This window comes from Ureibacillus endophyticus (assembly GCF_003628435.1).
Taxonomy (GTDB): Bacteria; Bacillota; Bacilli; order Bacillales_A; family Planococcaceae; genus Ureibacillus; species Ureibacillus endophyticus.
Window position 1 is genome coordinate 1 of record NZ_RBZN01000021.1, and the last position, 54,396, is coordinate 54,396.

Annotated in this window: 52 protein-coding genes and 1 rRNA gene; 15 read left to right on the forward strand and 38 right to left on the reverse strand. The window is 34.3% G+C overall.

Going from position 1 to position 54,396, the window contains the following annotated elements; translation table 11 throughout:
- Positions 1–1,148: 1,148 nt before the first annotated feature.
- The 4 genes from D8M03_RS17705 to D8M03_RS09655 form a co-directional block, all read right to left on the reverse strand.
- Positions 1,149–1,319 carry a hypothetical protein gene (locus D8M03_RS17705; RefSeq protein WP_170148424.1) on the reverse strand — a complete coding sequence of 57 codons (171 nt, stop codon included), beginning with the start codon at positions 1,317–1,319 and terminating at the stop codon, positions 1,149–1,151.
- Between the two features lie 152 nt (positions 1,320–1,471).
- Positions 1,472–1,705 carry a hypothetical protein gene (locus D8M03_RS09645; RefSeq protein ID WP_121214567.1) on the reverse strand — a complete coding sequence of 78 codons (234 nt, stop codon included), beginning with the start codon at positions 1,703–1,705 and terminating at the stop codon, positions 1,472–1,474.
- Positions 1,686–2,036, reverse strand: coding sequence for a hypothetical protein (locus D8M03_RS09650; RefSeq protein ID WP_121214568.1), 351 nt, complete (start codon positions 2,034–2,036; stop codon positions 1,686–1,688). The genes D8M03_RS09645 and D8M03_RS09650 overlap by 20 nt, the downstream gene beginning before the upstream one ends.
- Before the next feature lie 125 nt (positions 2,037–2,161).
- Positions 2,162–2,395: a helix-turn-helix domain-containing protein gene (locus tag D8M03_RS09655; protein ID WP_121214569.1), complete on the reverse strand. Its 234-nt coding sequence runs from the start codon at positions 2,393–2,395 to the stop codon at positions 2,162–2,164.
- 166 nt (positions 2,396–2,561) lie between these two features.
- Between D8M03_RS09655 and D8M03_RS09660 the strand changes: the two genes are divergently transcribed.
- Positions 2,562–3,047, forward strand: coding sequence for a hypothetical protein (locus D8M03_RS09660; protein ID WP_121214570.1), 486 nt, complete (start codon positions 2,562–2,564; stop codon positions 3,045–3,047).
- Positions 3,048–3,089: 42 nt separating this feature from the next.
- On the opposite strand, the gene D8M03_RS09665 is transcribed toward D8M03_RS09660, so the two are convergent.
- From D8M03_RS09665 to D8M03_RS09675, 3 genes are all read right to left on the reverse strand, one after another.
- On the reverse strand, positions 3,090–4,184 hold the full coding sequence (locus D8M03_RS09665) for an S-layer homology domain-containing protein (protein WP_121214571.1): 1,095 nt from the start codon (positions 4,182–4,184) through the stop codon (positions 3,090–3,092).
- Between the two features lie 1,295 nt (positions 4,185–5,479).
- The gene (locus D8M03_RS09670; protein ID WP_121214572.1) at positions 5,480–6,484 is read right to left on the reverse strand and encodes a hypothetical protein; all 1,005 of its coding nucleotides are present in this window, start codon (positions 6,482–6,484) and stop codon (positions 5,480–5,482) included.
- Between the two features lie 295 nt (positions 6,485–6,779).
- Positions 6,780–7,286, reverse strand: a complete 507-nt coding sequence (locus tag D8M03_RS09675) for a helix-turn-helix domain-containing protein (protein ID WP_121214573.1) — start codon at positions 7,284–7,286, stop codon at positions 6,780–6,782.
- Between the two features lie 133 nt (positions 7,287–7,419).
- Here D8M03_RS09675 and D8M03_RS17710 point away from each other — a divergent pair, with 133 nt between their 5' ends.
- Together D8M03_RS17710 and D8M03_RS09680 are read left to right on the forward strand one after the other, a co-directional pair.
- Complete coding sequence (locus D8M03_RS17710) at positions 7,420–7,572, forward strand: hypothetical protein (protein ID WP_170148425.1); 153 nt, start codon at positions 7,420–7,422, stop codon at positions 7,570–7,572.
- Between the two features lie 3 nt (positions 7,573–7,575).
- Positions 7,576–9,258 (forward strand): recombinase family protein, encoded by a 1,683-nt coding sequence (locus D8M03_RS09680; protein ID WP_121214574.1) that lies wholly within the window; start codon positions 7,576–7,578, stop codon positions 9,256–9,258.
- Here the strand turns inward: D8M03_RS09680 and rlmH are convergent.
- From rlmH to D8M03_RS09725, 9 genes are all read right to left on the reverse strand, one after another.
- Positions 9,199–9,678: a 23S rRNA (pseudouridine(1915)-N(3))-methyltransferase RlmH gene (gene rlmH / locus D8M03_RS09685; protein ID WP_121214575.1), complete on the reverse strand. Its 480-nt coding sequence runs from the start codon at positions 9,676–9,678 to the stop codon at positions 9,199–9,201. The two genes, D8M03_RS09680 and rlmH, sit on opposite strands and share 60 nt — an antisense overlap.
- 220 nt (positions 9,679–9,898) lie before the next feature.
- Complete coding sequence (locus D8M03_RS09690; RefSeq protein WP_121214576.1) at positions 9,899–10,063, reverse strand: CxxH/CxxC protein; 165 nt, start codon at positions 10,061–10,063, stop codon at positions 9,899–9,901.
- A 178-nt stretch (positions 10,064–10,241) separates the two neighbouring features.
- Positions 10,242–11,519 (reverse strand): S1C family serine protease, encoded by a 1,278-nt coding sequence (locus D8M03_RS09695; RefSeq protein WP_121214577.1) that lies wholly within the window; start codon positions 11,517–11,519, stop codon positions 10,242–10,244.
- A gap of 261 nt (positions 11,520–11,780) precedes the next feature.
- Complete coding sequence (locus tag D8M03_RS09700) at positions 11,781–12,569, reverse strand: MBL fold metallo-hydrolase (RefSeq protein ID WP_121214578.1); 789 nt, start codon at positions 12,567–12,569, stop codon at positions 11,781–11,783.
- Positions 12,570–12,580: 11 nt separating this feature from the next.
- Entirely contained in the window at positions 12,581–13,426 is an 846-nt protein-coding gene (locus D8M03_RS09705; RefSeq protein ID WP_121214579.1) for a two-component system regulatory protein YycI, read from the reverse strand.
- Positions 13,413–14,726, reverse strand: a complete 1,314-nt coding sequence (locus tag D8M03_RS09710; protein WP_245987539.1) for a YycH family regulatory protein — start codon at positions 14,724–14,726, stop codon at positions 13,413–13,415. Before D8M03_RS09710 ends, D8M03_RS09705 begins: the two co-directional genes overlap by 14 nt.
- A complete protein-coding gene (gene walK, locus D8M03_RS09715; RefSeq protein ID WP_121214581.1) occupies positions 14,723–16,561 on the reverse strand; it encodes a cell wall metabolism sensor histidine kinase WalK in 1,839 nt (612 codons plus the stop codon). Before walK ends, D8M03_RS09710 begins: the two co-directional genes overlap by 4 nt.
- A 5-nt stretch (positions 16,562–16,566) precedes the next feature.
- A complete protein-coding gene (yycF, locus tag D8M03_RS09720) occupies positions 16,567–17,277 on the reverse strand; it encodes a response regulator YycF (protein WP_121214582.1) in 711 nt (236 codons plus the stop codon).
- A 279-nt stretch (positions 17,278–17,556) separates the two neighbouring features.
- Positions 17,557–19,023 (reverse strand): M23 family metallopeptidase, encoded by a 1,467-nt coding sequence (locus D8M03_RS09725; protein ID WP_121214583.1) that lies wholly within the window; start codon positions 19,021–19,023, stop codon positions 17,557–17,559.
- Positions 19,024–19,455: 432 nt separating this feature from the next.
- On the opposite strand from D8M03_RS09725, the gene D8M03_RS09730 reads away from it, so the two are divergent.
- Positions 19,456–20,337, forward strand: a complete 882-nt coding sequence (locus D8M03_RS09730) for a YitT family protein (protein WP_121214584.1) — start codon at positions 19,456–19,458, stop codon at positions 20,335–20,337.
- Positions 20,338–20,763: 426 nt separating this feature from the next.
- Here the strand turns inward: D8M03_RS09730 and D8M03_RS09735 are convergent, their stop codons facing one another.
- From D8M03_RS09735 to rpsF, 8 genes are all read right to left on the reverse strand, one after another.
- A complete protein-coding gene (locus D8M03_RS09735) occupies positions 20,764–22,050 on the reverse strand; it encodes an adenylosuccinate synthase (protein ID WP_121214585.1) in 1,287 nt (428 codons plus the stop codon).
- A 202-nt stretch (positions 22,051–22,252) separates the two neighbouring features.
- The gene (gene dnaB, locus D8M03_RS09740; protein ID WP_121214586.1) at positions 22,253–23,611 is read right to left on the reverse strand and encodes a replicative DNA helicase; all 1,359 of its coding nucleotides are present in this window, start codon (positions 23,609–23,611) and stop codon (positions 22,253–22,255) included.
- Positions 23,612–23,624: 13 nt separating this feature from the next.
- Positions 23,625–24,074: a 50S ribosomal protein L9 gene (gene rplI / locus D8M03_RS09745; protein ID WP_121214587.1), complete on the reverse strand. Its 450-nt coding sequence runs from the start codon at positions 24,072–24,074 to the stop codon at positions 23,625–23,627.
- On the reverse strand, positions 24,071–26,044 hold the full coding sequence (locus D8M03_RS09750) for a DHH family phosphoesterase (protein ID WP_121214588.1): 1,974 nt from the start codon (positions 26,042–26,044) through the stop codon (positions 24,071–24,073). The genes rplI and D8M03_RS09750 overlap by 4 nt, the downstream gene beginning before the upstream one ends.
- 12 nt (positions 26,045–26,056) lie before the next feature.
- The gene (locus tag D8M03_RS09755) at positions 26,057–26,998 is read right to left on the reverse strand and encodes a YybS family protein (RefSeq protein ID WP_121214589.1); all 942 of its coding nucleotides are present in this window, start codon (positions 26,996–26,998) and stop codon (positions 26,057–26,059) included.
- Between the two features lie 279 nt (positions 26,999–27,277).
- Positions 27,278–27,514: a 30S ribosomal protein S18 gene (gene rpsR, locus D8M03_RS09760; RefSeq protein WP_097073298.1), complete on the reverse strand. Its 237-nt coding sequence runs from the start codon at positions 27,512–27,514 to the stop codon at positions 27,278–27,280.
- Between the two features lie 57 nt (positions 27,515–27,571).
- Positions 27,572–28,144, reverse strand: coding sequence for a single-stranded DNA-binding protein (ssb, locus tag D8M03_RS09765; protein WP_121214590.1), 573 nt, complete (start codon positions 28,142–28,144; stop codon positions 27,572–27,574).
- Between the two features lie 39 nt (positions 28,145–28,183).
- Complete coding sequence (gene rpsF / locus D8M03_RS09770) at positions 28,184–28,471, reverse strand: 30S ribosomal protein S6 (RefSeq protein WP_121214591.1); 288 nt, start codon at positions 28,469–28,471, stop codon at positions 28,184–28,186.
- Positions 28,472–28,643: 172 nt separating this feature from the next.
- Here rpsF and D8M03_RS09775 point away from each other — a divergent pair, with 172 nt between their 5' ends.
- Together D8M03_RS09775 and D8M03_RS09780 are read left to right on the forward strand one after the other, a co-directional pair.
- Entirely contained in the window at positions 28,644–29,183 is a 540-nt protein-coding gene (locus D8M03_RS09775; protein ID WP_121214592.1) for a DUF3267 domain-containing protein, read from the forward strand.
- 16 nt (positions 29,184–29,199) lie between these two features.
- Positions 29,200–29,751, forward strand: a complete 552-nt coding sequence (locus D8M03_RS09780) for a metalloprotease family protein (RefSeq protein ID WP_170148426.1) — start codon at positions 29,200–29,202, stop codon at positions 29,749–29,751.
- Between the two features lie 61 nt (positions 29,752–29,812).
- On the opposite strand, the gene ychF is transcribed toward D8M03_RS09780, so the two are convergent.
- The 3 genes from ychF to D8M03_RS09795 all read right to left on the reverse strand — a co-directional run bounded on the left by ychF (position 29,813) and on the right by D8M03_RS09795 (position 32,129).
- Positions 29,813–30,913, reverse strand: coding sequence for a redox-regulated ATPase YchF (ychF, locus tag D8M03_RS09785; protein ID WP_121214594.1), 1,101 nt, complete (start codon positions 30,911–30,913; stop codon positions 29,813–29,815).
- A gap of 107 nt (positions 30,914–31,020) precedes the next feature.
- On the reverse strand, positions 31,021–31,221 hold the full coding sequence (locus D8M03_RS09790; protein WP_121214595.1) for a DUF951 domain-containing protein: 201 nt from the start codon (positions 31,219–31,221) through the stop codon (positions 31,021–31,023).
- Positions 31,221–32,129: a mechanosensitive ion channel family protein gene (locus D8M03_RS09795; RefSeq protein ID WP_121214596.1), complete on the reverse strand. Its 909-nt coding sequence runs from the start codon at positions 32,127–32,129 to the stop codon at positions 31,221–31,223. The genes D8M03_RS09790 and D8M03_RS09795 overlap by 1 nt, the downstream gene beginning before the upstream one ends.
- Positions 32,130–32,247: 118 nt before the next feature.
- On the opposite strand from D8M03_RS09795, the gene yyaC reads away from it, so the two are divergent.
- Positions 32,248–32,880 (forward strand): spore protease YyaC, encoded by a 633-nt coding sequence (gene yyaC / locus D8M03_RS09800; RefSeq protein ID WP_211330894.1) that lies wholly within the window; start codon positions 32,248–32,250, stop codon positions 32,878–32,880.
- Here the strand turns inward: yyaC and D8M03_RS09805 are convergent.
- The 11 genes from D8M03_RS09805 to rpmH form a co-directional block, all read right to left on the reverse strand.
- The gene (locus tag D8M03_RS09805; RefSeq protein WP_121214597.1) at positions 32,797–33,504 is read right to left on the reverse strand and encodes a DUF554 domain-containing protein; all 708 of its coding nucleotides are present in this window, start codon (positions 33,502–33,504) and stop codon (positions 32,797–32,799) included. The genes yyaC and D8M03_RS09805 overlap by 84 nt on opposite strands.
- A gap of 172 nt (positions 33,505–33,676) precedes the next feature.
- A complete protein-coding gene (locus D8M03_RS09810; protein ID WP_121214598.1) occupies positions 33,677–34,543 on the reverse strand; it encodes a ParB/RepB/Spo0J family partition protein in 867 nt (288 codons plus the stop codon).
- Positions 34,536–35,297 (reverse strand): ParA family protein, encoded by a 762-nt coding sequence (locus D8M03_RS09815; RefSeq protein ID WP_121214599.1) that lies wholly within the window; start codon positions 35,295–35,297, stop codon positions 34,536–34,538. The genes D8M03_RS09810 and D8M03_RS09815 overlap by 8 nt, the downstream gene beginning before the upstream one ends.
- 161 nt (positions 35,298–35,458) lie before the next feature.
- Complete coding sequence (gene noc / locus D8M03_RS09820) at positions 35,459–36,334, reverse strand: nucleoid occlusion protein (protein WP_121214600.1); 876 nt, start codon at positions 36,332–36,334, stop codon at positions 35,459–35,461.
- A gap of 297 nt (positions 36,335–36,631) precedes the next feature.
- The gene (rsmG, locus tag D8M03_RS09825; protein WP_121214601.1) at positions 36,632–37,348 is read right to left on the reverse strand and encodes a 16S rRNA (guanine(527)-N(7))-methyltransferase RsmG; all 717 of its coding nucleotides are present in this window, start codon (positions 37,346–37,348) and stop codon (positions 36,632–36,634) included.
- 69 nt (positions 37,349–37,417) lie between these two features.
- Positions 37,418–39,313 (reverse strand): tRNA uridine-5-carboxymethylaminomethyl(34) synthesis enzyme MnmG, encoded by a 1,896-nt coding sequence (mnmG, locus tag D8M03_RS09830; RefSeq protein WP_121214602.1) that lies wholly within the window; start codon positions 39,311–39,313, stop codon positions 37,418–37,420.
- A gap of 121 nt (positions 39,314–39,434) precedes the next feature.
- Entirely contained in the window at positions 39,435–40,820 is a 1,386-nt protein-coding gene (gene mnmE, locus D8M03_RS09835; protein ID WP_121214603.1) for a tRNA uridine-5-carboxymethylaminomethyl(34) synthesis GTPase MnmE, read from the reverse strand.
- A gap of 270 nt (positions 40,821–41,090) precedes the next feature.
- Complete coding sequence (gene jag / locus D8M03_RS09840) at positions 41,091–41,867, reverse strand: RNA-binding cell elongation regulator Jag/EloR (protein WP_121214604.1); 777 nt, start codon at positions 41,865–41,867, stop codon at positions 41,091–41,093.
- Positions 41,864–42,634, reverse strand: a complete 771-nt coding sequence (gene yidC, locus D8M03_RS09845) for a membrane protein insertase YidC (RefSeq protein ID WP_121214605.1) — start codon at positions 42,632–42,634, stop codon at positions 41,864–41,866. Before yidC ends, jag begins: the two co-directional genes overlap by 4 nt.
- Before the next feature lie 145 nt (positions 42,635–42,779).
- Positions 42,780–43,124, reverse strand: coding sequence for a ribonuclease P protein component (gene rnpA / locus D8M03_RS09850; RefSeq protein ID WP_121214606.1), 345 nt, complete (start codon positions 43,122–43,124; stop codon positions 42,780–42,782).
- Positions 43,125–43,202: 78 nt separating this feature from the next.
- Positions 43,203–43,337 carry a 50S ribosomal protein L34 gene (gene rpmH, locus D8M03_RS09855; RefSeq protein ID WP_004233310.1) on the reverse strand — a complete coding sequence of 45 codons (135 nt, stop codon included), beginning with the start codon at positions 43,335–43,337 and terminating at the stop codon, positions 43,203–43,205.
- A 594-nt stretch (positions 43,338–43,931) separates the two neighbouring features.
- On the opposite strand from rpmH, the gene dnaA reads away from it, so the two are divergent.
- The 8 genes from dnaA to D8M03_RS09895 all read left to right on the forward strand — a co-directional run.
- Positions 43,932–45,278: a chromosomal replication initiator protein DnaA gene (gene dnaA / locus D8M03_RS09860; RefSeq protein WP_121214607.1), complete on the forward strand. Its 1,347-nt coding sequence runs from the start codon at positions 43,932–43,934 to the stop codon at positions 45,276–45,278.
- A 168-nt stretch (positions 45,279–45,446) separates the two neighbouring features.
- On the forward strand, positions 45,447–46,583 hold the full coding sequence (dnaN, locus tag D8M03_RS09865) for a DNA polymerase III subunit beta (RefSeq protein ID WP_121214608.1): 1,137 nt from the start codon (positions 45,447–45,449) through the stop codon (positions 46,581–46,583).
- A 244-nt stretch (positions 46,584–46,827) separates the two neighbouring features.
- Positions 46,828–47,055 carry a S4 domain-containing protein YaaA gene (yaaA, locus tag D8M03_RS09870; RefSeq protein ID WP_121214609.1) on the forward strand — a complete coding sequence of 76 codons (228 nt, stop codon included), beginning with the start codon at positions 46,828–46,830 and terminating at the stop codon, positions 47,053–47,055.
- On the forward strand, positions 47,056–48,174 hold the full coding sequence (gene recF, locus D8M03_RS09875; RefSeq protein WP_121214610.1) for a DNA replication/repair protein RecF: 1,119 nt from the start codon (positions 47,056–47,058) through the stop codon (positions 48,172–48,174).
- Positions 48,175–48,243: 69 nt separating this feature from the next.
- Positions 48,244–50,175, forward strand: a complete 1,932-nt coding sequence (gyrB, locus tag D8M03_RS09880) for a DNA topoisomerase (ATP-hydrolyzing) subunit B (protein ID WP_121214611.1) — start codon at positions 48,244–48,246, stop codon at positions 50,173–50,175.
- A gap of 23 nt (positions 50,176–50,198) precedes the next feature.
- Positions 50,199–52,730: a DNA gyrase subunit A gene (gyrA, locus tag D8M03_RS09885; RefSeq protein ID WP_121214612.1), complete on the forward strand. Its 2,532-nt coding sequence runs from the start codon at positions 50,199–50,201 to the stop codon at positions 52,728–52,730.
- A 172-nt stretch (positions 52,731–52,902) separates the two neighbouring features.
- The gene (locus D8M03_RS09890; RefSeq protein ID WP_121214613.1) at positions 52,903–54,009 is read left to right on the forward strand and encodes an HD-GYP domain-containing protein; all 1,107 of its coding nucleotides are present in this window, start codon (positions 52,903–52,905) and stop codon (positions 54,007–54,009) included.
- 319 nt (positions 54,010–54,328) lie between these two features.
- Positions 54,329–54,396, forward strand: a 16S ribosomal RNA gene (locus D8M03_RS09895); the annotation flags it as partial.

The window sequence follows — 54,396 nt, forward strand, 5'->3', positions numbered from 1 at the left end:
TGATAAAACTTAATGATTCTTAATTTTTCATCTTTAGAAAAAATTTTTGACATAAAAATACTCCCCATTAGATAAACAGATTTTATTTTTTAATCTGTCTACCTAACGGGGAGCATATCATATCAAGGAGGTGCGGTTGCTTTTGGGAACGTTTATTAAGATTTATATTACATAATGTATAATTTTTTTTATGAAAATAGAGACGCTCCTTCAACAATCTCAATAATCGTATCTATCTAGGCAATCCCCACGCCCAAGTTAAGATGGTTACAATAAATGTCCCGGATACAACAAACCATAGCACATTCTTACTTATGTCCGATTCACTTTCTTTAATAAGTTACCTATTTATCTCAACTAAATTAATCAAGAAAACTATAGAAAAAATTGGGTTAAACAGAAAACCTAACCGTACAAATGCTTCTACCACTACTCTTATCACCTGACCTGTTACGTTTAATGTTCTTTTTAATATCCAATTATTTCATTAAATGTTACCCATTGATTTGGTCCGATTGTTGAATTACAAAAATGCACCCAAAGCGGTGTTTGGCTAGAATTCTATTCATAACCTTGTAATTGCATTCACTATTCCACCATCTGAGCGCTTTTACTGAACTACAGAGTCTTAATTACCTTATGTTTAACCGATAAATTATTGCAAAATTAAAAGGCTTAAAATGATATTTAACTAATCATTTTAAGCCAACTTACAAAAACCACCTCTATTTGTGATACGGTTCCCCGTATCAATCTAAAGGCAATGGAAATACTTTATGGATTAGAACATGCAGAAAAGGAAAGATACGATCAAGCACAGGAAAATGTGTAAGCCATAATACATTTCGTAAGGGAGTCCAAACATAAATAGCATTGGTTTTATCTAAGACGTTCTCCTTTGGATCACAAAAATTGAATTAGCAACACAAATAGGGTAAAGAATCATGGTTCTCGTACCCTATTTTTTATTGATTTATCAAGTTTTTTAGAGAATTATCATAGTCAATCGCATACCGAATCATTTGAACAACATAGCAAAACCATTAGAGTTCATCATACCAAAGAAAGCCTTTTTCACACTATAATTAAATAATTGAGATTCTAAAAGGAACACCTAAACCATTTAACCAAAACCTCTTTTATCTTTTTTATTGTTGTATTTGCTTTTTTAACGAAATGATTCGCTCTTTGGGAAGATTTGTTTTTTCTGCTATATAATCAATTTCCTTATGCTCTTTAAGAAGTTCAATTGCTTTAAATATATTATCCAACGCTTCTGCTTGGCTTCTTTTCATAATTTCTTCGTATAATGGTGTCATTATAATCACCTCTAACATTTTATGGTTTCGTCTTCCGATAAAAATTTATGCGAAACGGTTATAATAAATGAAAGAGCCTTCGTTGGTATATCTTTATCTGGAATTTTACTTGCGATTTGAGCAAAATCCAAAACTCTTTCCGAACGTTTTACTTATGTCTTCGTTAGAGGCAATAAAAATAATTTCCTCATATCAGCATTTGATAAAGATTCTCCATTTTCTACCTTCATCCATAAACCTTTAACCAATGCGTCTCCATCTTGTTTACTTAGAAATATAAACTCTGGTTTTCGAGCAACACACAGCACTTCACATGCGTAGACTGCTATCTGTAAGCAGCTAATTTTAAATTGATGGTAGTGGAATTTACCCATTTTTCTTTTCATCGTAGGCAACTAATAGACTTTTTACTGATTCGAATGTTGATTCAAAATTCAGTAATAGAGGCTTAAGCTCCGATTCAAAAGCAAAGTAATCTCTTAATGCCTTATTAATTATGATACTACGTTCCTTTCGATTATAATGTTTGAGCTTATTATAATTTTCCTCATCTATGTAAACATTTTCAGTGGTTTCGTTGGAATAGATAAAGATTTTATTTAGCACATTTATAACATCCATTAGTCGCTTTAAACTACAATCTAATTCTTGTATTTCCTTTGTACCTCTAAGTTGTTTTGCCATTTGTTCTAATAATTCTATATTATCACTACTCATTTTTCCCCTCCAAGAATTTTAACCTCCATAGTATAAGGGAAAAAATATGGTTTGTCAAAATATTCCATATAGTCAAAAAGATAACTCATGTTCTTTTTAGTCAACATGAGTTATTTTAACAAAACTTATTCCAATCGGGACTGTTCAACTAACTTACCTATTTCAATTCCCAATGCATTTGAAAGCTTAAATATTACTTCAATACTGGCATTTTTACGTTTATCCTTTTCTAACCTCATAATAAAAGAAGCACTTACACTTGATTTTTCTGCCAACTGATTAAAGCTTAATGACTGCTCTTCTCTTTTCCGACGTAATTCATTGGCAAAGCCCTCAATAAATAAATCTTCACTATACAATTCCTATCACCTTCCCTGCTTTTCTAAAAAGAAACCTGATGTACTGTATCCATTTATCATAGCTTCTTGTAAAAAAACTATTACTTTACTACTGTAATTTTCGAATTATTTCTACGAAGCAATCTATAATATAACAACTTCATTATTAGAAAGGAGATGTATCGGATTGGATAGGGAACAGTTTTACAACACCCACCCAGATGAAAGAGTTGATATTATCAATAAAATGCTAAAAAATAGTAGTTTAAAAGAAATAGCAAAGAAGATAGGAGTCCCCGAATCCTCTTTTAGCAAAGAAATGACCAATGGAGACTATGTTTATATTAAGCGGGATAATCAATATTACAAATATATTCGGGACAAAAACATGATAAGTAACAATCATCAGCAGTCCCAAGATGTAATTAGTTTTATTGAACAGAATATGGAAGTGTTAAAAGCAATTCTTAGACATCATGAAGATAGTAGAAATATGTTAATACTGGATGAGCAAGTCTACAGTAAAAAGGCAAAATATATGAACAAAAGCATTAAGATGAATAGTGAGATTTACGACAAGTTTGTTAAATTTTGCGAGGAAAAGTACCCCTTTTTGACGCTTCAAGACCTTGTAGCTCAAGCCCTTCTTGATTTTATCAATAGATATAAATAAAAGTAGTGCCAGCTCCGCTGCACTACTTTCTTAAGAGAATGATTACTTAATAACATTCCAGTTATTATCATATTTCCCACCAGGTTTTCCGATAAAGATAACCGCAGAGTCACCGACAGCCATAATCTTCACTTGACGATTTCCAAATGTCAGCATTTTATTCATTTGATTCTGGATATTTGTTCCCGTAAATCCTTTGTTCACAATATCATAGACTTGTGGAACTTGGTAGAACTTGAATAGTTCTTTCGCAACATAAGGGATTTTGTTGTATTCAGGAACATCTTGGCTTCTCCAGAAGTCAATTTGAATTGATGCATCATATGGTTGGTCATCAAGGAACACTTTAATTGGCGTGTCTCCATATGCTTTCTTAAATGGGTTGTAGATAGCACCTGTGCCACCTGTATTTAAGAAGCCCAATTGTTCGTCTAAGATTTGAGCGTTTTTGGCTTTGTCAGCAGTAGCCGTTGTGTTGATCTTTGGAGCTACCCAACCTGCAGGCGGAGCAAATGGATCATTTGGCTTAAACTTATCATTTATCGTTCTTGACATCATGACAGCAAATTCTGCCCTTGTTAGTAAACTATTCGGTTTAAAAGTTCCATCTCCATAACCAGTTGCAATTCGATGAAATGCTACAGCTTGTATGTATGAATAAGCCCAATGATTTTGAGTCACATCTTTAAACTGTCTTAAAGATTCACCTTTTAAATGATAGGCTCTTGCCAAAACCGATGACATTTCAGCTCTTGTAACATAGGCATTCGGTTTGAACTCACCATTTTTTATAATATCCTTGAAAATTCCCTCGGATACAACTGTAGATACAATATCATAGTATTTATAGTCCTTATTAATATCCTTTAATCGTGGATCTGGTCTATTTTTCAAATCATAATTTCTATCTCTTGTTACCATTAATGCTATCTGAATTCTTGTAAGATTTGCATTTGGTTTAAATGTTCCGTCTTCAAAGCCTTGAATTATTCCTTTATCCGTCAAAAATTGAATTTCTTTCACGGCCCAATACTTTTCATTAACATCCTTAAATGCAGTTTTTGCATTAACAATGGTTTCATTACCAATAGAAGTTAACATCAATAAAATAATGAATATTGAAAATAACTTTTTCATAACAAACCACTAATCTCCTTTACAATTCAAATAATACACCTTTCCTCTTAAGATCCCTATCATCAAAACATATGTTTCCCCTCCTTCCTCAGAGGCAAATTTAACTCTATATTACCATATTTCTATAAAGTCATCCTTGACTATTTACGATAAGTTTACGCTACCTAATTGTGTGATTGTTTAGTTTGCAACATGCTTTGGAACTAATTGAGGAGTAAAATTATTGGGGTGTAAAAGACCATGAAACCATTTGATGAAGATGTATTGCATACAAAAAGAATCACCCGAAGCCTGGTAAGCGAGGTGATTCCACATGGATCTACTTATTGCCGAACTGAACCTTTAAAAGTTCAGTTACCTATTAGGGGAGCAATATTGCGAGTATCGCACCTAATTTCAATATAACCAATCTCAATCAATTTTGCAAAGTCTATGTAAACCTTGCTACATAATTGATAATCGAGTCATTTTCTAACCTAAAACCTTTTGTATGCTAAGTCTCCACGTTTAAGTTCTTCTTTGACCGCACTCCTCCTCCAAGGATTCCAGCCTTTCCTTCCCCCTAAATCCTTACGTCTTTTTTGAAGAAAAAAGAGAGCATAACATATTGGTTAAAAAATATGTTATGCTTTTTGTTTTTTCACTTTTTCTCCACGTCATCGGAACTACATAGAAAATTAGCCTCATTTTTAATTCCAATGTAGTTACAGTTTTAACTCCAAAAAACTACAATTGTTCAAAAAAAGAACCACCCGAAGCCTGGAAAGCGGGATGGTTCCTCACGACAAAATAACCTTATTGTGAACTGAAACATTGCAGTTTGGTTCTTTGCAAGGATAGGAATAAAGCGTCCCTACCCTTGCAATTATGGGTAAATTTGACCAATTATTCAACCCTGAATAATTCCCAACCTCATATAATGAGCTAAGTTTCCTGTACAAATGTCAATTTAATCATGTACAAAAACGCTCGTTTAACCATGTACATTTTTGATCCCCAGTGTATATTACAACTTTACTTGGAGGGGCGAGTATGATAGCCTTGTTTGGTCAGCCAGCCCTTGTAATAGCTGGCTTTTGGCTGACGAATCATGCGAGTAGAGGTCTCCATGTCAAGTTGTAATTATTCATAAACATGTATAGAGAAACGCATTTCGAACGAAAGTGTACATGCTTAGACAATCAAAAATGTACACTTTGATACGGACATTTATATTCCTGCAAGTGTATGCCACCGTATGGGATAACTGGATGTTTAGTTGTTTTGATATAAGTGAAGTATACAAGGTTTATCATTCATAGAACGAAGGGATTTTTCATAATTGAAGGAAAGTCTACACGATTCTTTGGAATCAGAACTGGGTTAATACCCAATGATTCTAAATCTTGAAGGTATCTGCGGAAGGTAGGTTTGGAGAGGTATTTTTTGGGAGAATCAATTCCGTTTTTACTAATATCAACGAGGAATGAACGTAATTTCTCTTTTTTCTTTCTTGAAAAATTACTTTCGTCAAGGATTTTCTCTGCTTTCGTAATTTTATAATAATCACCCTTTCTAATAATTGGTGTAACGTGGTTAATCATATATTCTCTGTAAAGTTCCTCTTTAAAGTATTCAGATAATTTTTTTGCTCTATTCTTACCTTTGCCATCATTTCTCTTCATAGCATTTAAGTGATCATTTTTTAGTCTTAGCTCGAAGCGAACTACATCTTTCTCATAGGGCTGTATCTCTTCACCCTTTGCAATGCGTTCCTCTTCCTTTGAATAAATAATGAATTCTACACTTTTGCATTTGTGATATTGGGAAGTTTCATATTTTAAGGGCTTACCTTGTTCATCTTTACCCCATTTAATTTTTTCCTTGAAACGAAATCTCTCTGTGTATTTTTCATATAAGTGAAAAATCAACTTCTCGTGATTTTTATTTGGTATGACTACATCCAGTTTATAGTCAATTCTTGTTAGAATATGCTCGTCAAAATGCGATGAATGCCCAAATTGAGAAATCAGAAATTTTCTTATGATCGCTTCAACGCCTTGATAGTCTTTTTCTGTTATGTCGCTTTTCCTAAGTAGCTTAACAATGTCTACTTTTAGATGGATATTCCATGAACCTTTACCATTAGACGATAGCCATGTAAATGCAAAGCCTGGATGTTCACTTTTTACATTTTGCGTTAGCTTTTTTACAACAGCACCAAACTTTTCATATGCTTCTGCTTTTACTCTATTTCGTTTTAAAAGAAGCTGTACCTCTTCATACTCAACTGGAAATAGAATTTCAACTGAATGAATCATAAATCACCATCTCCTTTGGAAAAATTAGCGGGAATGGTAAAACCTAATGTCAACCTACGCTGAACTGTAAAAATATTTTCCCGACCCCAACCTATTTAAAGGACTGCTTAACACATTGTTATTCGCTATGTGTTAATAGAAGGTTTGGCAAATTCCTATTTATTTTAAGAAAGTGTTAATAATTGATAAAGGCAAAATTGGTTCTATATTGTTTTAGTTGCCACTTTAACTCTTATTCAAAAAGAAAAGCAGCAGTCCTATGGACTGCCACTTTTCTTTTTACCCATATTATCATTCAATCATAGAGCGATTCATTTGCATTAGCCACAGTGTTCAATGCCTCTTCCACTTTAATTAAGTCATATATCTCCAAATCCAAACAAGCGACAATAATTTTATCCTTTAACGATGTGTTCAACGAAAACCCTCTAATCTTTAGGAGTTTATTTGTTTCCTCGATTGTCAGCTTCATAGCAAAAGCAAGTCTTATCAGTTTATATTTTGGTGGATTCGTCCTTCCATTGATTAAGTGACTGATATAAGCTTTTGAAAATCCTGCTTTGTCTGCAAGCTCTTGTTGTGTCATTTGTACATTATAGAGCATTTCGTTTATAAATTGTCCAAGTGTAATCATGTCCTCCGCATTTTGGCTAACCAATGAGGAGATATTATCTAATTCCTCTGCTGATAGACCATGCTGAAAAATTTCCCTTTTGCTTATATGCAATTCCTCTATTATATGTTCCGAGACTCCATGTAATAGATAATTGATTATGTCCCCTATAAAATCATATTCACTCACGTTCTTATTCCCCCATTAAAAAAGTATAAAATTTTTATACCATTCTTAATCTGGAAGTCCATATACTATAGTCAACAGTTGTACACTCTAATCCCCGTACAACTTCCCCAAAAATTAAAGGAGGTTCCCCATTATGAACACACTTCAACAACATTCTACCAACTTCTACTCCACTTCAACAATTATCCTGCAAGAACAAAATCAAGAAAACAATATTAGCACCATTGCTGAACTTCTTATGAAGGCAATAAACAAAAAACAACAATTTCAAAAGGAGAGTGCTTAAACAATGAAAAAGAAAATGGTGATTGGTCTTTATATTCGTGTTTCTACTGACAAACAAGCCCAAGAGGGGTTTTCATTGGAAGGACAGGAGGTTGAGGGAACTCAACTTGCTCATAAAATGTTTGGGAAGGATATCATTCTTAAAGTCTATATTGATGAAGGCATCAGTGCAAAAAGCACAAAAGGAAGAACAGACCTGAATCGTATGCTCAGAGATGTAGAAAGAGGTGCTTTAGATGCTATAATCACATATAAAGTTAGTAGACTTAGCCGTACCCTCTCGGACTCCCTAAAAATAGTTGAAGACATTCACAGAGCTAAAGTACGATTTATAAGTATAAAAGAAGGTGAATATGGTACTCCCCACGCCAACCTTCAGTTTAACATCTTAGCATCCGTTGCCCAGTATCAGCGTGAGGAACTGGCAGAGAACGTTCAGCTCGGCATGATCCAAAGGGCCAGAAACGGAAAATTTAACGGCGGAAAGGTATTAGGCTACGAGACGGTTGATAAAGATTTAATCGTAGTACCTGAAGAAGCCGAAACCGTAAGAATCATTTTTAATAAATTTGTCCATGAAGGATGGGGAACAAAAAGAATCTCCAATTACTTGAACAAAATTGGCAAACGTACAAAGAAAGGGAATACTTTTTCGGTTTCAACGGTTTCTATTATCCTCGATAATCCTATTTACAAAGGCTATATCCGCTTTAATCAATATGTAAATTGGGAAACAAATCGACGAAAAGGGAAGAACACCGAATATATCCTAACTAAAGGACACCATCAGCCAATAATTGATGAAGAAACTTGGGATAAAGCACAGCTTATCCGAAAACAACGTGCAACAGGAACCCCAAGGCAGTATTCAGGAACATTTCCCTTAACATCCATTCTAAAATGCCCGCAATGTGGAGCATATATGACAAGTTTATACGGGGCAAAACGCAAGGATGGTACGAAGAAACGCTATTATGCCTGTGGGATGTATCATAATAAGGGTTCGACTGTATGTAGCCCAAATCTGATAGATGCTGATTGGATAGAAAAAGAAGTATTTAAAAGACTACAAAATGCACTTTTATCAGATGTAATCATTGAACGAATTACGGAAGAAATCAATGCTAATATAAAGCAACAGTTCAATATCAATAAGCAATCCTCAGAGTACCAGTTACTTCACAATAGGCTTACTGAACTTGAAAACAGAAAAAAACGTATTCAAGACTTAGTAGAGTCAGAAGTTTACACTGTGGAAGAAGCAAAACAGCGGTTGAATGAATTACGTTCAGATATTGACAATACAAAAGAGTTATTGCAAGAAGCAATAAATGAGAATACTCATGTAAATACAAATCTCGATACCGTCACACCTGAGTTCATTAAATTACAGCTTCAAGAGTTCCTGGAATTGAAAGAATATTTATCGGTTTTAGAATTTAGGCAACTTCTTGTTACTTCCATTGAAAGGATTGAAGCAAGCAAAAAAGAGCTACAAAATATTTGCTTTTCCTTTATAGCCCACATTCCAAATAAGGACTTGGATCCTACAGATCCAAGCCTACATAGCACCAACGACAAAACCCCTCTTCTTCTGAAAGGGTTATATTTTAAACCTAACCATTACCTATTTGTGATAAGGTTCTCCCTTCATTATCCGGAAGCTTCGATAAATCTGCTCCACTAATACCAGCTTCATTAGTTGGTGGGGGAGAGTCATTTTACCGAAGCTGAGTTTTTCATCCGCGCGTTTTAAAACATCATTATGTAATCCCAGTGAACCACCTATGACAAAAGCAATTTTACTTGTTCCGTATGTCATGAGTGATTCCAAGTCACTGGCCATTTCTTCAGAGGATTTCATTTTTCCATCTATAGCTAGGGCAATCACATGGGTGCCATCGCTTATTTTGCTTAGAATACGTTCTCCTTCTTTTCGTTTTACGATTTCCATTTCGGACTCACTTAAATTTTCTGGTGCCTTTTCATCTGGTACCTCAACTAATTCAATTTTGGCATAAGCCCCTAATCGTTTTACATATTCATCAATGCCCATTTTTAAATATTTCTCTTTTAACTTTCCTACTGAAATTATGGTGATATTCACAATTAGTCCACCTTTACATTACATTCTTATTGTTATCCACATGTAATTTCAAATTACTCTAAACATGTTTCAATTCTTGTAACAATGTGGCTATCTTTTTTCATTCTTGTTAGAAAATTTTAATATATACAGTTTATCCACCTTAATTTTTAATTTACGAACAAGTTATCCACAAAGGTTATACACATATCCACATGCACTTTCTAGATATTGTGTAAAGCTACTTACTTGATACAATATATGTTGCTTTCTCTTCACAATAAGAACAATTTGTGGATAACTTTTCTTCATCATTTAATTGTTCCATGATTGGAAACTCCTTTGTTTCTGCAACAAGCATATCTAAAGCGTGATTTATATGGGTTTCACAGCTATATACTTTCATTTATTATTACCTCTTTCTAATTTATATTTTCCACAGACTTATTCACATTTGTGAATATTTTATCCACAAACCATTGTAACAAACAAAAAACGAGTAGGGAAGAATAGGCTTTTTCCTTCTCTACTCGTTGTGCTTAATGCACTGTTGATAACTTATAGTTTTCCACAGATGAAATACTTTATACGTTTGTTCCTTCAGTTAATGTTAATTGTAACTCAACTAATTTTCCTTGACGGTACACTTTAATTGGAAGTGTGTCACCAATATCTGTTTCATTGTATAAATGTTGTCGTAGGTCGATGGAATTTTCAATTTTCTCTCCTCCCATTTCTACAATAACATCATATTGTTTTACACCTGCTTTATCTGCTGGTGATCCTTGAACAACTTCTGATACAACGACACCTGTTGTTACTTCTTCTGGTAAACGTAATGTTTGTTGTTGATAGAAAGCAGGTACATCTGTTAAGTCTAATAGGCCGATTCCCATCGTTGGGCGACGTACTTCGCCATTTCTTTCTAACTCTTCAACAATCGGTATGACCGTATTTATTGGTATAGAAAAACCTAAACCTTCTATCGTCGACTCAGCGATTTTCATCGAGTTAATCCCCACTAAATCTCCGGCAATATTGATTAACGCTCCTCCACTATTACCTGGATTGATTGCTGCATCAGTTTGTAATACTTCTGTTTCCCAATCTTCCGTACCATCTCCATTTAGATCAACAGGAACAGCACGATCCTTCCCTGAAATAACACCCGTAGTAACCGAACCATAAAAATCTAATCCAAGTGGGTTCCCAATCGCAATGACTGTCTCACCTTGTTTTAATGTTTCTGAATCACCGAATTGGGCTACTGTTTCAATATTTTTACTGTCAATCGAAACAACGGCTAAATCTGTCCAAATATCGCTTCCTACCAGAGTTGCTTCTTCTTTAGTACCGTCCGCTAATGTAACTTCAAGTTGTTTAGCTCCTTCTACAACATGGTAATTTGTAATGACAAAGGCTTTCCCATCTTCTACTTTGTAAATGACACCAGAACCACTACCAGCTTCTTGTTCTTGTGAACGTTGGTTCCAAAAGTCTGTTACTTCTTGAATGTTTGTAATACCTACAACAGCATCGGAGACTTTTTCAACGGCTGAGGTAATATCCGTTGTAACTTCTGTTGCTGTTTGTGTAATTGTTGTGGTGTTCGTTTTGTTATTCGAATTGCTTGGAAGTTGCCCAACCATAGAAGGAAGTAGTAACCACATCACGAGTGCACCAACAATGACACCTGCAAGGCCACTTAAAAAGTAACCGCCTTTACTTCCACTATTTTTTTTATTTACTCGTTTTTTATTTTCTTCTTCCTCACGCATTAATCGTTCCTGTAATGGTGAATAAGAAGAACCAGATTCGTTTTCGGTTTGTTTATGTTCATCATCATTATTATAGTAACTCATATAACCAATCCTTTCTTCCTCTTATTGTCATTATGATACAAACTAAAGATTAAAATTACATGAAAATGAAATAAAACAAAAATAAAAAAGGGCTCTGTCTGAAAATATTTAAGACAGTCCCTTTATGACTTCCACTTTCATCACAGATATATTGCGTCAAATATAGTGCAACCATCGCAGAAGCAATTTATCTACTAGAAAATATTTATAAATAAAAAAGGGTGCCCAAAATGTTTTTTCTCTTTGGACACCTCTGTCTATTCACACAGTTACTAAAAGAGTCGGCTCTTCAGCATCTGTATCATGTAAATGAACATATTCACCTGTAATGATTCCGCATGATTGTAATGTTTGTGATACTGTCATACGCGCTAAATCTTTCATATTATTATCTTTACTTAAATGAGATAAATAGATTTGAGTCGGCTTTTCAAATACCACTTCACTCATTGCTATTGCAGCATCTTCATTGGAAACATGTCCAACATCACTTAAAATACGACGCTTGATCGACCATGGATAGCGACCCATTTGGAGCATACCGATATCGTGGTTCGACTCAAAAACAAAAGAGTCGGCACCACGAATAATTCCTTTCATGCGATCACTCACATATCCAGTATCGGTAATTACAACAAGTTTTCGATCATTTTCATGGAATACATAAAACATTGGATCTACTGCATCATGGGAAACTGCAAAGGATTCAATATCTAACGAACCAAAGGATTGAACGGTCTCCATATTAAAAATAAACCGTTGTTCTGTTGGAATATTGCCAATGTGTCCATCCATTGCTTGCCATGTTTTTTCATTAGCAAAGATTGGCACTTTGTATTTCCGCGCAACTACTCCAATACCTTTTATATGGTCACTATGTTCATGAGTAACTAATATCCCCGTTAAATTCTTCATGTCACGATCAATCTTAGCAAACAGCTGCTCCATTTTTTTGCCGCTCAAACCGACATCAACTAAAAATGCATGTTCATCATTTTCTACATAGATGGCATTTCCAGTACTACCACTTGCTAAAACACTAAATCGCATAACATTACTCCCTATTCTTCATTAACTTCTTTTATATCAAGTGCATCATCAACTACATCCACTCTTGTATGATCTAGTTGAAAATCAATTACCTTTCCTTCTACAGCATTTACAAAGTATTCTTCATGTACATCATCTTGAGTTTTCACACGAACTTCCCAAGTTGGAACGAATACTTGTGTCTTTAACTGAATCAGTGTTGAATACCCTAATTTCATTTCAGTTATTTTAGAGTCAGGCTTTAATAAACGTTTTCCATAAAGAGCTTGAATTACTTGGATTGGTGGTAGCAATGTTTTCTCTTTATTATATTCTTCTATATTATCTAACAATGTTTGTTCATATCGGATGATTTCATCATTGTCATTAAGATAAGCTGTGAGAACACCGTTAATATTATAATAGATTTTCCGATCATTCAATCGTTGGAAAAATGTAATTTTCCTATTTTCTTGGTCAACTTTCCATAATGCATAAGAGGCACCTTCATGAACTTGAAATTGGAGGAAGTTTCGATAGCTTTCCTCCTGATCAAGATTACTAATTTTCACTGGATCTTTTAAAGTGACAATTAATTTATTTTTATTTTCCACAACGATTTTTTGCGCATTTTGTAAAACAATTTGTTCTTCTTCAAAATTTTTCACCGTCGCAGAAATATAGGATGCCTTTTCTAAATTGGTTGGTAAAACTCCATAAGTAATATGGTCATCTTGGAGTTGTGCTTCAATCGTTTTTTCACCTAATACTTCTACCAATTGTGCTTCCGTGTGTCGGTTTAAATATAAAGAATAGAGAAACACATTCAATATTAGAAATACAACGATGAATATAGATTTTGATTTACTCCAATCCATATCCAGCCCCTCCTAATGACTCTGGCGTAATACGTGTAGCACTTCCATCTTGAATAGAAAACCAACCTGGCTCTAACGTATATAACTTTTCATCAATTTCACTACCCGTTAAATAATATCCAACTATTATATCATCAATATCTTGGATATTTTGTACCCACTTTGAAACTTCAACACCTGATGGTAATTGACGAACTGCTCTCTCTGAAGGAATTGCCATATCTAGTTTAAAATAAGGTCTTCTATAACTGAAAATTTGATTATCTCCCCAAATTGTTGTGATTCGAGTGGATGTGATACTACTAAACACTGGCACACCTCTCAAGAATAATTGATATTCTGTAATATGTTTAGGAACATTTCGATACACATACCGGTAATCCCCTGTTAATCCGCCATGCTCATTTACAAAATCGAAACTTTCTTGTAATAAGGTAGAACCTTTTATATCGTTAATGCTCTCAGAAGTTGGGTACACATAATTAATAATCTTTGTTTTAGTATCAGATGTCATAAAAGACATTGCATCAGTATACTTAGACGATGTTGCACTCTCAATATTTTTCTTCACAATGTTTGTATCTTTAAATAAAATTTCTTTAAATCTTTCAGGTGATACTTCATCGATGTAATACGTATATTTCGCTAATTCTACTGGGTTGGATGGTACATATAAAGATAGTTTATTGTTTCTTGTGATTTCTTCATATTTAATTGCATCTTTAAATAAATCATTAAATGTGGAATTAAAATAGTCATTACTTAATGCAATATCCGTTGTATAGAGTGTTCTGTTTTGTTCACTTACAAATAATAGTTGCAATGTATTGGTTTGATTAAATTTTCCCCAATCAATAACAAGATGACTAAATGATATCTCTGGTAAATCACTTTGAGTAAACTCCAAAATAGATTTAAATATATTAATAGGTACTTCTGATTGGAAAAACAGTGTAATTCGATTATTTGCGCCAACCATAGAATTAATCTTAACGTCCGAGAGGTTACTTTGAATAAAATCTAGCTCTGTAGCCCTTACTTTCGATAAAGTTGTCATTACATTATCAATTAAAGTAGAAGATATAGTACCAGAAAACTGATTATCTTGGCTTAATAATATCCGATAAGGTTGAATAACATCTTCAATAGATTTATGTTCTCCGATTGTAATTTGTTCGACCTGTGACTCTTCAATTACTTGATAAGGTGGTGTGTAACTCCATATGGCAAAAGTTAAAATTAAGCTTAATCCGACAAGGAGTGTAAGGATGATTGATTTAACCTGTTCTACATATTTCACTCCCAATCACCTGCCTCATCTAATTCAAATGGTAACGTAAAGAAGATTGTCGTTCCCACACCTTCTTCACTTTCAGCCCAAATCTTCCCTCCGTGTGCTTCAATCATATCTTTTGCGATAGCTAAACCTAAACCAGTTCCCCCCATTGCACGGGAACGAGCGCGGTCTACACGATAAAATCTCTCAAAAATGCGATTAACATTTTCTTTTGGGATACCCATACCATCGTCTGAAATCATCACTTTCAACATATTATCTTGTACCGTACAACCAAAACGGATATTTCCTCCATCAGGTGAATACTTCAATGCGTTAGAGATGATATTATCAATTACTTGTGTAAGTTTATCTGTATCGATTTCTACAAAATATGATGTATCAGGAATAAAACGGCTAAATGTGACGTTTTGAGATTTAGACATTTCAAATCGATCAATGATACGATTGAAAAATTTATTAAATTCGACAAACTCTCGATTCAATTTATAATCACGGCTATCCATTTTTGATAATTGCAGTAAATCATTAACTAACCGAATCATTCGTTCTGTTTCGGTTTGTGTAACATTTAAAAAGGTTGGTGCAATATTTTCATCACGCCATGCTCCATCTGCTAATGCTTCTAAATAACTTCGCATTGTTGTTAATGGGGTACGTAACTCGTGAGAAACATTCGCCACAAACTCTCGGCGCTCCATTTCAATTTTTTCTTGTTCCGTAATATCGTGTAAAACTGTAATTAACCCATTTACAAATCCTGTTTCTTTTTGAATTACAGAAAAGTTCGCTCTTAAAATTAATGGCTCATCTTGCGTACTAAAATTAAGATTTAATGAATCCTTCATATATATTAAATCTTCAAAACTGTATTCTTGATCAACACCAAGTACCGATGTAATTGGTCGATTTAACATTGTTTCACGTGTAACATTTAAAAAGTTTAAAGCTGGGTCATTAATTAAAATTACTTTCCCTTTACGGTCTGTTGCGATAACTCCATCTGTCATGTTACTTAAGACTGAAGCTAGCTTCCTCCGTTCTGCTTCTGTTGTGGATGTTGCTTCTTGCAGACGATTTGTTAAATGGTTAAAAGCAATAGCTAGTTGCCCAATCTCATCATTACCATAGACACGAACTTTACGTGAGAAATTTCCTCTAGACATTGCTTGTGCTTGTCTACGCATATCTAAAATCGGCTTAGTAATTGTTTTTGCAATCAATATCCCAAGAATAATGGTAATTGCCAGGGACATCGCTGTTCCGACAGCAAAGATCCGATTGATATCATTCATTTGTTCAAAGACTTTTTCAATATTTGACTCAAGATATATGGCACCAATAACATCTTTATTTGGACCAAGTGTATTGGTTATTGGCGTTGCTAAAACCCAAACACGTTTTCTAGTATCTTCATCAATCGCAATTTCATCTTGGAAAATTTCAGCGGATATCGATTTCGTTACAATATCATGATTAAATCTCTGTCCTACAATGCTTTGATTATCAATATCGGATGTTGCCAACACCTTGTTTCGGTTATCAACAATTCGAATTTCATTTATATCACTTGTGGTGAACTCTCGTAAAATGAGATTCAAACTTTGCTCTAATGAAGGTCCTGTTGTTTCGTCCCGATCTTTTAACAACTCTTCTCGAATACTATATTGAACTAAATCAATCCGTTGCGTAATTGACTCTTTGAAATTGTTTTTTAAATTCTCTTCTAAATTTGATGAGAAATAAAGCCCAATGATCTGTAGTGCAATGATAATGAGTAAAACATAAATCAGTACTAGTTTTACGTGGATAGACTTAAAAAAGCTAACTTTATGCATTTATATTACTCCTGCTCAGGATTTCGTAAGTAATAACCTACCCCGCGGCGCGTAACAATCCAATTCGGATGACTTGGGTTATCTTCTATTTTTTCACGTAAACGTCGAATCGTAACGTCTACTGTACGTACATCTCCAAAGTAATCATAACCCCATACTGTTTGAAGTAGATGTTCACGAGTCATTACTTGTCCAATATGTTTCGCTAAATAATGAAGTAATTCAAATTCACGATGAGTCAATTCAATTGCTTCTCCACGCTTTAACACGATATAAGCATCAGGTTGAATGACTAAAGCACCTACTGTAATATCATTTGACTCCTCTTTTGTTTCTTCCACTTGAGCAGATACTTTAAGTCGACGCATATTTGCTTTTACTCGTGCTATTAACTCTCTCGTACTAAAAGGCTTTGTAACGTAATCATCTGCACCCATTTCTAATCCAAGCACTTTATCAATTTCAGATCCCTTTGCAGTTAGCATAATGATAGGGAAGTCATATTTCTTTCTGACTTCACGGCACACTTCCATACCATCACGTTTTGGAAGCATAATATCGAGAAGCATTAAATCAGGTTGGGATTCTTCAATTTTTTCTAATGCCTCATCCCCATCATAAGCACAAATTACTTGATAACCTTCTTTTACTAAATTAAATTGCAATATATCTGCAATTGGCTTTTCATCGTCCACAACTAATATTGTTTTTGTCATAAATTTTTTCTCCTTCTCTACTCTCTATCTATAGTTAAGTATGTTTAATTTCGATTTTCCTATTATTAACTCTATCATGCTTTACGTTTCGCTGCATTATACTACCCCACACTCCATTATATCAAACAATGTGTTACAACGTTTAAGCTGAGGTTACAATCAGATAACACTAAATATCAATATGAGAACATCGCTATAATATTTTCCGGGGAATATTTCGACAAATTTTGATAGTTAATAATAAAAAAGACAGCCCATAGTGTTTGGACTGTCTTATAATTAGTCTAATAATGTTAATGGATTTACGTATGAACCGTTTTTATGAACTTCGAAATGAAGGTGAGTACCTGTTGAATTTCCTGTTGATCCCATAATGCCGATAATAGAACCTTGTGGAACAACTTGTCCAACAGTTACTTTAATTTCGGATAGATGAGCATATAATGTTTCATATCCATTATTATGGTCTACAACAATTTTTTGACCATATGTTCCATCCCAACCAGCGAATGTAACAACTCCATTATCTGAAGCAGTAATATTATAATTTGATGGTCTAGCAATATCGATACCTCTGTGGAATTCACCCCAGCGATTACCCATATTACTTGAAATATATCCACCTGAAGTTGGCCAAGCAAATGCACCCGTTCCTCGATCTGAAACAACCTTCGTACCAACGACAACAACTCGATCACTAGGTTCAGAGAGTACTGTTTCTTCCGTCACTGCTTTTTCTACTCTTTTACCGTTTAATTCAGTAATTATATACTCGACCTTTTTCTTACCGTATTCGCCTTCTTGTTTAACGATTTTCTCGCCTTTATACATTGAGTCATTTTCTTCTACAATTTTTGTGAAGTCAATTTTTTCTACTCTTGATTTTTCATAAACAACTTTAACATTTACTAATGGCTTTTCCACTGTTACATTCAGTTTTTGACCAATTTGTAATATTGTATTTTCATTAATATCAGGATTTAATTTTAAAAGTTCTGCTACTGATAAATTATGCTTCTTTGCAATTTTGCCAAGAACATCACCATTTTGAACGGCATATAACTCTTGTTCAACAGATCCTGTTTTAAGATAATCTACAGCTTTCTCTGGAGTTAAAATTTGTTCTGGATTAACTTTTGTATTTTCTATTGCGAGATTTTCAACAACTGAAACTTCTAATAGTCGTGATTCATTTTTAGCTAACTCTTTAGATACATTGTTTTCTAATTGTTGTAATTCTTTTTCTGTTACGTATTCAAGTTTTAATTGATGAATTGCCTCTTCATAATCCTGTTCACTTTTGAAGTAAGCTACTGGTTCTTCATCAATTTTCATTGCGAAAGCTGGTGTTTGAACTTCTAACTCTGTATTTAATTTTTCTAAAGTATTCGTATCATCAATTTCGAATGAAAAAACATGCTCCGGAACTAAAGAAACATCTGAGCTAGCATCTACTTCCATATTTTCATATTGTAGACTTGCTTCTTTTTCTTTTTGTTCAACAATTTCAGTTACGGACTCTTCATTAGTTACAGGTCCAATATATGTATCACCTAAATAAACATGGTATATTTTATTTATAGAATTATCGCTTTCTTCTCCGTTTGCAAATGCAAGGTTAAATGTTACTAATGATAAAAGAGCAACAGTTAAAGTAATTTTTTTAAATATATTCTTTTTCTTAGAATCAAGACTTGTATGTTTTTTCATCGAAACGTCTTTTTTCAATTTCCACTTCGAACTCATTATGAAGCCCCTTCCAAAGGTTCCCCTAATTAAGGGTTATTTTTCCATGTGAGATTTTCAAGCCTTTTCTAATTTAACATACTCCTTCTTTTGGTTGAACCGTCCTGAGTCTTTTGTAATGAAATTGTATTATTTGCACGTTTTTTGTTATATTATAGGATTTAAGGACCAAAATTCTCTATTAAATTGTCTAAGGACTGAAAAGAATTTTAGTTTATTATTACTTTTCGAGATTTCTCGACAATATTCTTGTTATTTTTTATGATAATGTTTTTTATTTTACTAGATTTATAATAGAAATTTTTTTATTTTCATAGTTTCATTTCTTTAAACATTAGGGAATAATTATATAGAAAGGGAATTTTTATTATCATCTAGAGAGTCCTTTCATATACAGTTACAAATAAAATTATTAGAGATTGGGGAGAATTTATGGAAGTAAGTGCAAAACATTCTGAAATTAATAAAATACCTATGAGGCATCACATGTTCCGAGTTGTAATGGTAATTATAGGTGCACTAATTTTTGCTATAGGTCTAGAGTTATTTTTAGTTCCTAACAATGTTATGGATGGTGGAATTGTTGGGATTTCAATTATTATTTCTCATTTAGTTGGTTTGCCTGTTGGTGTTTTTATCTTCATACTAAACCTTCCTTTTATATTCATCGGTTATAAACAAATTGGTAAAACCTTCGCATTAACTACTGCCCTGGGAATTACAATCCTTTCGATTGCCACGGTAATTATGCATCATTTAAATCCTTTTACAAAAGATTTATTATTAGCTACCGTTTTCGGTGGAATCTTATTAGGTGTTGGTGTTGGACTTGTTATTCGCTATGGAGGATGTTTAGATGGAACTGAAGTTTTAGCCATTTTATCCAATATCAAACTACCCTTTTCTGTTGGTGAAATTATCTTATTTATTAACTTAATTATTTTCACTGTTGCTGGTTTTGTATTTACTTGGGAACAAGCAATGTATTCCGTTGTTGCTTACTATATAGCATCAAAAGTTATTGATGTTGTCGTGCTAGGGATGGAGGAATCTAAATCCGTTTACATAATTAGTGAAGACATAGAGGAAATTGGCCAAGCCATATTACACCGTTTAGGTCGAGGGGTTACTTATTTACATGGTGAAGGGGCTTATACAGGGGATAATAAAAAAGTGATATTCTGTGTTATTACTAGATTAGAAGAATCTAAGATGAAAGAAATTGTTCGAAGTATAGATAATCAAGCATTCCTAGCAATTGGTAATATTAGCGAAGTAAAAGGTGGACGCTTCAAGAAGAAAGGTATTCACTAATACACATATAAAATGTTTAGAAAAACCGAGCCACTTTTGCTTGGTTTTTTGTTTGGTTGTGATTTGAAAAAAGAGCAATAATAAAGAAAAAACTGCTAACGATTTATTTTATTAGCAGTTAGTTAGTTAGTTTCTATATATAATTTACCTCTAGTTTGCACCTGTCGCTACGCTATCGGTGCAGAACGAATGTCGTTTAAAGTAAAAATTGCTAACGATTTAGTCTGTTAGCAGTTAGTAACTATTACTCCCAGATTGGGTTATCCCAAGGTTTGCGCCTGTCGCTACGCTTTCGGCGCAGACTAACGTGGATAAAAAAAAAACTACTAACGATTTGTAATCGTTAGTAGTTAGGATGTCCCCCAGATTAAGTTAATCCTAAAAGTTTGCACCTGTCGCTACGCTATCGGTGCAGAACGAATGTCGTTACTCCCAAATCGGATTAACGACATTCGTTTGCTCACGTGCTGGGCCTACTGAGAATGTCATTAGGTTAATACCAGTTAATTCTACGATGCGTTCTACGTATTTGCGTGCGTTTTCTGGTAGATCTTCTAATGTACGAACGCCTGTGATATCCTCTGACCAGCCTGGTAGTTCCTCATAAACTGGTTCACAAGCTTCGATTACATGTAAGCTTGCTGGATATTCTGTAATGATTTCATCATTGTATTTATAAGCCGTACAGATTTTTACTGTTTCTAAACCAGATAATACATCGATTGAGTTCAATGCTAAGTCTGTAATTCCACTAACACGGCGAGAATGGCGTACTACAACTGAGTCAAACCAACCTACACGACGAGGACGACCAGTTGTTGTACCATATTCACGACCTACTTCACGAATATGATGGCCAATTTCGTCAAATAACTCAGTTGGGAATGGACCATCGCCAACACGAGAAGTATATGCTTTACATACCCCAACAACACGAGATACATGAGAAGGTCCAATACCTGTACCTGTTGTTACACCACCTGCAACAGGGTTAGAAGAAGTAACGAATGGATAAGTACCATGGTCAACGTCTAACATGACACCTTGTGCACCTTCGAATAATACTCGTCCACCTTCATCTAATACATCATTTAAAACTTTTGATGTGTCAGTAACATATTGCGCTAATTCTTGACCATAACCGTAGAATTCTTCAAAAATGTCCTCAAATTTTAAACCTTCTACTTCATAGTATTTTTCGAAAAGGCGATTTTTCTTTTCTAAATTTTCGCGTAGCTTTTGTTCAAAAACTTCACGATCAAGTAAATCTGCAATACGAATACCCATACGTGCGATTTTATCTTGATAACATGGTCCAATACCTTTACATGTTGTCCCGATTTTTTTGTCGCCACGAGCAGCTTCGTCTACTTTATCTTGATAAATATGATAAGGAAGAATTACTTGTGCACGGTTTGAAATACGTAAATTTGATGTATCAATACCACGCTCTTGTAAACCTTTTAATTCAGTTACAAGAGATTTTGGGTTAATAACCATTCCGTTCCCCATAACTGATGTTTTTTCTTTATAGAAAATACCTGATGGAATTAAATGCAATTTATACGTTTCACCGTCAAACTTGATTGTATGACCTGCGTTATCCCCGCCTGAAAAACGAGCGATTACATCTGCCTTTTTAGATAGGAAGTCAGTAATTTTACCTTTACCTTCGTCTCCCCATTGTGTCCCTACAACTACAACTGATGTCATATCAGCACCTCCGCTAGACATTATGTCCTTTATACCGCAATATTTATTAGTAAAACATCCACAAATAGTATGTCCTACTTTCTTTAACTATATCAAACAGAACCATTGTAACAGTGATTCATTATAGAAGTCAATGAAGAATAAGAAAAAACACGAACATATAATTGAAAAAATTCAATTAACGTTCGTGTTCTAAATATACTTATGCATTAACTGGCTGCGGATGCTGCGACCAATCAATATTAATAAATTTGTTAAATTCCTTTTTAAAAGCAAGCGTTACAGTACCTGTTGGACCATTACGTTGTTTTGCAATAATGATTTCGATCATATTTTTACTTTCGGATTCTTTATCGTAGTAATCATCACGGTATAAGAAGGCTACAATATCCGCATCTTGCTCGATACTTCCTGATTCACGAATATCACTCATCATCGGGCGTTTATCTTGACGTTGTTCTACACCACGAGATAACTGAGATAAGGCAATAACAGGAACTTTTAATTCACGGGCCAAAGCTTTTAAGGAACGAGAAATTTCCGATACTTCTTGTTGACGGTTTTCTCCACTTCGGCCACTACCTTGAATTAACTGTAAGTAATCGATTAAGACCATACCTAATCCACTTTCTTGGTGAAGGCGGCGGCACTTTGCACGAATTTCACTAATACGTAAGCCCGGTGTATCATCAATATAAATACCTGAGTTTGATAAACTACCCATCGCCATCGTTAGTTTGCTCCAATCTTCAGAAGTAAGAGCACCAGTACGCAATGCTTGAGCATCAATATTTCCTTCAGCACAAAGCATACGCATTACGAGTTGTTCTGCCCCCATCTCAAGAGAGAATATTGCTACATTTTCTCGTGCTTTAATCGCTACATTTTGTGCAATATTCAAGGCAAAAGCTGTTTTACCAACTGATGGACGGGCAGCTACAATAATTAAGTCATTTCGTTGGAAGCCAGCTGTCATTCGATCTAAATCACGGAAACCAGTTGGAATCCCAGTTACATCTCCATCGCGAAATTGCAATTGTTCAATATTATCGTAAGTTTGAACGAGTACATCTTTAACGTGTTTAAAGTCACCGGCATTTTTACGATTCGCAACTTCCATTACTTTCTTTTCAGCATCTGCTAAAAGCGCCTCAACTTCATCTTCCCGTGTATAACCTTCTTCAACTATCTTTGTGGCAACACGAATTAAGCGGCGTAATAGTGCCTTTTCTTCAACGATTTTAGCATAATACGCAATATTAGCAGCGGTAGGTACAGCATTGGCAAGCTCAGTTAAATAAGAAAGACCACCAACATCTTCAAGTTCTTTTTTTACTGAAAGTTCTTCTGTAACAGTGACAACATCTATCGCTTTTCCTTGGTCACTTAAATCCAGCATTGTCTGAAAGATTTTTTGATGACTAATTCGATAAAAATCATCAGGAACTAAAATTTCAGATGCAGTAATTAAACTTTGTGGCTCAAGGAATATGGCACCAATAACGGATTGCTCTGCCTCATGGTTATGCGGTGGAACGCGATCCATCATGCCTTCGTTCATTACAGTTCTCTCCTTACGCTTCTTCTGTAACGTGTACCTTTAAAGTCGCTTTAACTTCGTGGTGAAGCTTTACAGGTACATTTGTAAAGCCTAAAGAGCGAATACCTTCGTTACATTCCATTTTTCGTTTATCAATTTTAATACCAAAATCTTTTTGAAGGGCTTCAGCAATTTGTTTTGTAGAAACTGATCCAAATAGTCTACCGCCATCACCTGATTTTGCTTTAATCACTACAGTAAGTTTTTCAAGTTGTTCTTTTAAATCTTTCGCTGCCTGTAATTCAGCCGCTGCATTTTTCTCTGCTAATTTCTTTTGACCTTCTAATTGACTAAGTGCTTGGTTCGTTGCTTCAACAGCATAACCATTTTTTATAAGGAAGTTTTGTGCATATCCATCTGCAACGTTTTTAACTTCTCCTTTTTTACCTTTTCCTTTAACGTCTTTTAAAAATACTACTTTCATTCTTCATTTCTCCCCTCAAGTATATCTATTATTGCATTATTTAATAAAGAAATCGCATGTTCTATCGTATCAACATTTAGTTGGCAAGCAGCATTGGTTAAATGGCCACCACCACCAAGTTTCTCCATAACAAGTTGAACATTAAAGTCTCCTAAAGACCTTGCACTGATTCCTATTAATCCATCAGGTCGATGGGCAACCACAAAGGAGGCTGATACGTCTTTAACTGTGAGTAAAATATCTGCCGTTTGTGCAATTAATACAGAGTCATATATTTTGTTATCCTGTCCATGTGCGACGGCAATTCCCGGATAGAGGAATTCAACAGTTTGAATAATTTTTGAGCGTTCAATATACGTATCAATATCTTCTTTTAATAATTGTTGAACTAATACAGTATCTGCTCCATTTGTTCTTAAATAAGAGGCTGCTTCAAAAGTACGTGCCCCTGTTCGGAGTGTGAAGCTTTTTGTATCTACGATGATACCCGCTAAAAGTGCTGTTGCTTCTAATTTTGATAGTTTTTCATCTTCTGGTTGATATTCTAATAATTCCGTTACTAGTTCAGCTGTAGATGATGCATAAGGTTCCATATAGACAAGAGTTGGATTTTTAATAAACTCTTCCCCTCGTCGATGGTGATCGATTACAACAATTTTGTCAGAGCGTTTTAATAGTCGATCATCAGCTACTAAACTTGGTTTATGAGTATCCACTATAGCTACCAATGACTTCTCCGTCATTAAAGCTAATGCTTCATCAGGGGAAATAAAGTACTTATAAAAATCGGAGTTTTTCTCTATATTCCCCATTAACCGATTAACACTACCATTTAACTCATCAAAGTTTAAGACAATATAGCCTTTAACTTTATTTTTTTGTGCCATTTTTCGCACACCGATTGCAGCACCGATGGAATCCATGTCAGGATGTTTATGTCCCATTATAAATACTTGATCACTTTCAATAATCAGATCTTGTAAGGCATGGGAGATAACACGAGCACGCACTCTAGTACGCTTTTCAACTGGATTTGTTTTTCCACCATAAAATCTTAATTTTCCATTCGGTTGTTTAATCGCTACTTGATCTCCACCACGACCTAAAACTAAATCTAGACTAGATTGAGCTAATTCGCCAAGTTTAATAAGAGAACTTGAACCAGCTCCAACTCCAATACTTAGTGTCAATGAGAGATTCTTTTGTGCTGTTTTTTCACGTATATCATCTAAAATTGAAAACTTTTTCTTTTCAAGCTCAGATAAAATTTTCTCATTTAATATTGCTAGGAAACGATCGGAATTAATGCGCTTTGCAAAAATTCCATGTTCAGAGGCCCAATCATTAATGATAGAAGTTACGATTGTATTCGTTAAACTTCTAGATTGGTCATCCATTCCTTGTGTTAACTCGTCATAGTTATCAATAAATAAGATAGCTAAAACAGTTCGGTCTGCGTAATATTGTGATTCAATTTTTAATTGCTCCGTTACATCAAAGAAGTATAATAACTTTTCTTCTTGTTTATAAACCACTTTATACTTTCGATCATTAATTGTAACGGTTTGCTCTCTTTTATCATCAGATTTCGTTAACTCATATAACTCCTCTGAAAGAATAAACATTTCTTCTCCAATTAAAGATTCTTCATCCATAACTTGAGACATATATGGATTTGCCCATTCAATTATATATTTATCGTTAATGAGTAAAATCCCTATAGGCATTTCTAAAAGTGCTTCAGATCCTACTTTTTTCATACGAAACGAAAGCGATTCGATATGTTTTTCTGTATTAATAAATGTGATTTTCTCAATTTTCCACGCATATATTACCGCAATGCTATAAAAGAGCAAATAGGCTAAGCCAAACCAGATATTCCAAATGGATATAATAGTGGCGCCTATTAGACCAATCACAGTTAGATACATAAGAGGATGTCGAATTAGCCGCTTCCTATAAGTATCCATTTTATCAGCTCCCTACCTCTGAATCTTCCCTTTGACAAATGAACGAATGTCAAAGCCTAAATCAAAAATCCCAATTAATACGACAAAGGAATATAGTGGAATGGCTATAATTGTTGCAAGTACTTTTAAAATACTAGGTGACCCGTATGCATCAAGACAAAAATGAATAAAAGATATTCCTTGAAGGGTCAGTAATAACCATAAGACCATCGATAAATTTAAGCAAATAACATAAAGAGGTGTGCCAGTTTCAGGGCTAATAAATAAGTTAACCGATAATAGTATTAAATAATACCATAAAATTGATTTTGGTAAGCGCAGGTTTTTAAATGCGTTAAACTTTGGAACATTAACTCCTAGACGCTTTAACATCGGTAAATTAATTGAAATGATTAAGAAAGTAAAGAAGAAAACAGCAATGGTAATGGAAGCTGGTAATGTCATCTCCATAGTATCAAAAAGTAAATTTAAAGCCGTTTCATCCATTGGTGTTTGACCAGTTAAACTTTGTGATAGCTCAAAGGATTTTTTGTAACTGTCACGCATTAACTGCATTGATTCTTTAATAAAATCCGTTTCAAACAATTTTAATGAGATAATGTACTGAACTGCAAATGTGATAAGTAAAGTAATACCTGATGACATAAGTAAAAATACTTTACTTTTCTTTAATCGTAACGAATCACCCATTACTACGCCTAATGAAGCAAAAATAAGGGCAAACGGAATGATTAATAAACCTCCAAAAAAGAAGGGGATAATACAACCTAGAATTGCCACTAATATGGATGAACTCCTATCAAATTTTGCACTGTACCATGCAATAGGTAACGGTGCAAAAAGGGTAGCAATAAGATTGATGAATGGTACATAGAAAGCGATTGCAACGAGTACTGTAAATAAGGCAATCATCATAGCACCATGAGCTAGCCTTTTTGATTGATTATTCGGCATCGATAACCTTCCTTTTAATTTAAAACTGTGCTGATTATAAGTCTTTAGAAGTTCAGCCTAAGAAGCCTGATGCATAATGTGATAGCATAATACTTCTTAAGTAATAATCTTATTCATTGATATATTGTACCATTTTTTTAGTTATGGGACAAAAATGCGCTTGTGTAATTGTTATGACACTTACAAAAAATGCAAATAAAAAGTCGACAAAATTTGTAATAAATTTTGTCGACTTTATTATATGCGTAAAAAATATGCTTCGCTTATTTAAGCTAAGGCTTATTTATCTTCAGCTACGAATGGAAGTAGTGCCATGATACGAGCACGTTTGATAGCTGATGTTAATTTACGTTGGTATTTTGCGCTTGTACCAGTTACACGGCGAGGAAGAATTTTTCCACGCTCAGAAATGAACTTTTTAAGTAAATCTACATCTTTATAATCGATTGTAGTGATGTTGTTTGAAGTGAAGTAACAAACTTTACGGCGTTTGCGGCCTCCGCGACGTTGTGCCATTTCGATGTCCTCCTTTATTATTTTTAGTTAGTTTCGAAGAGCGCTACGCTTTTCTAATTAGAACGGTAAATCGTCTTCTGAAACTTCGATTGGTCCTTTGCTTGATGCAAATGGATCCTCATCTACTCGTGTATAATTCTGCTGATTCATAGAAGGTTGACCTTGTGGATATGAAGCAAATGGATCCTGTTGTTGACCCATGTTACCAAATTGTTGATTAGGCTGGCTTGTACTATATGTAGGTTGGTTGCCCCCATAAGGTTGCCCTCCATATTGTTGATTTGGTATATTTGCTCCACCACCAGCGTTGTTACGAGGTTCTAAAAATTGTACAGAATCTGCAACAACATCTGTTGTGTAAACACGTTTTCCATCTTGACCTTCAAAACTACCTGTTTGAATTCGGCCTTCTAGACCAATCAAACTTCCTTTTCTCATGAAGTTTGCTAAGTTTTCTGCTTGTTTTCTCCAAGCGATACAGCCGATAAAGTCAGCTTCGCGTTCACCAGATTGATTCGAAAATGTTCTATTTACAGCGATTGTAAAACGAGTCATCGGAATTCCACTTGGCGTATAACGAAGTTCTGGATCTTTCGTAAGTCTTCCAACTAATACGACACGGTTTATCACAATGTCAACCTCCTTTACAGCGTTTATTGGTAAATTTTATTATGCTTCTTCACGAACAACGATATGACGGATAATGTCTTCGCTGATGTTAGCAAGACGAGTGAATTCGTTGATTGCTTCTGTACCAGCGTTTGCTTTCACGATTTGGTAGAAACCTTCGCGGAAGTCGTTGATTTCGTATGCTAGACGGCGTTTGCCCCATTCTTTCGCTTCTACGATTTCAGCACCGTTTGAAGTTAATACTTCATTGAAACGTTCAACTAAAGCTTTTTTAGCTTCGTCTTCGATGTTTGGACGAACGATGTACATTAATTCATACTTTTTCATTATTTTGCACCTCCTTATGGACTTTGGCTCTTGCTACTTTACAAGAGCAAGGAGTAAGTAATATATACTCACATCGTAGAATTGTACCATGACAATTAAATAAATGCAACAATGAATGTTACGTTCAAAAAGGGAAGGAAAGTCGTTATAATGATTTAGAAGGAGTGGAGAGATGTCTAATACTAACGATCCGATTGTCATTGAGTTGAATATGATCAAAATTGCTAAAGTAAATTTGTGGCTTACTCTCATCTTAACGATACTTTTTATCATTGTGAATAGTTTAATCCATCAGCGTTTTAGTGCTTCATTTTCATTTTGGGATATTTTTATCTTTATAGTCGGCTATATCTTACTAATTATTTTACACGAAATATTCCATCTTATAGGTTTTATGATTTTTGGAAAGGTCAAATTTAAACAATTAAAATACGGTGTAAATTTGAAACTAGGTGTTGCTTATGCGACTACAACAAAACCTTTAAAAAATGCTGCGATGAAAAAGGCGTTAATGCTACCATTTTGGACTACTGGAGTTATCCCTACTTTAGCAGGGTTTCTTTTCGATTCATTCTTGATTGTTACGTTAGGAGCTGTGTTAATTGCTGGGGCAGTGGGGGACTTTTACATGTATAAAGAACTGCGCAAATATTCTAGGGATGCTCTAGTAAAAGATGACCCTAATCTACCGAAACTTTACGTATATGAATAACATAAGAGGTGGAAATATGTCAGAAAACGTACATATCGTTTCAATAAATGAACAAAAAATTATGAAACAAACGGTTATTTTAACTATATTATTAAGTATTATTTTTGTCGGAATTAATTATTATTTACACCCTAATTTTGATTTTAGTATTCTTCGTTTTTTATTTGGAATTGTTATTTTCATTTTTGTATCACTACTGTTAGTTGTAATCAATGAAATACTAAATTTACTTGGGTACAGATACCGTTGCAAAGTAAAGCCTGAATCACTATCATTATCCATTCACCTTGAGAAAGGGTTAATCTACTCGACTACATCTGAAAAAATAAAAAATGGACAATATCAATCGGTATTTTTCACTTCTTTTATGGTTACAGGAGTAATCCCGTTAGCCATTGCTTTTTCACTAGGGAATTATGCCTTATTATTAGCGAGTGCTTCTTTTATTGCAGGAGGTTTAGCAAATTTTATTGGGATGTTTAAACTTAGAAAATTCCCTGATGAGGTTTTAGTAAAGGATGTACCGTCTGAATTTAATGTTTATGTTTATTTAAATGAAAAGAAATAGATAAAATAAAAAAGTCGATTTGCCTTGGCAAAATCGACTTTTTTGCGTTTAGAAATATATATTAAACATTGAAACGGAATAACATAACATCTCCGTCTTGAACTACGTATTCTTTACCTTCTAAGCGAACTTTCCCAGCTTCTTTAGCTGCAGCCATAGAACCTGCCTCTACAAGGTCATTGAAAGAAACTGTTTCTGCACGAATAAATCCACGCTCAAAGTCTGAGTGAATAATACCAGCACATTGAGGAGCTTTCATCCCTTTACGGAATGTCCAAGCACGTACTTCTTGAACACCAGCTGTGAAGTATGTTGCTAAACCTAATAAATCATAAGAAGCACGAATTAATTGATCTAAACCTGATTCTTCAATACCAAGTTCTTCTAAGAACATTGCTTTTTCATCGTCATCTAATTCAGAGATTTCTTCTTCTACTTTTGCACAAACTGTAATTACTTGTGCACCTTCAGCATCTGCATATTCACGTACTTGTTTTACATATTTATTATTTCCAGCATCTGCAACTTCTTCTTCTGAAACATTCGCTACATAAAGCATTGGTTTAATTGTTAGTAAATGTAGACCTTTAATTACTTTTAACTCATCTTCTGATAAATCAACAGAACGAGCTGGTTTTTCTTTTTCTAAAGCATTTTTAATTTTTACAAGTACCGGTTCTTCAACTAACGCTTCTTTATCTTTTTGTTTTGCCATTTTACTAACCCGTTGCAAACGTTTTTCTACTGATTCCATATCAGCTAAAATAAGTTCTAAGTTAATAACTTCAATATCGTCAATAGGATTTACAGAACCTGAAACGTGCGTGATGTTTTCGTCTTCGAAACAACGTACCACTTGACAAATTGCATCTACTTCACGGATATGAGATAAGAATTTATTCCCTAACCCTTCACCTTTTGAAGCTCCTTTTACAATTCCTGCAATATCAGTAAATTCAAAAGCAGTTGGTACTGTTTTCTTCGGTTCTACAAGTTCTGTTAATTTATCTAAACGTGCATCTGGAACTTCTACCACTCCAACGTTCGGATCGATTGTAGCGAATGGATAGTTTGCTGCTAAAGCACCTGCTTTTGTAATTGCGTTAAATAATGTTGATTTCCCAACGTTTGGTAAACCTACGATACCTGCTGTTAATGCCATTGGTTGGACACGACCTTTCTATTTTCAATCAATTCTTTTATTTCTCGTTTTTTTCACCATTGTTAATTATATGGATAACCATAGAAAAAGTCTATTTGGCAAATTATTCACTCTTCATTTGCTCGTACTAAAACTTTTTTCATTTTTTTCTCAAACTCACGACGAGGAATCATCACGCTATGACCACAACCTTGACATTTTATGCGGATATCAGCACCTAAACGAATAATTTTCCACGCATTCGTTCCACAAGGATGTTGTTTTTTCATTTCCACAACATCATTCAAATCAAATGATTTTGCCTGCATTATCCTTCATCTCCCTCTGAAATCATACTACTTCGATCATATAGCATCATTTTTGGATATGCCATTGGAATTCCGTTTTTCTCTAAAATTTCTTTTACGTCACGACGAATCACACGCGCAATACCATAATGTTGTAATGGTTGTGTTTCGGCGACAATTCGAATCGTTACCTCTGTACCCGCAACATTTTGTACTCCTAAGAAGGTAGGTACATCAACTAGTTCCTCATGTTTTGGCGGTAATGTTTTCAGATATTCTTTTACGATTCTTTCTACTTTTTCAATATCCGCGTCAATTGCAACTTGCATATCGATAATGGCCTTTGAATTATTAACTGAATAATTTATAACATCTGTAATTTGACCGTTTGGAATAATATATTGTTCTCCAGTTGTTCCGACGATTTTCGTAGTTCTTAGACCAATTTCAATTACAGTTCCTTCTGCTTGATTTAATCGAATATAATCTCCTACACCAAACTGATCCTCTAAAATAATGAAAAAGCCTGTAATAATGTCTTTTACTAAACTTTGTGCACCAAAACCAATTGCTAAGCCTGCAATCCCCGCTCCTGCTAATAAACCACCAATATTGATATTTACAGAAGATAAAATTGCAATGATAGCAGAAAAATACACTAAGTAAGACAAGGTACTATGTAACAATTTCACAATAGTTTTTTGACGCCGTTCATTTTGATTAAGCGTTTTTACCTTTAAAGTGAAAATTCGTGTAATAATTCTTTTTCCAATAAAGGTAACGATGTAGGACACTAATAAAATTATAAGAATTTTTATGGAAGCACTAATAACGAAGTTCCATAATTCTTCGCTTTTTAAGTAATTCCAGAATCTTTCTGTCATCCCTACTAGTTCTTGTGTCTCAGTTTCTATAACTTCTACTGCCATTTTTCCACTCCTTGTATAACTTCCTAAAAAATTGAATATACTAAAAAACAATATAGCTTAATTTTTACCATAAAAATCAAAAATTTATCATAATAATAAGTAAGGGAGGATTGTTTACGTGCAAAAGATTATTAATAGCTCAATAAGGTCATTTGTTCATCATGAACAAACTGGTGCATTATGGCGTCTTAGTGATATTTTTTTAGAATATATCCCATTTGACCATGAAAATATTATCTTTTGCTGTATTGGAACTGACCGCTCAACTGGTGATGCGCTCGGTCCATTGACAGGCAGCTTTTTATCTAGTTTTCACTCGTTTCCGTTTGAAGTCATTGGTACTCTTGAAAATCCATTACACGCAATCAATTTAGCATCCACAATTGAAGAAATTCAACAAAAACCTACTACACCATTTGTTGTTGCAATTGACGCCTGTTTAGGAAATGAAAAAAATGTTGGTGAAATTATTGTTCATGAGGGTCCTTTATTCCCTGGTAAAGCAGTAAAAAAAGAACTACCCCCAATCGGTGACATTTCAGTAAAAGGAATTGTCAATGTTGGAGGTTTTATGGAAATGCTTGTTTTACAAAATACTCGTTTAAATGTAACGTATTCTATGAGTAATAAAATTGCCCGTGCATTATTATTAGCATGGCAACGTCATTTATTGAAAAAGAAACATGATGGCAACAATGAAACCAACTACAACAATACCCGGCAACAAATTGGCTACACGAATTTTAGTTAGGCCTGCAATATTTAATCCAATTGCCATGATCATTACTCCTCCAGTAGCGGTCATTTCCTTTATAAATAAATCTAATGCCGCTTCTGGTATGTATGCACTTATAAATCCTGAGGAAATTGCAATAATCCCCTGATATAAAAAAACTGGGACAGAAGATAATAAAACACCTATTCCTAACGTTGATGATAAAATAATTGATGTAAAACCATCAATTATTCCTTTTGTTATTAAAACTGAATGATCGTTTCTTAACCCACTATCTAAAGCACCTAGAATTGCCATCGACCCTATTACAAATAATAGGGTAGCATTCACAAACCCCTCAGCTATACTACTTTCTGTCTTATTTTTCCCAAGTTTCAGTTCAATCCATTTTCCAAAACGATTTAATAGTTTGTCTAAATCTAATAACTCTCCAATAACTGCTCCCACTACTAAACTAATTATAATAATAACAAAATTCGTAGATTGGAATCCCATTTGAATTCCTAATAATGCAACTGCTAGACCTATAATTGATAAGACAGTATTTTTCATAGTTTCTGGGATGTTTTTAAAAAAACGCCCTAATATCGATCCAACGATAATTAATAGTGCATTTATTAGTGTGCCTAGCAAAACCATGTTGAACCTTCTTTCCAAAAAACAAAAATTACTTATTTAGCTACAAAAGACGATTCTTACAGCTATGTTTACACATCTAGAAGAAGCTGAAGTTTCCGATGAGCTAACCACTATAGCTTAACATTTTTTAAATCCAAAAAATAGAGCGCCTAAAATTTGGCGCTCATACTTTTTATTCTTGTTCAACTTGAAGGATTTCCAAAATACGTTCAAGATCATCTTCTGAATAAAATTCAATCTCTATTTTACCTTTATTTTTGGACTTTTTGATTTGTACATTCGTTCCAAAGTATTCTCGCAATTGAGTTTCAGTTGCTTGAACAAATATATCTTTTTTAACTGGTTTCTCAGTTTCACGTGAAACATCTTCGTTTAACTGTTTAATTAATGCCTCTAGCTGACGAACGTTTAATTCATGTTTCACTACTTTTTCCGCTACTTCTGGAATTCTTCGTTTATTTTTTAACCCTAGTAACGTTCGACCATGGCCCATTGTAAGTTTTCCATTATTTACGAGTTCCCTTACTTCATCGGGTAATTGTAATAATCTCATATGATTCGTAATATAAGGTCTACTTTTTCCTAATCTTTTTGCTAATTCCTCTTGGGTAAAGTTTAATTTTTCGATTAAGCTTTGATAGGCTTCGGCTTCTTCAATTGGTGTTAAATCTTCTCGTTGTAAGTTTTCTAGAATAGCTACTTCCATCATTTGTTCTTCCGTCATCTCACGAATGATTGCCGGAATTTCTTCTAGATTAGCTAATTTAGCAGCTCTGAAACGTCTTTCACCTACGACTATTTCAAACTTTTTCCCCTTTTTACGAACAACGATTGGTTGAATAATTCCATGCTCTTTAATAGATTGTGCTAATTCGTCAATCTTCTCATCATCGAATGTTTTTCTTGGTTGGAATGGATTTACTACTAATTTTTGTAGTGATATTTTTTCAATTGCATCTTCATTTTGAACTGTTTCTAATGTTTCTAGAGTCTCAGTCGGAAATAATGCACCAATCCCTTTACCTAACCCTCTAGCCATGCTTAATCACTTCCCTTGCTAACTCTAGGTATACCTCTGCACCACGAGATCTTGAATCATAAATAATGATTGGCTCACCATGACTAGGTGCTTCACTTAATCGAACATTTCTTGGAATAATCGTTTTATATACTTTATCTTGGAAATATTTTTTTACTTCTTCGATAACTTGTATTCCTAAATTTGTTCGAGCATCAAGCATCGTTAATAATACACCATCAATATATAACTGTTGGTTTAAATGTTTTTGGACAAGACGAACAGTAGAAAGAAGCTGACTCAAACCTTCCAACGCGTAATATTCACATTGTACTGGAATAATTACAGCATCCGAAGCTGTGAGTGCATTAATTGTTAATAATCCTAATGAAGGTGGGCAATCAATAATTATATAATCATATAATTCTTTTATATCCTGTAGAGCATGTTTTAAACGTACTTCCCTTGAAATTGTAGAAACTAGTTCAATTTCTGCTCCAGCTAATGATATTGTTGCAGGGACAACAAATAAATTTTCTATTTTAGATGGTTGTATAACACTTTTTACCTCTTCATCATCAATTAATACATCATAAATGCAGCTTTGTATTTCGCCTTTATTTACACCAACACCACTCGTAGCATTTCCTTGTGGATCAATGTCAATTAACAGAACTTTTTTCCCTAGATAAGCAAGACAAGCGCTCAAATTTACAGATGTTGTAGTTTTTCCTACACCACCCTTTTGGTTTGTAATTGCAATAATTCTTCCCAACTCTTGCACCTGCTTTCAAATCAATATGGTCATAAAAAAAGATTTTTACTTCTTATATTCTATCAAAATTACATTCAAGTTGTATTCTATTCTAAACAGAATTCCTTGATTTTTATAGAAAAAAAGGTTCCTAATTACAGATAAGGAACCATAAAAATACATTATGCTTTTTTCTTTGGAATTTTTACTGTTATTTGATAATACTCTTCAGTATCTTCTTCCTCTGTTTTTACATTAATCCCACTTTTTGTAACCATCGAAAGAGATTGTTTAATTGTATTTAATGCAATACGAATATCTTTACTAATTGCCTTACGTTTTGGTTTTTCCTTCGTTTCTTTTGGTTTTGTTAATTGGATAATATATTCCTCTAACTGGCGGACATTCCACTCATTTTCTTTAATTAATTCTACTAAATTTCTTTGAACATCTGGATCTTTAATAGATATGAGAGCCCGCGCATGTCTTTCGGAAATTTCTCTCTTTAATATTGCTTCTTGCACAAATTGAGGAAGCTTTAATAATCGAAGTTTATTTGCAACAGTAGATTGACCTTTTCCTAATCGTTGAGCAAGCGCTTCTTGAGTAAGTGAATGGAGTTCTAACAATTGTTGATAAGCTAATGCTTCTTCGATTGCAGTTAACTCTTCCCGTTGAAGATTCTCAATCAAAGCAATAGAAGCAGTTTCTTTATCACTTAAATTTCGAACAATTGCAGGCACTTCTGTCCAATTTAGTTTCTTCATTGCTCGGTAACGACGTTCTCCAGCTATGATTTCATAGCGATCATCAAACTTTCTTACAACGATTGGTTGAATGACACCATGTGTATGAATCGTTCTTGATAATTCCTCAATTTTTTCTTCATCAAAAACTGTACGAGGTTGGAACCGATTTGGAATAATTTCATCGATTGGAATTTTCACTACTTCTTCAGCTGCTTTTTTCTTTTCTACCAACTCTACTTCTTCTACTTCACTTTTTACAGAAACAGCTTTATCTCCGCCTCCGAAAAAACGTGAAAAAGGACTTTTCATTCAATAGGCACCACCTTTTAGAAACTATCTTGCTCTAACATCTCTATAAATATTATTTATTATAAACTATAAAATGTACAGAGTCCGATAGATTTATAATCTATTAAAAGATAAACATAAATATAATTTATGTATGCTTCAAAATTGAAATTTATATCTAAAATAAGAGACATTTCGATAAATTTTTAAAATTTTTTTGTTCCACATGAAACAAAGATATGAGTATATTTAAATTTCCCTAGCATTAAGTTAATAGATTTATTTTAAGCCTACTAGAAAAAGCAGGCTATTATATCTTTATTGAATTGGTGTTTTATTCGGTACACCTGGTTTGCGTGGGTATTTTTTTGGTGTTTGTTTTATTTTATCAAATACATAAAGAGTTCGTTCACTTTCTTCAACCGGTAATAAGTAAGAAAACTCTTCTTTTAATTTAGCACCTAAAGTTGTAATTGCTTTTTTCGCATCTTTTAATTCTTCTGGTCCAGCAGCAGCTTTTAATGCAACAAAATATCCGCCTTGTTTGGCTAATGGAATACATAACTCTGATAGAACGGATAATCGTGCTACTGCGCGGGCAGTAACAACTTCAAATTGCTCACGATATTTTACATTTTGACCAAATTCCTCAGCACGAGCATGCACAAATTGTACATTTTCTAATTGAAGCTCTTCACTTAAATGATTTAAAAAAGTAATACGTTTATTTAATGAATCAACAATTGTCACATGTAAATGTGGGAAGCATATTTTTATTGGGAGACTAGGAAAACCTGCACCTGCACCAACATCACAAATTGATTCTACCTTTGTAAAATCAAAGTAAAAGCTTGCACTAATGGAATCATAGAAATGCTTTAAATAAACACCTTCTAAATCAGTGATTGCAGTTAAATTCATTTTTTCATTCCACTCAACTAAAAGCTCAAAATACTTTTTAAACTGTGTAATCTGGTTATCAGTTAGTTCGATTCCTTTTTCTTTTAACGCAGCAATAAATTGTTGTTCGTTCATTGAGATCTCCCTTTAATAATTTTTTCATAAAAATGAACGAGCGCCCAAAAAAGACGCTCGATTTAATCTTTATTCATTCCCTATGCGTGCAATTTTCCCTTGTTCGATATATACAAGAAGAATTGAAATATCGGCAGGATTTACACCAGAAATACGAGAAGCCTGGGCAATGGATAATGGACGAACTTCTTTTAGCTTTTCTCGAGCTTCCGTCGCAATACTTGGAACATCATCATAATCGATGTCTTCAGGTATTTTTTTATTTTCCATTTTGTGAAGCTTTTCAACTTGTGTTAATGCTTTTTGAATATAACCTTCATATTTTAATTGAATTTCAACTTGTTCTTTTACTTCATTGCTTAATTCAATTTCTGATGGTGTTAATGATGCAACTAATTCATAGTTCATTTCCGGACGTTTTAATAAATCTGCAGCACGGATACCATCTTTCAATTCTGTACCACCAACAGAACGGATTACTGATTGAGTCGTTTCATTTGGTTTAATAATTACTTCACGAAGACGGGCAATTTCATTCTCGATTTGTTCTTTTTTCGTAGTAAATTTTTTGTAACGTTCTTCAGATATTAAACCAATTTTATAACCAATTTCAGTTAATCGTAAGTCTGCATTGTCATGGCGAAGAAGTAAGCGATACTCAGCTCTTGAAGTTAGTAAACGATATGGCTCGTTAGTTCCTTTCGTCACTAGGTCATCAATTAATACACCAATATAAGCTTCTGAACGTTTTAGAATTAGTTCTTCTTTTCCTAAAACTTTTGCAGCGGCATTAATTCCAGCCATTAACCCTTGACCAGCTGCTTCTTCATAACCACTTGTTCCATTAATTTGACCAGCAGTATATAGGTTTTTAATAAGTTTTGTTTCAAGAGTTGGCCAAAGTTGAGTTGGTACTACTGAATCATATTCAATTGCATAACCAGCACGCATCATTTCAGCATTTTCTAAACCTGGAATGGATTTTAACATCTCACGTTGAATGTTTTCAGGTAAACTTGTCGATAAACCTTGAACATAAACTTCTTGTGTATCTCTTCCTTCTGGTTCTAGGAATAATTGATGACGTGGTTTATCGTTAAATCGTACAATTTTTGTTTCAATTGATGGACAGTAACGAGGACCTTCTGCCGTAATTAATCCTGTAAACATCGGTGCTTTGTCTAAATTATTGTTAATAATATCGTGCGTTTCGGCACTAGTATAAGTTAACCAACAAGGAATTTGATCCATAATAAATTCAGTTGTTTCAAAACTAAATGCACGTGGTTCATCATCACCAGGTTGAATTTCTGTTTTACTATAATCTATCGTTTTACTATTAACACGAGGTGGTGTACCTGTTTTAAAACGAATAATGTCAAAACCTAATTCACGTAAGTTGTCGGCTAATTTAATGGAAGGACGTTGGTTATTTGGACCACTTGAATATTTCACATCTCCAATAATAATTTCGCCGCGCAAGTACGTACCAGTTGTAACGATTACCGATTTAGCTCGATAAATTCCACCTGTTTGCGTTACAACTCCAGTAACTGTACCGTCTTCTATAATTAACTCATCAACCATTGCTTGGTTAATTGTTAAATTTTCTTCTTCCTCTAATAAACGTTTCATTTCACGTTGGTAAAGCACTTTATCAGCTTGGGCACGTAAAGCACGCACTGCTGGACCTTTACCCGTGTTTAGCATACGCATTTGGATATGAGTTTTATCAATAACTCTCCCCATTACTCCACCTAATGCATCAATTTCACGTACGACAATTCCTTTTGCCGGTCCACCGATAGATGGGTTACATGGCATAAAGGCAATCATATCTAAACTAATTGTAAGCATGAGTGTTTTAGCACCCATTTTTGCTGCAGCATATGCTGCTTCTACGCCAGCATGACCTGCGCCGATGACGATAACATCGTACGAGCCTGCTTCATATGTTGTTGTCATGCCGAATCTTCCTCTCTATTTAAAAAATATTATTGTACATTTATATTTGACTTAACTAATAATAAGGCAAAAGTTAATTCTTTTACACTTAAAATTAATTAAGTCTTATCATTTTTAGAACTTACTTACCTAAACAGAATTGTGAGAACAACTGGTTAATTAAACTTTCTTGTACTGTATCGCCTACGATTTCTCCTAAAAGCTCCCACGTTTTTGTCACATCGATTTGGATCATATCTACTGGTACACCAGCATTAGCTGCATTGATTGCATCTTCAATTGTATCCTTTGCTTGATGTAGAAGTGCTATGTGTCGAGCATTTGAAACATACGTTAAGTCATTTGCTTCTACTTGTCCTTCGAAGAATGTTTTCGCAATGGCTTCTTCTAATTCAATAACTCCTTGTTCTTGTAAAAGAGAAGTTGTCACAACTGGACGTCCATTTGCTAGTTGTTCTACTCTATCTAAATTGATTTTTCGAGGCAAGTCCGTTTTATTCACTACAACGATAAAATCCATATTTTGAATCGTTTCAAATAAACGCTCGTCTTCTTCAGATAATTCTTCCGCTGAATTTAATACAAGCAAAATTAAATCTGCTTCTTTTAATACTTGACGAGATCTTTCTACCCCTATACGTTCAACGATATCTTCCGTTTCACGAATACCTGCTGTATCGACTAAACGTAACGGTACGCCACGAACATTGACATACTCTTCTATAATATCACGAGTTGTCCCTGCTATATCTGTAACAATTGCTTTATTCTCGTGGACTAAACTATTTAACAATGAAGACTTACCAACGTTTGGTCTACCTAAAATAACTGTTGAAAGCCCTTCTCGTAAAATTTTCCCTTGAGATGAAGTTTGAAGAAGTTTATCAATTTCATCCCGCACCCAAGAACATTTTTCTAATAAAACAGGAATCGTCATTTCTTCAACATCATCATATTCAGGGTAATCAATATTCACTTCGACATGAGCAAGTGTTTCAATCAACGCTTGTCTTAATTGTGCAATTAATCGTGAAAGTTTTCCTTCCATTTGCCCAAGTGCTACATTCATCGCTCGGTCAGTTTTTGCACGAATTAAATCCATTACTGCCTCAGCTTGCGATAAATCAATTCGACCATTTAAAAAGGCACGTTTTGTAAACTCACCTGGTTCTGCTAACCTTGCTCCATTGCGTAAAACAAGTTGTAACACACGATTTACTGAAACAATCCCACCATGACAATTAATTTCTACTACATCCTCACGAGTAAAGGTTTTTGGGCCGCGCATTAGTGAAAGCATCACTTCCTCAATAACTTCCTCTGTTTTTGGATCAATCAAATGTCCATAATGTATCGTATGGGATTTCTCCTCACTCAGTTTTTTCCCACTGGGCGATTTAAATATATTTTCTGCTATTTGAATTGCTTCATCCCCACTCAAACGAACAATGGCAATTGCACCTTCGCCCATTGGTGTAGATATCGCAGTAATTGTATCGTACTCCATGAATGAAACCTCCTATTTTCACGAACTTCACTCAAAATAAAATTTATGTTAATTCCGAACTTATCCACATGTGAATAACTACAACGAACATAGTTTACTAACAACTTAGGGTAACATATTTTGAGTAAATACGAAAGTAAAGCATTTTTCCACATGTGGATAATGTATTTTAGGAGAAAAAAGTGGTTATTTACAGGGGACTTTTTTGGAAATTGAGCATAAAAAATACGGCCTATTGAAATAGACCGCATTCTATAATCTGTATGTTGTTTATTTTAATGGCTCAATTACTAGATGACGATTAGGTTCAACACCTTCAGAGTATGTTTCAATATCAATACGATTTGCAAGCGCATTATGAATCACCTTACGCTCATATGACGGCATTGGTTCTAATGAAACTTTCTTTCCAGTACGAACTGCTCGATCTGCCATTCGTTCAGCTAATTGTTCTAAAGATGCCTGTCGTCGTTCACGATAATCTTCTACATCTAGCTTAACTAACAAAAATGATTTTGCGCTTTTATTTACAACAAGTTGGGTTAATTGCTGGATTGCATTTAACGTTGAACCTCGTTTTCCTATTAAAAGTGCTGCCTTTTCACTCTCTAACTTTAAGAATAAATTTTTACCTTCAGTTTTTGAATGAATTTTTAAATCTTCAATCCCCATTTCCTTTGCAATACTATTTACATAGTCCTTTGCAACACTCATCGGGTCAATTTTTACTTCTTCTTCAGTTAGTAACTCTTCTACTTCATCAACATTTTCATTTGCTTCTGGTTGATTTAATGGAGCTTCAATTTTCTCTAGTTGTTCAGCTTCAACTTGAACTACTTCTTCTAATTTAGTAATAGCTGGTTGTTCAATTTGTACCTCTTTAACCGTTACACGCACCTCTGCAGGACGTGTACCAAAACCTAAAAATCCTTTTTTCGCCTCTTGTAAAACTTCAACTTCAACTTGAGCACGGGTTGTCCCAAGTTTTTGTAACGCTAATGAGATCGCTTCTTCTGTGCTAGCGCCTGTTTGCGTAATCTGTTTCACTTTTTCGCTCCTCCAGTTGTCATAGGTTCTGTTTTCTTTTTATTCCAAGGTTTATAAATCACAAGGTTTTGAATAACTGAGATGATATTTCCGACAACCCAATATAATGATAATGCAGCTGGTAAGGCAATACCAAATCCAATAATCATTAATGGCATGATGTACATCATAACCTTCATTTGTGGGTTATCTACTGCAGGACCTGTCATTAACACAACAAACTGTATTAAACCAGCCAGTACAGCTAGTACAACACTTGGATCTGCTAATGGGAAAACTAAAAACGTTCCTAAGTCAAAAGCCGGTGTTGCATTCATACGGCTAATTGCATGGTAGAAACCAATTAAGATTGGCATTTGAATGAATATTGGTAAACATCCAGCCATCGGATTTACACCAGAAGATTGCATCAGTGCCATCATCTCTTGTTGATACTTTTGTTGAGTAACAGCATCTTTTGAAGCATATTTCTGTTGTAATTCCTTCATCTTAGGTTGAATCTCTTGCATTTTTTTCGAACTTTTTACTTGTTTAATTGTTAGAGGTAATATTACGAGACGGATAATAATTGTAACAGCAATAATACCCAATGCATATGAGCCTAGTAGCTCGGCAAAATATTTAATAAATGAAACTAACGGCCAGACAATGAATTCATTCCAAAAACCTTTGCTTTCAGAAGAAATTGGCTCGTTAAATTCTGTACATCCAGATAGCAGCAACGCTACTGATACTAGAGACAGAACAATCCAAAGTCTTTTTTTCAACCTTCTTCCTCCTAGAGTACTATTCAATTCAAAAAATTCATTGAAGTTATTTTAACACGGGTAACGCTTTCACTCTACTAATTGTTCTTTTAGAAGTACTATTTTTTCCGAATTTTCAATCCAAAAAGTGAACAGCTATTACTAACTACTTCTTCTTTAATACCTTTGCAATCTTTAATACATGCTCTAAACTTTTCTTTGTTTCATGAAAATCTAATGTGGCCGCTGGTTGTCTAGCGATAATAACATAATCCATATCTTGTCTAACTTCTTCTTTCAATTCTAAAAATACTTGTCTTATATACCTTTTAATTTGGACTCTTGTAACGGCTTTACCGATCTTCTTCCCCACAGATAAGCCGATACGAAACTCGTTTTGTCCCTCTTTTGGTAAGCAGTAAACAACAAATTGACGATTTGCAAAGGATTTTCCCTTTTTAAACACCTTCTGAAAATCTTCATTTTTCTTAACTCTTTGCCGTTTTTTCATATTCTACCTACACATCCAATCAATCTTCTAGTATCTTAAAATGCCGAAAAAAAAGACCACTGAAGAAGCTCAGTGGACTTATGCTGATAATACTTTTCTTCCTTTACGACGGCGAGCAGCTAATACTTTACGTCCGTTCTTTGTGCTCATACGTGCGCGGAATCCGTGTACTTTACTATGCTTACGTTTTTTTGGTTGATATGTGCGTTTCATTATATATGACACCTCCAAATGAAAGTTAATTTTTATCCTACATACAGACCAATACATTATATAGTTAAAAGAAATAGCTTGTCAATTAATAATTTATTCTAACAAACCAAACCCTCTTTCGCCATTTTCTAATATCGGCTGTCCCTCATTTCATTCTATCTTTGTATATCAAAATTAAAGGGCCCTTTTAAATAAAAAAATTATCCACAAGATTTTCTCGCTACGAAAAAATCGAATGTGGATAAAATTTTTCGATATTTTTTTATCCACAAGGTTTACTGACAACTTTTACACAAATCCCAGCCCTGTGGACAACTTATTTGTGATTAAAAAATAGTTGTGTGGATAAGTTTCACCAACTATTGAAATGACAATATTTTTTTGTTACGATAGTTGTGTTTTCCTTTGTGGAAATCTTTGTTGGGAAATATTTTATCCACAGATGTTAATAACTTGTGGATAAGAATAAACACACCTTATGGATAATAGTTATCCACAGTATGTGATTATGTGTTTTAATATAATTCTGTTATTCTTTATAGATGCATTTTATTAATTTGAAACTGAAATTATACATGAAAAGGAGAAAAAAGCTTGGCACATTTAGAAGAATTATGGAACAATGTCCTGGCTCAAGTAGAACAAAAAATTTCAAAACCAAGCTTTGAAACGTGGCTAAAATCAACTAAGTTACTTTCATATAAAGGATCTAATGTTACCATTGCCGCACCCAACTCATTTGCACGTGATTGGCTAGAGAATCATTATGTTCATCTAATCGCGGGTATTTTGTCTGAACTAACAGGCGAAGACTTGTTTATTAAATTTGTTGTTCAAAAGGATCAGGATGACGATAGTGAGGATTTACCTGTACCACAGGTCATGCAAGTAAATACTGTTGATCACTCAGAAATTACACCTGGAATGCTTAATCCAAAGTATACATTTGATACGTTTGTTATCGGGTCTGGGAATCGATTTGCTCATGCAGCCTCTCTTGCCGTTGCTGAGGCTCCTGCAAAAGCCTATAATCCCTTCTTTATCTATGGGGGAGTAGGACTAGGGAAAACTCACTTAATGCATGCTATCGGCCATTATGTACTTGAACATAATCCAAATGCTAAAGTTGTTTACTTATCTTCTGAAAAGTTTACAAATGAATTTATTAATTCGATTCGTGATAATAAAGCTGTAGATTTTCGAAATAAATATCGGAATGTCGATGTATTACTAATTGATGATATTCAATTTTTGGCTGGAAAAGAATCTACACAAGAGGAATTTTTCCATACCTTTAATACATTACATACCGAATCAAAACAAATTGTTATTTCCAGTGACCGTCCTCCAAAGGAAATTCCAACTCTTGAAGATCGATTACGCTCACGTTTCGAATGGGGATTAATAACGGATATTACACCACCAGATTTAGAAACACGTATTGCGATTCTTCGCAAAAAAGCTAAAGCTGATGGATTAGATATTCCAAACGAGGTTATGCATCACATCGCAAATCAAATTGATACAAACATTCGTGAATTAGAAGGCGCTTTAATTCGTGTTGTTGCTTTCTCATCATTAGTGAATCGAGACATTACTGCAGAATTAGCTGCAGAAGCATTAAAAGATATCATTCCAAATGCAAAACCACGTATGATATCAATTCTAGATATACAGACTGCTGTGGGTGAATACTATCAAATTAAATTAGAGGATTTTGCCGCTAAGAAGAGAACGAAGTCAATCGCTTTCCCAAGACAAGTTGCTATGTACTTATCGAGGGAATTAACAGATTTCTCTTTACCAAAAATAGGGGAAGAGTTTGGTGGGCGTGACCATACAACAGTCATTCATGCTCATGAAAAAATATCCTCTATGTTAAAAGAGGATCAACAATTACAACAAGATATTAAACAAATTCGTAGTATGTTAGGTAAATAATGATGTGGATAACTATTTTATTTTCCCACACTTTCATACACAACTTATTAACATGTGGATAGTTAGAGTTTACTGGTGAAAAATATGGTTATCCACAAATCCACAGGCCCTATTACTATATCTATTAAAATCTTTTAAAATAATATATTAATAAGTGAGGTATAATCTATGAAATTTGATATTATGCGTGAGCGTTTACTAGATGGGTTAAATAACGTCATGAAGGCTGTCAGTTCTAAAACGACAATTCCAATTTTAACAGGGATTAAAATCGATGTAACAAATGATGGGATTACACTTACTGGTAGTGATGCAGATATTACAATTCAAACGTTTATCCCATTAGAAGAAGATGGAGACCAACTAATTAATATTACTGAAACAGGTTCAATTGTTTTACAAGCACGTATGTTTAACGAAATCGTTAGAAAATTACCAACAAATGATGTTGAAATCGAAGTATCAAATGGTTTACAAACACATATTCGTTCAGGTAAGTCTGAATTCCATTTAATTGGTTCTGATGCTTCTGAATATCCATTATTACCTGAAGTATCAACAGATCAACAATTTACTATGCCTGCAGATTTATTAAAATCTGTTATTCGTGAAACAGTATTTGCTGTAGCTACTTCTGAAAGTCGTCCTGTATTAACAGGTGTAAACTGGCAAATTCATGGTGATGAACTTGTATGTGTAGCTACAGATAGCCATCGTCTTGCTAGAAGAAAAACGACACTTGAACAATTGCCTACAAATGTTAATTCAGTAGTAATTCCAGGGAAAAGCTTAAACGAATTAAATAAAATTCTTGGTGAATCGAACAATCCAGTTGAAATTGTTATAACGAATCAACAGGTTTTATTTAAAACTGAAAATGTGTTATTCTTCTCAAGACTTCTTGAAGGTAACTATCCAGAAACTTCTCGTTTAATTCCAGAAGAATTTAAAACGACAATTACAATTAACGGTAAATCATTATTACAAGCAATCGACCGTGCATCTCTACTTGCACGTGAAGATCGTAATAATGTTGTTCGTTTTGAAACTTTAGAGGGGAACAGTGTTGAAATTTCATCAAACTCCCCAGAAATAGGTAAAGTTGAAGAACAAATTCAAGTAGAGTCGTTAGATGGCGAATCTCTAAAAATTTCCTTCAGTGCAAAATACATGATGGAAGCTCTAAAAGCAATTGATGGACAAGATGTTATAATTCAATTTACAGGAGCTATGAGACCATTTATTTTACGCTCTGTACATGACGATGCCATCTTACAATTGATCTTACCGGTAAGAACTTACTAAAAATTAATTTATAAATAAAATTATGTTTTTTAAAGATAGTCATTTATGGCTATCTTTTTCTTATGTATAAAAAGTGAATACAACTTTTTTAGAGCTATTAGAATTCCAATCATGTTTACTATTAGGGCAATAAGTTCAATTTTCCTTTTGACTAATTTTGTTTAATCTTCTTTTCTTGGCATTTTTAGAGCATTTTAGGTATGATAAAGAGATAGATGAATGTGAATCGGAGGATGTATTTACTTTGGATGAAATAGTAATTGATACAGAATTTATCACCCTAGGCCAAGCTTTAAAAGTTACTGATGCAATTAGTTCAGGTGGTATGGCTAAATGGTTTTTACAAGAAAATGATGTCTACGTAAATGGAGAAATTGACAATCGTCGAGGGAGAAAACTACGCCATGGTGATGTGATTAACATACCAGGGGTTGGTAGGTACGTGATTGCCAATAAGAACGGAGAAATCTAAATGTTCATTGAGCATTTACAACTAACCAATTATCGTAATTACGAATCTTTAAATTTGGACCTCTCCCCAAAAATAAATGTATTTATTGGGGAAAACGCACAAGGAAAAACAAACGTAATGGAATCTATTTACGTACTTGCAATGGCTAAATCCCATCGTACGAGTAACGATAAAGAATTGATACGTTGGGAAGCAGACTATGGTAAAATAGAAGGTGTTGTTCAAAACCGTTACGGTAGTTTTCCAATGGAATTATCCATTACGAAAAAGGGGAAAAAAGGCAAAGTAAATCATTTAGAACAAACGAAACTAAGTAACTATATTGGACAAATGAATGTCGTCATGTTTGCACCTGAGGATCTAAATGTAGTAAAAGGCAGTCCGCAAGTAAGACGACGTTTTATTGACATGGAAATTGGTCAAATCTCAGCACTTTATTTACATGAGTTACTCACGTTTCAAAAATTACTTAAACAAAGAAATCATTTGTTAAAAATTAATCAGGGTAAAAAGCAAATTGATGATGTTTTATTTGCTATTTATACTGAGCAATATATTCATTCAGCTGTCCAAATTATTCGTAAAAGATTCCACTTTATTGATCTTTTACAAGAATGGGCGGAACCAATTCATTCTGGTATTAGTCGTGGATTAGAAAAATTAACGATTAAATATCGTCCAACTACTGGATTGGATCCAGACTGGTCGACAGAAGAAATGGTTACATATTTGGAACAAAAATTAGCAGAAGTAAAAAAACGAGAGCTTGAAAGAGGGGTTACATTAGTTGGTCCACATCGTGATGACTTGCAGTTTTTAGTTAACGGTTATGATGTGCAAACTTATGGTTCTCAAGGACAACAGCGTACAACAGCACTTTCGTTAAAACTTGCTGAAATAGAATTAATCAAAAAAGAAACAAAAGAAACGCCCATTTTGCTGTTAGACGATGTTTTGTCAGAGTTAGATGACTATCGCCAATCACACTTATTAAATACCATTCAAGGTGAAGTGCAAACGTTTGTCACAACAACGAGTGTAGATGGGATACATCATGAGACAATTCAACATGCAGAAATGTTTCACGTGAAACAGGGTGAAATTGAAAATAATGTTTAGAAATTTTTAGATATTTTTATAAAGCTTAGAATTTTTAACACATACTATTGTTTGAAAGAGTAGGTGAACATGGTGGCTTTAGAAGAGAAACAACAAGTTCAACAAGCTTATGATGCTGATCAAATTCATGTTTTAGAAGGTTTAGAGGCAGTACGTAAGCGTCCAGGTATGTATATCGGCTCCACAAGCTCTAAAGGTCTTCACCATTTGGTTTGGGAAATAGTGGATAATAGTATTGACGAAGCATTAGCTGGCTATTGTTCGGAAATTGTCGTTGCCATCGAGAAAGATAACTGGATTCGTGTAGAAGATAATGGTCGTGGTATTCCTGTTAGTATTCAAGAAAAAATGGGTATGCCAGCTGTTGAAGTTATTATGACTGTTCTTCATGCAGGGGGAAAATTTGGCGGTGGAGGTTATAAAGTTTCAGGAGGTCTCCATGGTGTAGGTGCATCAGTAGTTAATGCACTTTCTTTAGTTACTGAAGTCTATGTTAAAAGGGATGGTCATGTTCATTCCATCGTTTTTGAACGTGGAAAAACAGTACAACCATTGAAAGTAATTGGTGACTCTGATGAAACTGGAACAACAACACGCTTTAAAGCTGACCCAGAAATCTTTAAAGAAACAACTATTTATGAATATGACATTTTAGCAACTCGTGTTCGTGAACTTGCATACTTAAACCGCGGCATTAAAATTACGATTGCAGACGAACGAGAAGAAGAAGTTTGTTCTGAAACATTTCATTTTGAAGGCGGTATACGCGAATATGTTGAGCATTTAAATAAATCAAAAGAACCGATTCATGAGCCTATTGATATTATGGGTGAAAAAGATGGCATATCGGTAGAAATCGCTATGCAATATAACCAGGGATACTCGTCAAACATCTATTCCTTTGCGAATAACATTAACACCTATGAAGGTGGTACCCATGAATCGGGCTTTAAAACAGCGTTAACACGTGTCATTAATGATTACGCTCGTAAAAACGGTTTAATAAAGGATTCGGAAGCAAATTTAACTGGTGAGGACGTACGTGAAGGGCTTACAGCTATCGTATCGGTAAAACACCCAGATCCACAATTTGAAGGGCAAACAAAGACAAAATTGGGAAATTCCGAAGTTAGTCAAATTACAAATTCATTGTTCTCTGATGGCTTTGAACGCTTCTTGTTAGAAAATCCTGCAGTTGCGCGGAAAATTGTAGAAAAGGGGTTAATGGCAGCTCGTGCACGTGTTGCAGCTAAAAAGGCTCGTGAATTTACACGTCGTAAATCTGCATTAGAAGTATCAAGCTTGCCTGGTAAGTTAGCGGATTGTACTTCTACAAACCCAGCAGAATCAGAAATTTATATCGTCGAGGGTGATTCGGCTGGTGGTTCAGCAAAATCTGGACGTGATCGCTATTTCCAAGCCATTCTACCTTTACGTGGGAAAATTTTAAACGTAGAAAAAGCAAACTTAAATCGCATATTATCAAACAATGAAATTCGTGCAATGATTACAGCCTTTGGTACAGGAATTGGAGAAGAGTTTGATTTAGAAAAAGCAAGATACCATAAAATTGTCATTATGACGGATGCTGACGTTGATGGTGCGCATATTCGTATTTTACTTTTAACATTCTTCTTCCGCTTCATGCGCCCGTTAATTGAGGCTGGATATGTATATGCTGCACAACCACCGTTATATCAGGTGAAACAAGGGAAACATGTCGAATACTGCTATTCAGATGAAGAACTACAAGAAATATTAAATAAATTACCAAGTACACCAAAGCCAGTTGTTCAACGTTATAAAGGTTTAGGTGAAATGAATGCTGAACAATTATGGGATACAACAATGGATCCAGAACATCGTACTTTGTTACAAGTTGAATTAGATGACGCTATACGAGCAGATAAAATTTTCCAAGAACTTATGGGAGATGAAGTAGAGCCTCGTAGAAACTTTATTGAGGAAAATGCAGTATATGTTCAGAATTTAGATATTTAAGTTGTTCGAAGGGAGGTTATTAAATGTCGGAAAATCAACATTCAGGTGTAAAAGGCATTAAAATTAGTGAAGAAGTACAAACATCATTTTTAAATTATGCGATGAGTGTTATCGTTTCCCGTGCATTACCAGATGTGCGGGATGGTTTAAAACCAGTACATCGTCGTATTCTTTATGGAATGCATGAGTTAGGAAACTATTCAGATAAACCATACAAAAAAAGCGCACGTATTGTAGGAGACGTAATGGGGAAATACCATCCACATGGCGACTCCTCCATTTATGATGCGATGGTACGTATGGCACAAGATTTTAGCTATCGTTATATGTTAGTAGACGGACATGGTAACTTTGGTTCAATTGACGGTGATGGTGCTGCAGCGATGCGTTATACCGAATCTCGTTTATCCAAAATTACTATGGAAATGTTACGTGATATCAATAAAGACACAATTGACTATCAAGATAACTATGATGGAAACGAAAAGGAACCAGTTGTTTTGCCTGCTCGTATTCCAAACCTATTACTAAATGGTGCATCTGGTATTGCTGTAGGTATGGCAACAAATATACCACCACATCAATTCGGTGAAACGATAGATGCTGTTATTGCTGTTTCAGAAAATCCAGCTATTACAACAGAAGAGCTAATGGAAATTATTCCAGGTCCTGATTTCCCAACAGGTGGTATTATTTTAGGTCGAAGTGGTATTCGTCGTGCTTATGAAACTGGCCGTGGTACGATTACAGTTCGCGCCAAAGTGGAGATCGAAGTTCAACCCAATGGGAAAGAAATGATTATAGTTAATGAAATTCCTTACCAAGTAAATAAGGCGAAATTAATCGAAAAAATTGCAGAGTTAGTACGTGATAAACGAATTGATGGAATTACTCATTTACGTGACGAATCCGATCGTCGTGGTATGCGAATCGTAATGGAAGTTCGTAAAGATGCAAATGCGAATGTTATCTTAAATAATTTATATAAACATACAGCAATGCAATCTAACTTTGGCGTAAATATGCTGGCGTTAGTAAATGGGCAACCGAAAGTATTAAGCCTTAAGGAAGTGTTGCATCATTATTTAGAACACCAAAAAGAAGTTATTACTCGCCGTACGCAATATGAATTAAGAAAAGCTGAAGATCGTGCTCATATTTTAGAGGGCTTGCGTATTGCTTTAGACCATATTGATGAAATTATTTCTATCATTCGTTCTTCACGTACAGGTGAAGAAGCAAAACCAGTTTTAATGGAACGCTTCAGTTTATCAGATCGTCAAGCTCAAGCAATTTTAGATATGCGTCTTGTTCGCTTAAGTGGATTAGAACGAGAAAAGATTGAAAACGAATACCAAGAGTTACAAGTGCTAATTGCAGATTTAAAGGCAATTTTAGCCGATGAAGGTAGAATTCTTGATATTATCCGTACGGAATTACGAGAAATTAAAGAGCGATATAATGATACTCGTAGAACTCAAATTTCGGCTGGTGGATTAGAAATGATTGAGGATGAAGATTTAATTCCTCGTGAAGACTCCGTTATTACCTTAACGCATAACGGCTACATAAAGAGACTAGCAGCCAACACATATCGTAGCCAAAAACGTGGTGGTCGTGGTGTACAGGGAATGGGAACTAACGAAGATGACTTTGTAGAGCATTTAATGTTTACCTCTACCCATGATACAATTTTATTCTTTACAACAAAGGGAAAAGTATTCCGTTCTAAAGGATATGAAATTCCTGAGTTCGGACGTACTGCAAAAGGGTTACCGATAGTTAATTTATTAAATTTAGATAAAAATGAAAAAGTAACTGCAATGATTCACGTAGATGAATATAAAGAGGATGCATATTTCATCTTTACTACCAAAACAGGAATTACTAAACGCACTCAAGTTTCTCAATTTGCGAATATCCGTAATAACGGCTTAATTGCGATTAACTTACATGAAGAGGACGATTTAATTTCTGTTCGTTTAACTGATGGAACGAAGGATGTTATTATCGGTACACATAACGGTATGCTTATTCGATTCAAAGAAGATGATATACGTTCAATGGGTCGTACAGCAGCTGGTGTGCGCGGTATAAAACTGCGTGAAGGTGACTATGTTGTAGGAATGGAAATTATCGAACCAGGACAAGAAATATTAGTTGTTACTGAAAAAGGATATGGTAAGAGAACACCGGAATCTGAATATCGTCTACAAAGTCGTGGCGGTGTTGGGATTAAAACAATCCAAATTACAGATAAGAATGGACCTATGTGTTCAGTAAAAACTGTTGATGGCACTGAAGATTTAATGCTAATCACAGTAAATGGTATGTTAATTCGTATGGATGTTAACGATATTTCGATTGTTGGTCGTAGCACGCAAGGTGTACGTCTAATCCGACTCGGGGAAGATGAAACAGTTGCTACAGTAGCACGTGTAAAGAAAGAAGAACAAGAAGATGATCTTGAAACTGATGATACACAGATTCAAGAATCAGATAGTGTAGAACAAGCTGATATGGATGATGATTCGTCTAACACAGAAAATGAATAATTATAAAAACTCAGAAACTTTGTAACAAAAAGTTTCTGAGTTTTTTTATTTAGATAAAACTAAAAAGAAAAAATATAGTATAATTTTACATATATTTAATAAATATGGATTAATTTAGAATATTATTACTTTTCAGAAATCTATATTGAAGTATAATGAGGGGGTTTTTGGAATGGAAGCTACAAAAGTTCATATAAATGACCTTCGAGTCGGAAAAATTGTTTCCGAAGATATATACGCAAATACACAATATCCTATCCTTTTAAAAAACACAAAATTAAGCCAAGAGCACCTATATATTCTAAAAGCTTTTAACATTGTACAAATTCCTATATTACTTGATGGGAAAGATCAAGAGAGAAAAGAGAAAAAAGAACCCGAAGAGAAAAGTGAAGTAAATGTAGCAGTGGAAAAAGTTGTTGTTGTTGACCGCTTTGGAAATAAATATAATGACGTAATAGATGAATTTAAAAAGATGTTTAATGGATGGGGAGCAGGCGCAAAAATAGACATCACAAAAGTGCGTACAATGATTTTACCTTTAGTTGAAAAAATACTAGAGGATAGAACAATTATTTTTGATTTAAATAGTTTTTCTAACGCAAAGGATTACTTGTATCATCATTGTATTGCTACAGGGCTTATTAGTGCGGCAATTGCACAAAAATTAGGTTATGAACGTGGCTATGTATTACAAATTGCGATTGCAGGTACATTGGCAGATTGCGGTATGGCGAGAATACCTTTGCGAATTCGCGAAAAAAAAGAGCCATTGAACCAACTTGAATTTAATGAAATCCGTAAACATCCTATTTTTAGTTTACAAATGGTTAAAAATGTACCGGCCTTTAAAGAGGAAATGAAAGAGGCAATCTATCAACATCACGAGCGTTTGGATGGAAGTGGATATCCTGAAAAATTACGGGTGGGTTCCGTTTCTAATTTTGGTCAAATTATTGCGGTAGCGGATACTTTCCACGCAATGACTAGTGAGCGATTATATCGCTTAAAGGAATCACCTTTTAAAGTTATAGAAAAGATTAAGGAATCTGAGTTTGGGAAATTTGATATTCAAGTAGTACAAGCACTAGTAGACCTTGTTGCTGCATTACCAATAGGTACAAAAATAGAGTTATCAAATTTAGAACGCGGTGAAATTATGTTTATTAATAAATTTGCACCAACGCGTCCATTAATTAAACTTTCAAGTTCAGGTGAAATAATCGATTTATCTAAAAATCGTAGTTTTTATATTTCACGTGTTATTACAAATGAATAAAGATATTCTAAAAATTCACTTTGCGAGCGGACTACATACAGATGTTAAAAATTTTTAGTTCCGCTTGCAGATTCTAAGTATGCTAGGTCTTCTACTAGTTTATTTTTATACTTAAACATTAGGAATTAATTTTTATAATAAAAGTGTTGACTTAATATCAAATGATTGTTATTATAAATAAGTCGTTAAGACGTGATACATTATGAACTTTGAAAACTGAACAACAAAACGTTAATGAATATAGTTTCTCATTAAATTGAGAAACGAAATTTTGGACATCAATTTTGATGCCAGCAATTTTTGAGCTTTATCAAATTCTTTTATGGAGAGTTTGATCCTGGCTCAGGACGAACGCTGGCGGCGTGCCTAATACATGCAAGTCGAGCG

Bases quoted from the DNA above. Each gene is read 5' to 3' on its own strand.
- D8M03_RS17705 (WP_170148424.1), bottom strand. From the start codon at position 1,319: ATGACACCATTATACGAAGAAATTATGAAAAGAAGCCAAGCAGAAGCG.
- D8M03_RS09645 (WP_121214567.1), bottom strand. From the start codon at position 1,705: ATGAAAAGAAAAATGGGTAAATTCCACTACCATCAATTTAAAATTAGC.
- D8M03_RS09650 (WP_121214568.1), bottom strand. From the start codon at position 2,036: ATGAGTAGTGATAATATAGAATTATTAGAACAAATGGCAAAACAACTT.
- D8M03_RS09665 (WP_121214571.1), bottom strand. From the start codon at position 4,184: ATGAAAAAGTTATTTTCAATATTCATTATTTTATTGATGTTAACTTCT.
- D8M03_RS09670 (WP_121214572.1), bottom strand. From the start codon at position 6,484: ATGATTCATTCAGTTGAAATTCTATTTCCAGTTGAGTATGAAGAGGTA.
- D8M03_RS17710 (WP_170148425.1), top strand. From the start codon at position 7,420: ATGAACACACTTCAACAACATTCTACCAACTTCTACTCCACTTCAACA.
- D8M03_RS09680 (WP_121214574.1), top strand. From the start codon at position 7,576: ATGAAAAAGAAAATGGTGATTGGTCTTTATATTCGTGTTTCTACTGAC.
- D8M03_RS09690 (WP_121214576.1), bottom strand. From the start codon at position 10,063: ATGAAAGTATATAGCTGTGAAACCCATATAAATCACGCTTTAGATATG.
- D8M03_RS09695 (WP_121214577.1), bottom strand. From the start codon at position 11,519: ATGAGTTACTATAATAATGATGATGAACATAAACAAACCGAAAACGAA.
- D8M03_RS09700 (WP_121214578.1), bottom strand. From the start codon at position 12,569: ATGCGATTTAGTGTTTTAGCAAGTGGTAGTACTGGAAATGCCATCTAT.
- D8M03_RS09705 (WP_121214579.1), bottom strand. From the start codon at position 13,426: ATGGATTGGAGTAAATCAAAATCTATATTCATCGTTGTATTTCTAATA.
- walK (WP_121214581.1), bottom strand. From the start codon at position 16,561: ATGCATAAAGTTAGCTTTTTTAAGTCTATCCACGTAAAACTAGTACTG.
- yycF (WP_121214582.1), bottom strand. From the start codon at position 17,277: ATGACAAAAACAATATTAGTTGTGGACGATGAAAAGCCAATTGCAGAT.
- D8M03_RS09725 (WP_121214583.1), bottom strand. From the start codon at position 19,023: ATGAGTTCGAAGTGGAAATTGAAAAAAGACGTTTCGATGAAAAAACAT.
- D8M03_RS09730 (WP_121214584.1), top strand. From the start codon at position 19,456: ATGGAAGTAAGTGCAAAACATTCTGAAATTAATAAAATACCTATGAGG.
- D8M03_RS09735 (WP_121214585.1), bottom strand. From the start codon at position 22,050: ATGACATCAGTTGTAGTTGTAGGGACACAATGGGGAGACGAAGGTAAA.
- dnaB (WP_121214586.1), bottom strand. From the start codon at position 23,611: ATGAACGAAGGCATGATGGATCGCGTTCCACCGCATAACCATGAGGCA.
- rplI (WP_121214587.1), bottom strand. From the start codon at position 24,074: ATGAAAGTAGTATTTTTAAAAGACGTTAAAGGAAAAGGTAAAAAAGGA.
- D8M03_RS09750 (WP_121214588.1), bottom strand. From the start codon at position 26,044: ATGGATACTTATAGGAAGCGGCTAATTCGACATCCTCTTATGTATCTA.
- D8M03_RS09755 (WP_121214589.1), bottom strand. From the start codon at position 26,998: ATGCCGAATAATCAATCAAAAAGGCTAGCTCATGGTGCTATGATGATT.
- rpsR (WP_097073298.1), bottom strand. From the start codon at position 27,514: ATGGCACAACGTCGCGGAGGCCGCAAACGCCGTAAAGTTTGTTACTTC.
- rpsF (WP_121214591.1), bottom strand. From the start codon at position 28,471: ATGAAAAAGTATGAATTAATGTACATCGTTCGTCCAAACATCGAAGAC.
- D8M03_RS09775 (WP_121214592.1), top strand. From the start codon at position 28,644: ATGTCTAATACTAACGATCCGATTGTCATTGAGTTGAATATGATCAAA.
- D8M03_RS09780 (WP_170148426.1), top strand. From the start codon at position 29,200: ATGTCAGAAAACGTACATATCGTTTCAATAAATGAACAAAAAATTATG.
- ychF (WP_121214594.1), bottom strand. From the start codon at position 30,913: ATGGCATTAACAGCAGGTATCGTAGGTTTACCAAACGTTGGGAAATCA.
- D8M03_RS09790 (WP_121214595.1), bottom strand. From the start codon at position 31,221: ATGCAGGCAAAATCATTTGATTTGAATGATGTTGTGGAAATGAAAAAA.
- D8M03_RS09795 (WP_121214596.1), bottom strand. From the start codon at position 32,129: ATGGCAGTAGAAGTTATAGAAACTGAGACACAAGAACTAGTAGGGATG.
- D8M03_RS09805 (WP_121214597.1), bottom strand. From the start codon at position 33,504: ATGGTTTTGCTAGGCACACTAATAAATGCACTATTAATTATCGTTGGA.
- D8M03_RS09810 (WP_121214598.1), bottom strand. From the start codon at position 34,543: ATGGCTAGAGGGTTAGGTAAAGGGATTGGTGCATTATTTCCGACTGAG.
- noc (WP_121214600.1), bottom strand. From the start codon at position 36,334: ATGAAAAGTCCTTTTTCACGTTTTTTCGGAGGCGGAGATAAAGCTGTT.
- rsmG (WP_121214601.1), bottom strand. From the start codon at position 37,348: ATGAACGAACAACAATTTATTGCTGCGTTAAAAGAAAAAGGAATCGAA.
- mnmG (WP_121214602.1), bottom strand. From the start codon at position 39,313: ATGACAACAACATATGAAGCAGGCTCGTACGATGTTATCGTCATCGGC.
- mnmE (WP_121214603.1), bottom strand. From the start codon at position 40,820: ATGGAGTACGATACAATTACTGCGATATCTACACCAATGGGCGAAGGT.
- rnpA (WP_121214606.1), bottom strand. From the start codon at position 43,124: ATGAAAAAACGGCAAAGAGTTAAGAAAAATGAAGATTTTCAGAAGGTG.
- rpmH (WP_004233310.1), bottom strand. From the start codon at position 43,337: ATGAAACGCACATATCAACCAAAAAAACGTAAGCATAGTAAAGTACAC.
- dnaN (WP_121214608.1), top strand. From the start codon at position 45,447: ATGAAATTTGATATTATGCGTGAGCGTTTACTAGATGGGTTAAATAAC.
- recF (WP_121214610.1), top strand. From the start codon at position 47,056: ATGTTCATTGAGCATTTACAACTAACCAATTATCGTAATTACGAATCT.
- gyrB (WP_121214611.1), top strand. From the start codon at position 48,244: ATGGTGGCTTTAGAAGAGAAACAACAAGTTCAACAAGCTTATGATGCT.
- gyrA (WP_121214612.1), top strand. From the start codon at position 50,199: ATGTCGGAAAATCAACATTCAGGTGTAAAAGGCATTAAAATTAGTGAA.
- D8M03_RS09890 (WP_121214613.1), top strand. From the start codon at position 52,903: ATGGAAGCTACAAAAGTTCATATAAATGACCTTCGAGTCGGAAAAATT.